The sequence below is a fragment of the Marinicauda salina genome (assembly GCF_003122085.1).
Classification (GTDB): Bacteria; Pseudomonadota; Alphaproteobacteria; order Caulobacterales; family Maricaulaceae; genus Maricicauda_A; species Maricicauda_A salina.
The window spans coordinates 219,404-276,181 of sequence record NZ_QEXV01000004.1 but is presented as its reverse complement, the minus strand read 5'-3'; the positions used below and the strand labels follow the sequence as shown (position 1 = coordinate 276,181).

46 protein-coding genes and 2 tRNA genes (1 of these 48 running past the window's edge) are annotated in these 56,778 nt (G+C 67.5%); 21 read left to right on the top strand and 27 right to left on the bottom strand.

Translation table 11 applies throughout. From position 1 onward, the window contains the following. Positions 1-1,307, bottom strand: partial view of a TolC family outer membrane protein gene (locus tag DDZ18_RS10585; protein WP_109253359.1) — the 5' portion only. Its footprint begins 19 nt before the window's first position; the window shows 1,307 of its 1,326 coding nt (coding positions 1-1,307); its start codon is at positions 1,305-1,307; its stop codon lies off the left edge, out of view. An 88-nt stretch (positions 1,308-1,395) separates the two neighbouring features. After that, positions 1,396-2,049, bottom strand: a complete 654-nt coding sequence (locus DDZ18_RS10580; RefSeq protein ID WP_109253358.1) for a protein-L-isoaspartate O-methyltransferase family protein — start codon at positions 2,047-2,049, stop codon at positions 1,396-1,398. A 152-nt stretch (positions 2,050-2,201) separates the two neighbouring features. Between DDZ18_RS10580 and DDZ18_RS10575 the strand changes: the two genes are divergently transcribed. Then, positions 2,202-2,275 (top strand) — tRNA-Cys (locus DDZ18_RS10575). A gap of 21 nt (positions 2,276-2,296) precedes the next feature. Here the strand turns inward: DDZ18_RS10575 and DDZ18_RS10570 are convergent. Next, entirely contained in the window at positions 2,297-2,665 is a 369-nt protein-coding gene (locus DDZ18_RS10570) for a DUF962 domain-containing protein (protein WP_109253357.1), read from the bottom strand. Positions 2,666-2,986: 321 nt separating this feature from the next. On the opposite strand from DDZ18_RS10570, the gene DDZ18_RS10565 reads away from it, so the two are divergent. Beyond that, positions 2,987-3,062: transfer RNA gene (locus DDZ18_RS10565), tRNA-Asn, on the top strand. A 223-nt stretch (positions 3,063-3,285) separates the two neighbouring features. On the opposite strand, the gene DDZ18_RS10560 is transcribed toward DDZ18_RS10565, so the two are convergent. From DDZ18_RS10560 to DDZ18_RS10510, 11 genes are all read right to left on the bottom strand, one after another. After that, positions 3,286-5,529, bottom strand: a complete 2,244-nt coding sequence (locus DDZ18_RS10560) for a GmrSD restriction endonuclease domain-containing protein (RefSeq protein ID WP_109253356.1) — start codon at positions 5,527-5,529, stop codon at positions 3,286-3,288. A 151-nt stretch (positions 5,530-5,680) separates the two neighbouring features. Continuing rightward, positions 5,681-7,825 carry a 3'-5' exonuclease gene (locus DDZ18_RS10555; protein WP_109253355.1) on the bottom strand — a complete coding sequence of 715 codons (2,145 nt, stop codon included), beginning with the start codon at positions 7,823-7,825 and terminating at the stop codon, positions 5,681-5,683. Next, positions 7,822-10,674 carry a DEAD/DEAH box helicase gene (locus DDZ18_RS10550; protein WP_109253354.1) on the bottom strand — a complete coding sequence of 951 codons (2,853 nt, stop codon included), beginning with the start codon at positions 10,672-10,674 and terminating at the stop codon, positions 7,822-7,824. The genes DDZ18_RS10555 and DDZ18_RS10550 overlap by 4 nt, the downstream gene beginning before the upstream one ends. Beyond that, complete coding sequence (locus DDZ18_RS13780) at positions 10,667-12,364, bottom strand: hypothetical protein (RefSeq protein ID WP_146190659.1); 1,698 nt, start codon at positions 12,362-12,364, stop codon at positions 10,667-10,669. The genes DDZ18_RS10550 and DDZ18_RS13780 overlap by 8 nt, the downstream gene beginning before the upstream one ends. 116 nt (positions 12,365-12,480) lie before the next feature. Continuing rightward, positions 12,481-13,695: a DUF4357 domain-containing protein gene (locus DDZ18_RS10540; protein ID WP_109253352.1), complete on the bottom strand. Its 1,215-nt coding sequence runs from the start codon at positions 13,693-13,695 to the stop codon at positions 12,481-12,483. Positions 13,696-13,699: 4 nt separating this feature from the next. Beyond that, positions 13,700-16,600, bottom strand: a complete 2,901-nt coding sequence (locus DDZ18_RS10535) for a site-specific DNA-methyltransferase (RefSeq protein ID WP_109253351.1) — start codon at positions 16,598-16,600, stop codon at positions 13,700-13,702. A gap of 32 nt (positions 16,601-16,632) precedes the next feature. Further along, the gene (locus tag DDZ18_RS10530) at positions 16,633-19,653 is read right to left on the bottom strand and encodes a BPTD_3080 family restriction endonuclease (protein WP_109253350.1); all 3,021 of its coding nucleotides are present in this window, start codon (positions 19,651-19,653) and stop codon (positions 16,633-16,635) included. A gap of 720 nt (positions 19,654-20,373) precedes the next feature. Beyond that, positions 20,374-20,562, bottom strand: coding sequence for a helix-turn-helix domain-containing protein (locus DDZ18_RS10525; protein WP_233245805.1), 189 nt, complete (start codon positions 20,560-20,562; stop codon positions 20,374-20,376). A 75-nt stretch (positions 20,563-20,637) separates the two neighbouring features. Next, a complete protein-coding gene (locus DDZ18_RS10520; RefSeq protein ID WP_109253348.1) occupies positions 20,638-21,240 on the bottom strand; it encodes a hypothetical protein in 603 nt (200 codons plus the stop codon). Positions 21,241-21,251: 11 nt separating this feature from the next. Beyond that, the gene (locus tag DDZ18_RS10515) at positions 21,252-22,550 is read right to left on the bottom strand and encodes a tyrosine-type recombinase/integrase (protein ID WP_109253347.1); all 1,299 of its coding nucleotides are present in this window, start codon (positions 22,548-22,550) and stop codon (positions 21,252-21,254) included. A gap of 306 nt (positions 22,551-22,856) precedes the next feature. Beyond that, a complete protein-coding gene (locus tag DDZ18_RS10510) occupies positions 22,857-23,309 on the bottom strand; it encodes a hypothetical protein (protein WP_109253346.1) in 453 nt (150 codons plus the stop codon). Positions 23,310-23,879: 570 nt separating this feature from the next. Here DDZ18_RS10510 and DDZ18_RS10505 point away from each other — a divergent pair. The 15 genes from DDZ18_RS10505 (at position 23,880) to DDZ18_RS10435 (ending at position 41,321) form a co-directional block, all read left to right on the top strand. After that, positions 23,880-26,756 carry a hypothetical protein gene (locus tag DDZ18_RS10505; protein WP_109253345.1) on the top strand — a complete coding sequence of 959 codons (2,877 nt, stop codon included), beginning with the start codon at positions 23,880-23,882 and terminating at the stop codon, positions 26,754-26,756. Positions 26,757-26,832: 76 nt separating this feature from the next. Further along, complete coding sequence (locus DDZ18_RS10500; RefSeq protein ID WP_109253344.1) at positions 26,833-29,529, top strand: TonB-dependent receptor domain-containing protein; 2,697 nt, start codon at positions 26,833-26,835, stop codon at positions 29,527-29,529. 62 nt (positions 29,530-29,591) lie between these two features. Further along, on the top strand, positions 29,592-30,533 hold the full coding sequence (locus tag DDZ18_RS10495; protein WP_109253343.1) for a type II secretion system protein N: 942 nt from the start codon (positions 29,592-29,594) through the stop codon (positions 30,531-30,533). Then, complete coding sequence (gene gspD, locus DDZ18_RS10490; RefSeq protein ID WP_109253342.1) at positions 30,530-32,554, top strand: type II secretion system secretin GspD; 2,025 nt, start codon at positions 30,530-30,532, stop codon at positions 32,552-32,554. Before DDZ18_RS10495 ends, gspD begins: the two co-directional genes overlap by 4 nt. Continuing rightward, entirely contained in the window at positions 32,547-34,040 is a 1,494-nt protein-coding gene (gene gspE, locus DDZ18_RS10485) for a type II secretion system ATPase GspE (protein ID WP_109253341.1), read from the top strand. Before gspD ends, gspE begins: the two co-directional genes overlap by 8 nt. Then, positions 34,027-35,256 (top strand): type II secretion system inner membrane protein GspF, encoded by a 1,230-nt coding sequence (gene gspF / locus DDZ18_RS10480; protein WP_109253340.1) that lies wholly within the window; start codon positions 34,027-34,029, stop codon positions 35,254-35,256. The genes gspE and gspF overlap by 14 nt, the downstream gene beginning before the upstream one ends. A 30-nt stretch (positions 35,257-35,286) precedes the next feature. Beyond that, entirely contained in the window at positions 35,287-35,739 is a 453-nt protein-coding gene (gspG, locus tag DDZ18_RS10475) for a type II secretion system major pseudopilin GspG (RefSeq protein ID WP_109253339.1), read from the top strand. A gap of 18 nt (positions 35,740-35,757) precedes the next feature. Next, positions 35,758-36,252, top strand: a complete 495-nt coding sequence (locus tag DDZ18_RS10470) for a GspH/FimT family pseudopilin (RefSeq protein ID WP_109253338.1) — start codon at positions 35,758-35,760, stop codon at positions 36,250-36,252. Continuing rightward, complete coding sequence (gene gspI / locus DDZ18_RS10465) at positions 36,249-36,617, top strand: type II secretion system minor pseudopilin GspI (protein ID WP_109253337.1); 369 nt, start codon at positions 36,249-36,251, stop codon at positions 36,615-36,617. The genes DDZ18_RS10470 and gspI overlap by 4 nt, the downstream gene beginning before the upstream one ends. Next, positions 36,614-37,279 (top strand): type II secretion system minor pseudopilin GspJ, encoded by a 666-nt coding sequence (gene gspJ, locus DDZ18_RS10460; protein WP_109253336.1) that lies wholly within the window; start codon positions 36,614-36,616, stop codon positions 37,277-37,279. Before gspI ends, gspJ begins: the two co-directional genes overlap by 4 nt. Then, positions 37,276-38,295, top strand: a complete 1,020-nt coding sequence (gene gspK, locus DDZ18_RS10455; RefSeq protein ID WP_109253335.1) for a type II secretion system minor pseudopilin GspK — start codon at positions 37,276-37,278, stop codon at positions 38,293-38,295. The genes gspJ and gspK overlap by 4 nt, the downstream gene beginning before the upstream one ends. Continuing rightward, positions 38,292-39,569 carry a type II secretion system protein GspL gene (gene gspL, locus DDZ18_RS10450; RefSeq protein WP_109253334.1) on the top strand — a complete coding sequence of 426 codons (1,278 nt, stop codon included), beginning with the start codon at positions 38,292-38,294 and terminating at the stop codon, positions 39,567-39,569. The genes gspK and gspL overlap by 4 nt, the downstream gene beginning before the upstream one ends. After that, positions 39,566-40,078 carry a type II secretion system protein GspM gene (gene gspM / locus DDZ18_RS10445; protein ID WP_109253333.1) on the top strand — a complete coding sequence of 171 codons (513 nt, stop codon included), beginning with the start codon at positions 39,566-39,568 and terminating at the stop codon, positions 40,076-40,078. Before gspL ends, gspM begins: the two co-directional genes overlap by 4 nt. After that, complete coding sequence (gene gspN / locus DDZ18_RS10440; protein WP_109253332.1) at positions 40,078-40,809, top strand: type II secretion system protein N; 732 nt, start codon at positions 40,078-40,080, stop codon at positions 40,807-40,809. The genes gspM and gspN overlap by 1 nt, the downstream gene beginning before the upstream one ends. After that, positions 40,806-41,321 (top strand): hypothetical protein, encoded by a 516-nt coding sequence (locus DDZ18_RS10435; protein ID WP_109253331.1) that lies wholly within the window; start codon positions 40,806-40,808, stop codon positions 41,319-41,321. The genes gspN and DDZ18_RS10435 overlap by 4 nt, the downstream gene beginning before the upstream one ends. Before the next feature lie 19 nt (positions 41,322-41,340). On the opposite strand, the gene DDZ18_RS10430 is transcribed toward DDZ18_RS10435, so the two are convergent. Together DDZ18_RS10430 and DDZ18_RS10425 are read right to left on the bottom strand one after the other, a co-directional pair. Then, complete coding sequence (locus tag DDZ18_RS10430) at positions 41,341-41,868, bottom strand: hypothetical protein (RefSeq protein ID WP_109253330.1); 528 nt, start codon at positions 41,866-41,868, stop codon at positions 41,341-41,343. 145 nt (positions 41,869-42,013) lie between these two features. After that, the gene (locus DDZ18_RS10425; RefSeq protein WP_109253329.1) at positions 42,014-42,505 is read right to left on the bottom strand and encodes a hypothetical protein; all 492 of its coding nucleotides are present in this window, start codon (positions 42,503-42,505) and stop codon (positions 42,014-42,016) included. Positions 42,506-42,709: 204 nt separating this feature from the next. Here DDZ18_RS10425 and DDZ18_RS10420 point away from each other — a divergent pair, with 204 nt between their 5' ends. Beyond that, on the top strand, positions 42,710-43,153 hold the full coding sequence (locus DDZ18_RS10420) for a hypothetical protein (protein ID WP_109253328.1): 444 nt from the start codon (positions 42,710-42,712) through the stop codon (positions 43,151-43,153). Between the two features lie 58 nt (positions 43,154-43,211). On the opposite strand, the gene DDZ18_RS10415 is transcribed toward DDZ18_RS10420, so the two are convergent. The 3 genes from DDZ18_RS10415 to DDZ18_RS10405 all read right to left on the bottom strand — a co-directional run bounded on the left by DDZ18_RS10415 (position 43,212) and on the right by DDZ18_RS10405 (position 47,257). Then, the gene (locus tag DDZ18_RS10415) at positions 43,212-45,041 is read right to left on the bottom strand and encodes an ABCB family ABC transporter ATP-binding protein/permease (protein WP_109253327.1); all 1,830 of its coding nucleotides are present in this window, start codon (positions 45,039-45,041) and stop codon (positions 43,212-43,214) included. 46 nt (positions 45,042-45,087) lie between these two features. Beyond that, entirely contained in the window at positions 45,088-46,161 is a 1,074-nt protein-coding gene (locus tag DDZ18_RS10410; protein ID WP_109253326.1) for a CNNM domain-containing protein, read from the bottom strand. Between the two features lie 106 nt (positions 46,162-46,267). Then, positions 46,268-47,257 carry a LysM peptidoglycan-binding domain-containing protein gene (locus tag DDZ18_RS10405; RefSeq protein WP_109253325.1) on the bottom strand — a complete coding sequence of 330 codons (990 nt, stop codon included), beginning with the start codon at positions 47,255-47,257 and terminating at the stop codon, positions 46,268-46,270. A 139-nt stretch (positions 47,258-47,396) separates the two neighbouring features. On the opposite strand from DDZ18_RS10405, the gene DDZ18_RS10400 reads away from it, so the two are divergent. Beyond that, a complete protein-coding gene (locus DDZ18_RS10400) occupies positions 47,397-47,942 on the top strand; it encodes an LOG family protein (RefSeq protein WP_233245804.1) in 546 nt (181 codons plus the stop codon). Here the strand turns inward: DDZ18_RS10400 and DDZ18_RS10395 are convergent. The 5 genes from DDZ18_RS10395 to DDZ18_RS10380 form a co-directional block, all read right to left on the bottom strand. Further along, positions 47,939-48,142 (bottom strand): helix-turn-helix transcriptional regulator, encoded by a 204-nt coding sequence (locus tag DDZ18_RS10395; protein WP_109253324.1) that lies wholly within the window; start codon positions 48,140-48,142, stop codon positions 47,939-47,941. The genes DDZ18_RS10400 and DDZ18_RS10395 overlap by 4 nt on opposite strands. Then, positions 48,139-48,525 (bottom strand): hypothetical protein, encoded by a 387-nt coding sequence (locus tag DDZ18_RS10390; protein ID WP_109253323.1) that lies wholly within the window; start codon positions 48,523-48,525, stop codon positions 48,139-48,141. The genes DDZ18_RS10395 and DDZ18_RS10390 overlap by 4 nt, the downstream gene beginning before the upstream one ends. Then, positions 48,522-48,650, bottom strand: coding sequence for a hypothetical protein (locus tag DDZ18_RS14250; RefSeq protein WP_269845074.1), 129 nt, complete (start codon positions 48,648-48,650; stop codon positions 48,522-48,524). The genes DDZ18_RS10390 and DDZ18_RS14250 overlap by 4 nt, the downstream gene beginning before the upstream one ends. 130 nt (positions 48,651-48,780) lie before the next feature. Beyond that, a complete protein-coding gene (gene gltX / locus DDZ18_RS10385) occupies positions 48,781-50,127 on the bottom strand; it encodes a glutamate--tRNA ligase (RefSeq protein WP_109253322.1) in 1,347 nt (448 codons plus the stop codon). A gap of 100 nt (positions 50,128-50,227) precedes the next feature. Then, positions 50,228-51,172 (bottom strand): Gfo/Idh/MocA family protein, encoded by a 945-nt coding sequence (locus tag DDZ18_RS10380; RefSeq protein ID WP_109253321.1) that lies wholly within the window; start codon positions 51,170-51,172, stop codon positions 50,228-50,230. 158 nt (positions 51,173-51,330) lie between these two features. Between DDZ18_RS10380 and DDZ18_RS10375 the strand changes: the two genes are divergently transcribed. Next, positions 51,331-52,338, top strand: coding sequence for an NADP-dependent oxidoreductase (locus DDZ18_RS10375; RefSeq protein ID WP_109253320.1), 1,008 nt, complete (start codon positions 51,331-51,333; stop codon positions 52,336-52,338). A gap of 12 nt (positions 52,339-52,350) precedes the next feature. Here DDZ18_RS10375 and DDZ18_RS13905 read toward each other — a convergent pair whose 3' ends face one another. Continuing rightward, positions 52,351-52,512 (bottom strand): hypothetical protein, encoded by a 162-nt coding sequence (locus DDZ18_RS13905; RefSeq protein ID WP_158272130.1) that lies wholly within the window; start codon positions 52,510-52,512, stop codon positions 52,351-52,353. Positions 52,513-52,748: 236 nt separating this feature from the next. On the opposite strand from DDZ18_RS13905, the gene DDZ18_RS10370 reads away from it, so the two are divergent. Continuing rightward, a complete protein-coding gene (locus DDZ18_RS10370) occupies positions 52,749-53,015 on the top strand; it encodes an HU family DNA-binding protein (RefSeq protein ID WP_109253319.1) in 267 nt (88 codons plus the stop codon). A 176-nt stretch (positions 53,016-53,191) separates the two neighbouring features. Here DDZ18_RS10370 and DDZ18_RS10365 read toward each other — a convergent pair whose 3' ends face one another. Then, complete coding sequence (locus DDZ18_RS10365; protein WP_109253318.1) at positions 53,192-54,559, bottom strand: class II 3-deoxy-7-phosphoheptulonate synthase; 1,368 nt, start codon at positions 54,557-54,559, stop codon at positions 53,192-53,194. 111 nt (positions 54,560-54,670) lie between these two features. Continuing rightward, entirely contained in the window at positions 54,671-56,062 is a 1,392-nt protein-coding gene (gene gor / locus DDZ18_RS10360; RefSeq protein WP_109253317.1) for a glutathione-disulfide reductase, read from the bottom strand. Between the last annotated feature and the right edge of the window lie 716 nt (positions 56,063-56,778).

Genomic DNA, 56,778 nt, shown 5'->3' with positions numbered 1-56,778 from the left:
GACGCCGCCTCATACTGCTCGACCGGCAGCTCGAGATCGCCGGCGCCGACCCGGCCCATGGCCTGGAGAAGGGCATAGCTCGCCACGTACAGGTCGCGCTCGGCGCGCACCAGGTCGATGCGCGAATTGAGCAGCTCCTGCTCGGCGTTCAGCACGTCGAGCGTCGTGCGCAGGCCGACGAAGGCCTCCTGCTCGACGCCCTCGAAGGCGATCTCGTTGGCGCGCACCGCCTCGCGACTCGATTCGATCACGGCCTGGGCGGCGAGCAGGTTGTTCCACGCATTCGTCACGCCCTCGACCACCCGTCGCCGGGCGGCGACGACCTGCAGGCGCGCCTCGTCCTCGGCGGCGAGCGCCTGGCGCACGCGCGACCCGTTGAGGCCGCCGGTGAAGATCGGGATCGAGAGCTGGGCGCCGACCGTGGCCGAGCCGCGCGCGCGGCCCGAGAAGTCGGACGGCCGCGATTCGGAGGCGCGCACGCTCAGGCCCACCTCCGGCATCAGCGCGCCGCGCGCCACGCGCACGCCCTGGCCGGCGGCGCGCTCGAGAAATTGCGCGGCGACGAGGTCGGGATTGTTGTCCAGCGCGGCGTCGACCGCCGAGTCGAGGCTCTCGGGCACGGCGGGCAATTGCTCGGGCGCGTCGGGCTGGGCGGGCGCCACCCCGACCACGCGCTCGTACTGCGCGCGCGAGGCGGCGAGCGCCGATTGCGCTGCGGCGAGCTGGGCGCGCGCGCCCGACAGGCGGGCCTCGGCCTGGGCGACGTCGGTGCGCGTGATCTCGCCGACCTCGAATCGGTCGCGCGCGGCGCGGAGCTGCTCGGCGAGCACCTCCACATTATTGCGCCGGATCGCGATCACTTGCTGGTCGCGGATGACGTTCATGTGCGCGGCGACGCCGTCGACGAGCACCTGGTGCTCGGTCGAACGCAGGCCGGCGCGGCCGGCGTTGATCCGCGCGAGCGCCTGGTTCATCGCCCCCGCAGTGCGGCCGCCGCGATAGAGCGCCTGCTGGGCGGAGACGGAATACTGGATCTCGCCGGTCTGGCCGGTGAACAGGAAGGTGTTGCCGCCGCCCCAGAGCTCGCTCTCGCTGACCTGCGCGCCGGCCGACACCGTGGGCAGCGCGGCGGATCGCGCCTGGAAATAGCCCTCCTCGGTCTGGCGCAGGCGCGCGCGCTCGGCGGCCAGCGTCGGGTTCGACCGGTAGGCCGATGCGAGCGTTTCCTCCAGGCTCTGGGCCTGGGCGGCTTGCCCCGCGGCGAACAGCATGACGGCCGCCGCGGCGACCCCTGCAAAGCGTTTCATTTGTCCCACGGGCCTCCGACCGCTCGGCTGAACGGGAAAATAGCTTGTCCGGGCATTGAAAGAAATGAAGTTGAAGCGGCCTGCGACGTTAGAACACAAACCCGGCTTCGCGCTCGAAGCCCGGCATCACCGGCGGCGCGGCGTCGAAATGGACGCGATCGCCGATCGCCGAGCCCGAACGGGTGAACACGGTCGCCTTGCCGACGGGTCCTTCGCGCACGATCACGGCCAGGCGACCGCCGTCGGCGAGCTGGTCGAACCAGGCGTCGGGGACGTCCTCGACCGCGCCGCCGACGAAGATGACGTCGAACGGGCCCTGGTCGGGCACGCCGGCCTTGAGATCGCCCCGGACCACGACGGCGTTGTCGGCGCCGACATCGGGCAGGCGCTCGCTCGCGCGCTTGACCAGCGCCTCCTCGGATTCGAGCCCGACCACGGTCTCGGCCAGGCGGGCGAGCACGGCGGTCGAGTAGCCCCGGCCGCAGGCGATATCGAGCACGAGCTCGTCGGGACCGACATCAACGGCCTGGATGAGCTTGGCGAGATCGCGCGGGCGCAGCATGACCCGGCCGGGAGCGCACTCCACCTCGGCGTCGGCGTAGGCCTGGGCGGCCTTCGAGCGCGGGACGAATCGCTCGCGCGGGATCTCGGACATGGCGTCCTGGATGCGGTGGTCGGTGACGTCGGCGACGCGGACCTGGCTGTTGACCATCGCGGCGCGGGCGTTGGCGAAATCGCTCATCGGTGTCGGGGCCTCCGGGCAGGGTCGTCGGGCTTATATCGCGCGGGCTTTCGCCGACGCAATGCGTCCGGCGCCGGGGCGGACCACGTCGCCGTCTTCGCGCGTTGCGGACGCGCCGCCGGACCGCTATAGCATTGCGCTTCCCGCCCGGGGGCGCCGTGGCGGAGTGGTTACGCAGAGGACTGCAAATCCTTGTACCCCGGTTCGATTCCGGGCGGCGCCTCCAACTCCCCCTCCCCGATCGCGCCTACTCGGCGGCCCGGGCGTGGGGATGCTTCTCGACGCCGGCCTTCTCCAGCTCCGGGCCCAGCCGGCCGGTCATCCACAGGAAGAACATCCGGTAGTCGCTGACGAGCGACCACCAGGGATGGGTGAAGGTCGCGGGCTTGTTGCGCTCGACGAAGGCGTGGCTCGCCCAGGCGAAGAAGTATCCCGACACCGGAACCAGCAGCAGCCCCCACCAGGTCTGCGTGACAATGGCCCATGCGAGGACGAGCAGCGCCAGGGCCGAGCCGACATAGTGCAGCCGGCGCGTGCCCGGCTCGGCGTGTTCGCGCAGGTAGAACGGCCAGAACTCGGCGTAGCTCGCGCAGCGCTTCGAGGCGGTCTGAGACATGGTCCATCTCCTTTCGGCCCGTCCGCGCCGACCCTAGCACGCGGGATCGCCGGACCGGAGTCCGGCCGCGGGATTAAGGCTTCAGCCAGATTTCTCGCCGAATTCCGTCCGCCGCGCGGCGCGGTTAGGACTCCGTTAACCCTCGAATCGTTATTTATTAAGACGTCTTCCCCGGAAGACACCCCACCATCCACCCAATGCCTTTTCGGGAGCCCTCGGGCTCCCGATTTTTTTCGCCTCCGCGGCGGCGGGCTGAACAACGCGTCTTGCCCCGACGGGCGGGCGTTGCTAAAGACCTCGCCTCCATCGCGGATGGGGTGATCCCCGGTAGCTCAGTTGGTAGAGCAAGCGGCTGTTAACCGCTGGGTCGCTGGTTCGAGTCCGGCCCGGGGAGCCATCACTTTCAGGCGCTTAGCCTGAGACGCGCGATCGGAATTCCTCTCAAGATGCAAGTCTGGGGTCCACGCGGGGTCCAAGGAATCGGGCTTGGGCGGCCGGAATCGATCCCGCGAACCACAGAGAACGGAATCCATGGGGGCTGTCACTCGCCGACTTGATTCGCCGTCGCGAGACTTCGCCGTGCAGGAACAGCCAGACCTTCACTTGGTGGCGGCCAGGCCCTACCGGTGGATCACCTGATCGAACCACTTGATCGCGGCGTCGCCTTCCTGGCGGGTCACCTCGTCGACCGAGCGGCTGTGCGCGATGCCGTTCCGGAGCGCGCCCAGCTGGTTAAACTTCCCGCTCAGCGTTTCCTTGTTCACAAAGATTTCGGAGAAGGCGGGCCAGGCGGACTTCGAGACGATCGTCTGCTCCAGTTCGCGTAGATCGGCGAACTCGAGCTGCTTCAACAGGGTTTCATAGCCGTCGGCGTCGAATGCGGGATTCTTCTTCGCCTCGCGCGTCAGGCGCTCATTGATCTTCTGGCGCACATGATCTGGCAGGTTCGCCGGGTCGTCCTCGAGCCGTTGGGCCACGAGCGTCCGCAGACGGATCTCGGTTCGCTCCACCTTTGCGTCGAGCTCTCGCATGACAGGCGTCAGATCCAGACGTTCCTTGACCACCAGATTCTCGATCGCCTCGAACACGGTGCGCTGGCGTTCGGAGAGGAACGCCTCGTAGTCGTCGGGCGTGAAGGGATCGCGAAGCAGGATCTCGAGCGCCCTGGCCGAGATGAAATGGCTCTCCAGGATCTGCCTGACCCGATCCTCGCCGTTTTCAGCGATCATCGCGGGCAGATATTCATTCGGCAGCTTGTCGCCGACGCCGTAGCGGTTGGTCTCCAGGCTGAGCGGCGAGCGATTGAGGATGGTGTGGATCGAGCTGCTCGCATCCTTCGCCAAGGCCCAGCTCTTCGGCACGATATGATGATCGTCGAGCGAGTTCGGTGAGGGCAGCTCGCCAGTCACCCAGTCGCGCGCGCCCGCCAGGACGAACAGGTTGAAGACCGCGTTGTAGATCGCCTGTCCGGGCTTGGTGTGCGCGCGCAGATCGAGATTGCGATAGCTCCGGTTGAACTCGGAGATGAGCGCGGGCTGCGCCTGATCGTCGTCGATCCAGGCTCTGACATCGAGAAAGTCGCGCGCACTTGTGGACTCCACCGAGCCGGAATAGCGGTTGAGGAAGATCGAGGCCCAGTACCAGTGGCGGATCTTGCGTTCCGCCCCGAGCTTCTTCTCCGGCGGTAGCGTGGCGGTATGCGCCTGGAGGGCGGCGAAGGCGGGCAGGATCGAGACATAAGGAATGAAGCGCGGCGAGACAGCGCCGAACTCCTGAGGATGGCGCAGACGCTCGATCGTGCGCTCGAGCGCCTTGACCGCCTGGTCCCAACGCTTCTCGAACTCCTCGGTCGAATCGACGAGCACCTCTCGAGCGAGGCTTCCGTCGCTCTGGCGAACCGGCTTCTTCTCGCCGGGCAAAAGGAAGTAAAGATAGCGCGGCGAGCAATAGGTCTGACGCAGGATCGACATCACCTGCAGCACGTAGACGTTCATCTTCCTCGCGTCGGGGAAGGCCAGCCGTTCCCGCGCCTCGCGCCACATGAAACGCAACTGCAGCCCCTTCGGCTTCAGGAGCGCATTCATCAGATCGAACACGTCGAGCTGGACGCCGCGACTGTTGATCTGGGTGAAGATGTCGCAAACCTTCGAGAGCGCCAGGTCGCGATCGAGCTCGATGAACGATATCTGATACTGGCTTATGATCGCCTGGACGTGCTTCTTGAAGAGCGCCGCATTCTCCACGTGGACCTTGGCGGCCGCGGTCTCATCATCGTCGCCGCCGTCGGTCTCCGCGCCGGCTTCCGCACGGTCCCGCCAGTAGCGCTCATATCCGTCGAGCCAGCTGACGAGCGGGAACATGTCGGCCTGACCCAGCAATCGGCAGGGAAAGACGTGCTGGACGTACTGCGCCTCCTCGTCGTCAAGGAGCTTCAGGACGCGCTGGCTCGCATAGTCGTAGCTGAACGCCTCGTCCTGCTCGGCCTCGTCCATCAGCCGGTCGATATGCACGAAATAAAACGCGCGGCTGGCGCGGCCGGGCAGATTGATGTCCGGCGCGATGAAGGCGTAGTGCAGAGCCGTCAGGCGCTGCTGACCGTCGAGCACGATGTATTCCGGCGTCCCCTCTTCGGGCCGCCCGTAGAGCGGCTCGCACGACAGCGCGGAGAAGTTCTCCGGCTTGCCTTTCCACAACAGCAGCGAGCCGATGTAGTAGTCGCGGAAGACCGAGCTGATCAGCTCGCGAATGTCCCACGGCTCCCACTCGAAATCGCGCTGAAAGTCGGGAACGACGTAGCGCCCGTCATGCAGCCGGCCGAGCAGAGTCTGGAGGGAGATGTGGTCGGGTTTCTGGGCGTCGAGCATTCTATTGCATAAAGTTTAGTGTTCTCACGCCAACGGTATATGGGCCCCGGATCGAGTCAACGAGAGCGGGTCTATGGGTGAGAAGCCGTGCGCGAGAGAAGCGTGTGGATGCCTTCTGTGAGTGCGATGAAAACGCTGAGGTAGAATCAAGCTACCCAAAATCGTCGAAGAACTCCGTCGCCGGATCGACGCCCGAAACCAGCAGGCTGTCGCGGGCTCGGGTGCAGGCGACATAGAGCAGATGACGCTCGGTCTCGTAGACCTCCAGAAGGTCGGACTCGTCGGAGACCGTCTCGACACGCTCCTGAAGCGGGATGACCTCATCGTCGCAGGCCATTACGGCGACGGCTTTGAACTCGAGTCCCTTGGCCCAGTGCATCGTCGCGACCGCGATCTTGCCGGCCTCGCCGACGATCGCATCATCCAGTTCCACGGGCTCGAGACCGGTCGCCCGCACTGCCTTACGCGCCCGGGCGAGTTGCGTTTCCGTTCGAACGAACACGCCGATCTCCTCCGGCGCGACGCCGCTAGCGGTTTGCTCCTTAAGCCAGTCGCTGACGCCGTCGATCTCGGCGTCCTCATCTTCGAAAATCTCCAGCCGCGGCGGCGGACCGTTGAAGATGGACACCGTGCCTCGCCGGTCCTCTTCATCTCCGTCCGCGTCCTGAACGGCGCTCGGGAGAAGCCGGTCCGCGGCGGTGCGGATCTGATGCGATGTCCGGTAATTCACGCGCAGCGTGGAAGACCGACCCCGGACGTCCACCCCTAGTGAGCGCCAGGAGAACGGCGCCTGGAAGATGCGCTGGCCGAGATCGCCAGCGAAGAACAAGCCATCCGCGCGATCCCCGGACATGGCCGCCAGGAAGCGCAGCTCTGCGACCGAGACATCCTGCGCCTCGTCGATCACCGCATGCCGGAAATCCGGCAGGGCGCCCGGCGTTTCGATCACCCGGTGAAAGACGTCCGACCACGTTACGAGGCCGGCCTCTTTCAACCGAACGCGCAAGGCCTCCATCACCGACCATGCCGCCTCGCGCTGCTTCGGCCCCAGCCGCGTCTTCCGTCCGAGGCGCGGCACATCCCGATACGCTTCCCAGGTGCGCAGCCCCCAGGCGTCCACCACGTCGCGCCATTCGGTCAGTAGAAACGCTTCGCTCAATTCCTCGACGCCCGCCTCATGGCGCGCCTTGGCGATCAACGCGCGTTGTCTCGCCGGGCTTGCGATCTGAGGCTGGCCGAACTTGGCGGCGTAGGCGTCGTAGCCGACCTGTCGGATGGGGCGGACATGGATTCGCTCGAGGATCGAGGCGTCGCCGGTCAGGCGCCGGAGCTTCACGCCGAGCGCGTGCGCCAGACCCTTGGAGAAGGTCGTCAGCAAAACTTGGGCGTCCAGATCGCCCCGCGCCAATTCGACGGCGCGATGCAGAGCGACGACCGTCTTTCCCGTTCCGGCCGAGCCGGAGATGCGTGCGGGGCCCGCGTATCGCCGGTCCACATGGACGCGCTGGGCGGGATGGAGGAAGACCGTCCATCGCTCCCACGGGTATTCCAGCGCCTGCTCAAGCTCTTCCACATTCGCCATGACGCGAAAGCGGCGCTGCGCGTCGGGATGTTGGAACGCCTCCGGTTCAACAATTCGTTCGGTCGCCGCGCCCCGCACTCGCTCATCCGATGCATCTAATGCCGGCGCGTAGGCGACCGTCCTCGCATCCGCCGTGATCTGTTCCGGAACCTCCAGCGCGCCGGTGCTGACATAATTCAGGAGCGCTTCCGCGGCTTCGGCGGGCAGGTGGTCGGCGAGGTCCAGAAATTCATCCTCGCTGGCTTCCAGAACGTCTGGAACCCAGTCTCTCGGAACGCCGACATTCAGCAGGTCGTCTCGCGACAGCCAATTGAAAGGCGGCGGTTGATCGGGCTCGCCCGGCTTGGAGGCTGTAGCCGAGTGAGTTGGCGTGACCTCCTCGACCCGCTCCCGGACCTCGACGATCTGAGCCGCGCCGGTCTTCGGGTGGGTCTCCAGCCGTCTCCGCTCCGCCCAGGCGTAGGCGTCGTCATGGTGGTCCACGTAAGCGAGCAGGAGGCTCCGGCTCGTCCGGTGCACGATGATCCGGATGTCCCGGTTAACGCGCACCGACCAGAAATTCTTGTCCTTGGCGCGATCCAGCTTGTGGAAGCTGTGCGAGGGTTGCTCGGGGTTGAGCTGGAGGTCGAAGGCCGTCTGCTTCACAGCCTTCTGCTCCTGGCCAGTGAGTTTCGCCAGGCTGGACGTGAACGTGTCGGCGATGAGAAGATTCATTCTGGGATGTCTGTGCACTCAGATACACCGACTGCGAGGCGCAGATTCGGATGCTTGTCCGTGGTTGCACCCTTCGCTAACGCGTCGTCCGCCCTTCTCCGCAGCTCCGCGCGCGCAGCAAGACGCTGCTCTCGATCAATCGGTAGATGCGAACCGGCTCGTCCAGGGCGCAGCAGGACTTCAGACAGGAACCCGGGCTCCGCGCGCACTTTGCCCGTATGATCGAGGAAGAACGTCGCCAGCTCGTCGGTTAGAGGCTCCCCCGTCGCGTCCTGCCACCTCAGCAGAAACACCCCCAATACCCCCTCCGCTCCCGGAGTTTGGATATTGGCGTAGCCGTCGCTGAACTCCGGGTCCTTCGCAGCCGATATGAGCGCCTTCAGAAAGTCGGTTTCAGCATCGAGCACGACAACGTCTTTCGCACGACGTTTGCCACGAAGGCAGGTGACCCGGACTCTCGACCGACTTCCGAACTCGCGATACCGCCCTCGGTGCTCTTCGGGGAGTCGGAGTACAAAAACCTCGCCGTCGGCAGATCCCAATTCGACCCGGATGCCGAGGAACGGGCACATCCCCTTTACAAAACGTTCCAAGTGCTGTGGTCCAAGCCGCGTGAAGTTCTGGACCGCCTCCGGATCATAACCGTCGGCATGACTGAAAATCTCGCGCTGCAGCTCCACCGCCTTCCGAGCCCGTTCAATTGCTTCGGAAACTTCACGTTGCGTACGATTTGGCGAGGCGGCAGCCCCTCCCTCTAGAACAGCTCCCATATCAACCTGCTCGAGAAGTTCGCCAAGCAGTTCAGTCTCGACGCCTTCGTTGAACTCGTCCCCGACTGGTGACAGGTCCCGAACGAGCGCCGTGATCCGGTCGACCATCATCGAGATCGCTTTGTTGTCGAAACTATCCTCGGCATGCAGGTTGAAAACGATCACTTGCTTGTTCTGTCCGTACCGATAGAGGCGACCGATACGCTGAACCAACCGTGTAGGATTCCACGGAAGGTCGTAATTCACCAGAATGTGGCATGACCTGTGAAGATTCAGGCCTTCACCGCCGGCTTCCGTCGAAATCAGAAAGTCATGGTCACGATCAAAGCACTCTATGTTATCGAGTTTCTCTTCGAGCTTCATTGAGCCATTGATCATTGCAACCTTGGCGCCCGGGTAAGCTTGTTCGATTGCTTCCTTAAGATAGCTCTGGGTAGCGCGGTATTCCGTAAATATGAGGAGCTTCTGTTTTTGCTCGACAATTTTAGCGACGACCTCCTCCATGAAATGTCGGAGCTTAGGGTCATCGCGTCGGAGTTCGCTGCAGCTATTAATCAGCGCTTCGAGCTGCTCAGCCTCGTAAGCGAAGAATTCGCCAGCAGATCCAATTTCTGGAGCCGCCGCGAGGCTGTCGTCAGTATCTTCTTCGTCAATCGCATCAATCGTCTGAGTGTCGAGAACCGTCGCTGCGACCTCATCGTGCAGCCGGCCCAGCCTCCTCTTAAGTGCAGCCTCAATAGCCGCAACGCTGGAGGACGCTAATTTTCGAAAGGTCGTCATCACGAAGCCGATGGCGCGTCCTGTAGCGCCGCCGGCCTCATCTCCAGCCTTGTAACCTTCCCTCAGGTAGCGGGTCAGCGCACGATGAAAGTCTCGCACTTCAGGCGTCGGGGTAATCGCAATGCGGTGGGTGACGTGGCCTTTGAAGATGAACTCGCCGTTCTGATCAGTAACCAGCGATTTCCGGTTTCTCAAAATGATGTCGCGTACGACCTCGGGATATGCCTCAATCGCGTGCAGTTGCGGACGCAAATCAGGTCGCACCAGTTCGAGCAATGCCGCGAAGCGCTCTGTGTCCCCTTGGTGCGGCGTCGCCGTAAGCACGATGAATCCCCGCGCTTGAGCGCGAAGTGTCTGGGCGAAAACGTACCGCTCGGTCCGCTCGCCGGTCACACCGCGCCGTGAGAGGCGGTGGCCTTCGTCGAATATCACGACATCCCATTCGCCGCTCTGAACAAAACATTCCAAGTGCTCCGGCCTCTTGGCCAGGTCCAGAGAAGCGATAACGTGATCATAGTGGTCCCAGTGCCGCTGCTCCGGGATGGTGAAATCCAAGCCGTAAATCTGAAAAATTTGATCGAATTTGTACTGCAGCTCTTGTTGCCATTGTCGAGTCAAGCTTGCCGGGCACACAATCAGAATGCGCCGAGCTCGATCGCTCCGCTTCAGCGCGGCGAGCAGAAGTCCCGTTTCAATCGTCTTCCCGAGGCCGACATCGTCGGCGATCAGCCAGTTTGTATTGCCTGAAGAGACAATTCGATGAACCAGCTGTATTTGATGGGGCAGCGGATCGACGTCGAGGCGGTCGAGAGCGCCCGTCAGCGCGTTCCAGTTTTCAAGCGCATGGCCGAGAAGACGCAAGATGAAACGCTCCGCATCTTCCGGCCCACAGGGTGCTGATGAAAGAAACAAATCAGACGGTTCATTTACGCGCGCCAGACGCTCGTGCGGGACATATGTGGACCGACCCGTCGCATCCCAAAGCACGAGCGCTTGTTCCCGCCCAGCGATCCGACGAAGAGACTGGACCGTCCCCGCCCCCAGTGACGGATGGAAAGCCGCCCCGATATGAATGACCCGATGCCCAGGTTTCAGCGCACTGCTTAGCTCGCTGACGTCGCACCAAATCGAATTCTTATCAGCGCCAACCCTTTTGAGCTTTGCCCGCCAGCGCCCTGTTTCCTGAGAGCAGGTTTCAACTTGGAGAGTCTCTTCGTTCTGTTGGCCAGTTTTGCGTCTGACACAACACCCCCTGACGAGTGGCGCTTCTCCGAGCGCCGGGGTGACCTGCTCATCCATGAGGGACTGCTCCCGGTGACAATTCGACCCCCTGGCGATCCGGGAAGCCGATAATTGGCGGACAGTGGAGTTCGCGGAGATTCATGCGCAGTAATTCCTGATCAGTACCCGGCGACTCTTCAGTCGAAAGCGGGACGTTGATCGGCTCTTCTTCAACCCGTTCGCGCAGGAAGGTTGCAAAATCGTCCGATCCTTCCTGCCACACCGGCGAAGAAGTCCATTCGTCATATAGAGTGGAAAGCAGGTCTTCGGGATCGAGATCGGGAAAAGCCCGGACAAGGCCGAGAGCGAGCGGCCACGACATCTGATTCCGCCCCTCGGGGCGCGCGCTCCAACCATCCGTCGCGAAGGGGCGCCGCACGATCCAGAACCGCCTCTCTTGCCGCCAGATCCGTTTAAGCGTGAAGCAAGATAAAAGCTCCCGAGGATGCGCCAGTTCGGGAACAAGCCGAAGCACCGCCTCTCGCGTCGAGCGGTATGGAAAACCCTGGAATTCAAGGGCCAGCCGTTCAACGAGTTCATCCCGTTCGGCCATGGAAGAGACATCAAGCTCGGCAGCGACCACGGAGGCGGATCGGCGCGCCCGAATTCTGGCGATCTCCTCCGGGCTGAGAGCATCTTCATCAGAGAAGTCCTGCAATAGGTCATCGCCAGACTCCCGCTCACTCAGCTCGATAGGAGGAAGCTCATCCTCATCGAGCGCGTCCCAGTCATCCCATCCCTCAGAAAGCGCTCCGTCGGATTCGTCATCATCGCCCAACTCATCGAATGCGAGAGACGACCAATCCGGCCGATCCTGAGCGTCTTGTGAAAGTCCGGGGAAGTCTGCTGCGGCGACCGAATCCAGCCCGTCGACCGGATCAATGGCGGTCTCATCATCGAAAGCCGCCTTATCGTCGATCGCCTCCGCCTCCAACAGGAAGCGATCGTCTTCTCCGCCATCGACTTCGAGATCCACCTCTGTTTCGAGCCGGTCTTCGACATCGCCATCCGAGGCGATCTTCGGCCCCGAGGGGGCCGCCTGGTCGGCCGCGCTCTGCTCTTCCGTCTCGTCTGACGGGGGCGTCGTGGACATTGATGAGCCATTAGCTTCATCGGGTAGCTCTGTGCCTGCCTCAGAATCGAGCTCTTCGTTCACGACAGGTTTCGCGACTTCACGGCTATGCGATGAAACCGCATCAGGTTCCGCCTCCGCGACCGGTTCGCATAATCCGTCGTAGACCGCTTCCTCGCGCGCCCGGGCCGGGTCTAGACGACCTCTGGCGAATGGAGGGAAGGTAGGCGGTTCCGGCGAAGGCTGACGGGGGTGGGCCGGCTCGTCTTTCGACGATTCAGCAGGCGGTGATAGCGGGGGCTTGGAAAATGGTGGCGGAGCGATATCCGCCTCTCCCGCAGCCTCCGCAGCCTCCGCAGCCGCCTTGGTATTTTCCTGCTCGAAAGCCTCAGGCGCTGCTTTAGACACCGGCCGCCACGCAAGAGCGGACGCCGCGCCGCTCCTGCTACCTTCTACCTCGACGCCCTCGAGACCGCCGGCAGCGAGCAGCGTATCGTCGCTCTCCTCGGAGTCCGACGATGACCTGTCGGCATAAGTTTCGATTATGGGGCGCCGGCGTTGCTTGACGGTCGATCCTTTCCGCCTGAGCAACTGCTCTTGGAGAAGCTTCCTGAGCGCTTCGCGCTTCGACGACATGCCCGCCCCGAAAACCGATAAAACAAACACACCTATACGATGTGCAAGGGTCCCTCACGGTGCGAGAATTATCAATGCCTGATAGCGCCGCCTGGATGGAAATATGCGCCGCTGGATCACGGCTGCTTCAGCGCCGCTTCGAACCGGCGATTGTGCGCAGCCAGCAACACCCTTGCGGGCGCCACAGACGGTTCCGCTGGCGGCCGCACTGAACCACCATCCAGCCGCCGATAGTTCGGATCGGTCACCGCGGGAGCGACCCTGATCGTCAGACTGTCTGCTCCGGGCTCCAACGTCAGCTGCAGACGGTCGAAAAGGCGATGTATGTCGGCCCTCAGCAGAAGGCCGTTGCGCGGATCATTGGTATGCGGTCCGCCATAAGGGTGAATGTGGGCCGCATCCAGCGTGCCCAGTTCCGTGCAGCCGGTCACGGCGCAGGCCCCGCCCCAAATCCGCTTCATCGCCTCGCGGAATTCCTGGGCCCCTTGCCGCATCACGCGAAGCGATTGCCATTTTCGCCGCTCGTCTACAGGTGCGTCAGGATCGATCTTGAGCGGCGGAAGGGGTGCAGCAGCCGATCGAACCTCTTCAAAGACAGCGAGGTCGGTCCGCTCGAGCCATTCGCCGAGCGTGTCGCCCAGCCAGGCCAGCCTCCAGGCGCCGGTCCCGCTGCAATTGCCGTCTTTCACAACGCCGCCCGCAGCGCTCGGGCTCGAGAAGATGTGATCTTTCGTAAAAACAAGCAGCGCCGGATCGCCCGCCGGAGCCAGCACTCCCTCCTCCAAAAGCTGGTCCCGCAGCGGGCGGTCACGCTTTTTGTTCGGCGACCCGTCGAGCATGGCGGTCGACCGTGCGAGCACTGTGAAGCGGCCGTCGATTTCAGGCTGAGCGCGGGCATGCGCGTCTTGCGGGCTAAACTCGAAGATGGGACGGCCGAGCCGGCTTCGGCGCGGAATCGCCGCCGTGATCAGCCCCTCGCCGTCGAGGACCAGATCAGCCCCGCCCAGCGCCACCAGCGAGCCGAGAGTCCCCCGGTCGAGCTGGCGCACCATGCCCTCGCCATCGATGAAGGCGAACGGCGCTTCGTCGCCGAACGCGTCGGCGAGGCGCTCCAAGTGGGTGAGGAAAAAACCAAGCCGTCCCGTATCGCCGTCGCGCTTCGCAAGCTGATCAGGCCGCCAAAGTTCGACCCGAGCGCTTGAGACTGGCTGGCCCTTCCGGAACGGGTTGGAGCGGGGGGCGCCGTCCGAACGCGCCTTCATCTCCGGGATTCGAATATCGGTGCGCGGCAACTTTCGGACCGCGTCACGGGCAAGCACCGCTCCGCTCATCCCCCTAAACCTCGAACACCTTCATCACCTCGTCGCCGAGATGGTTGATGACCTTCACCGCGATGCGGCCGCTTTCGGGCGGATCGAAGGGGCGCGAGACGTTGGACTTCAGCGTCGCCCAGGCGTCCTCGTCGATCTCGGCCTTCAGCGTGGTCTTGAGCGCCTTGTAGGGATCGGTTCCCGCGCCCAGGAAATAGGCGTGGCGCACGAAGAAGCTCTCCTCGTCATAGTCGTCGTCGAGGAACCAGCACGCGATGCCGTCGGGGCCCGAGCTCTCGACCTTGCCGGTGGACGGCTTGAACACGTCGACGCCGTTGATCTCGACCTGCAGCTTGCCGTCGTCGCGGCGGACGAGGTCGATGTCCGGCTCGCCGAACACGACGAAGAGATTGCCGCCCTTCGTCGTCTTCAGCTCGTCGGCCATGTGCAGGTCCGGGTTCATCCGGGCCTTCAGCACCGGGATGCGGCCCAGCTTCTCGAACTCCTCGGCGTGGGCGTCGAAATTGAAGGCGCAGGCGATGACGACGTCGAAGCCGGCCTCGGCCGCCTCGCGGGCCGCCGCGACCAGATCCGGCCGCGCGATGGTGCCGTATTCCGGTCCGATCAGGATGCCGGCGCGCTTGCGCGTTCCGCCTTCCTCGTATCGCCCCTCCGCGCAGACATGATCGCCCGGCCAGGGCGTGAGGTCGGTGAAGCTGATCCGGTCTTCCTTGTGCGCCTGCTGGACGCCGGAGACGCGGAGATTCTCCAGGATCGCGGAGACGAAATTGTCCTCCTCGCGGACCGACGGCGCGCGCTCCCCGTCGGCGGCCTCCACCAGGTCGATCAGCTCGTCGTCGGCGCCCACCGCCAGCGCGCGGTGAGGCGACAGGCTCTCCACCGTGAACGGGCCGGCGACCCGGACGCGCGACTTGTCCTCGTAGGGGCGATCGTAGAGATATTCCTGATCGGCGTTGGCCGCGATGGACTTGTCGATCTCCTGCTGGCGCGCGATGCGCGCCTCCCAGAAGCGCTCCAGCGCCTGCTGCGCGCCGGGCGGCCAGCCCGCACCCTCCGGCGCCTCGCGGGGGACCTCCCACTCGAGAAAGCCGTTCTTCGGCGTATGCTCGCCGGAGGGCAGCTCGACCGTCTCGCCGTCGGGCGCGGCGAAGTCGATCGTCTCGCCCTTGCGGCCGCCGGTCTCGACCTTGAACGGAGTTGCGTGACCCTTGAGCGCGGCGTTCAGCGCCTTCAGCGCTTCCTCGACGGCCGGCTGGTATTCCTCCCAGATCGTGTCGATCTCGGCGTTGTTGGCGATGGCCTTGAGCGTGATGTGCGGCACGCGCTCATAGACGAAGCCTTGGCGGATATCGCCATAGGTCGGCGTCTCCTTTGGCGGCGTGCGGGCGAGTTCGGCCTCCTTCTCGAGGCCTTCGGGACTGTCCTTGATGATGTACCAGGGATAGCGCGCGCCCATCAGTCGGGCGCGCGCCAGCGCCAGGGCGACGCGGCTGGTGTCGATCGTGATCCAGCGCCGCCCCCATTGCTCGGCGACATAGGCCGTCGTCCCCGACCCGCAGGTCGGATCGAGCACCAGATCGCCGGGGTCGGTGGTCATGAGCAGGCAGCGTTGGATGACCGATTCAGACGTTTGCACCACATATACTTTATCGGATGCCGCGAAAGTATCGCCCCAAATATCAGTGATGGCTTCACTAAGCGCATCTTCGTGGAAATAGCGCCACCTCAGACTAGTTTTCAGTGGTTGGAGTCGCCCCGCTTTTTCTAATCGATTCATTCCGTCGAGATGAGTTTTCCAGCTCTTCCCCTTGGGGGATCCGTAATTCTTTCCCTCAATTGCATAGTTATACGTGCACGATTGCGTGTACCCAGATGAGGCAAGATTCTGAGATGTATAATACCGAATCCATTCTGTATTTTTATGTTCTATTTCTTTTCGGGAATAGGAAATTCCAGCCGCATCGAGCGCGGATGAAAATTCCGGGTGTTCTGACAATCTTTTTTCTTTTGTCGGTTTTCTAAATTTATGCTGACCTCGGCTTTTTGCATACCAGATAATAAAATCTGTCGTACGAGCAAGATCAGATACAGACAGTGGGCTTTTTACTCGCACAGTAATTTGCGCGACAAAATTCTCCTCCCCAAACACCTCATCCATCAGAGCCCGCACGCGGTGTACATTCTCATCGCCGATCTGGACGAAGATGGAGCCGGACTCGGTGAGGAGGTCGCGCGCCACGGTCATCCGGTCGCGCAAGTAGGAGAGATAGGTGTGGATGCCGTCGCGCCAGGTGTCGCGGAAGGCCTTCACCTGCTCGGGCTCGCGGGTGATGTGGTCGGCGTTGCCGTCTTTCACATCACGGCTGGTCGTCGACCACTGGAAGTTCGAGTTGAACTTGATGCCGTAGGGCGGGTCCAGATAGATCGCCTGGACCTTCCCGCGCAGGCCCTCGCGCTCGGCCAGACTCGCCATCACCTGCAGGCTGTCGCCCAGGATCAGGCGGTTGGTCCAGTTCTGGGCGTGGGCGTAGAACTCCGTCTTGGCCTCGGGGTCGTCGAGCCCGTTGAATTCGGCGAACAGGTCCGGCGTGTCCTCCGCGTCGTCGGCGCGGTCCTTCCTGGTCTCCCGCGCCAGCGCGTCGATCAGCGCCTTGGGATGGACCTTCTCCTGGATGAAGAGCGGCGGGGCGGTGACGACGAGATCGGTCAGGTCCTGCTCGTCCTTGCCGCGCCAGACGAGCTGCGGATCGAGATCGCGATTGCGCCGCTCGTAGGCGAGCCGGATCGGGGTCTTGTCGGCGTCCTCCATGACGCTCTCGAACTCCGCGGTGGGGATGTTCGTGCGCGTGGCGGCGTCGTGGGTGAGCGTCTCGATGCGCTTGGGGGCTTTGGGCTTGCGGGCCATCGGTCAGGTCTCGATCAAATGGACAAACTGGATCATGCGGGCTGGGCGTTCAGGCGGTCTTCGATGAGCCGCTTGAAGGCGGCCTCCATCTCGTAGGCCTCGGTGAATTCCACGAAGTCCCAGCGCCCGAACGTCTTGGCGTTGTTCACGCCCTTCACCCAGGATTCGCGCATGGTGCGCGCCTTCTCGGCCTTGTCGCCCTTGGGGTAGCCGGAGATCTCGACGATCAGCTTGAGCGGGTCGTCCGGGCCGTTTCCGTCGTCGACGTGCAGCAGGAAGTCGGGGCGATACCAGCGCTTCTGGCCGCCCATGAGGTAGGGCGCCTCGAAGCCGAGCGCGTGGTTCTTCACATAGCTGAGCACGCGCGGATGGGCCTCGGCGATGCGGCAGAACTCCGCCTCCCAGTCGCTGTCGAGGATGATCCAGTTGAGATGGCACTTGTTCGCCTCGGGCTTCCAGCGATGGGTCTTCGACGTGGTGAAGTTCACGTCCATCGTGGAGCCGGTCGGCTTGTAGGGGTCGAGCACCGCCTTGCGGACCGGCTCTCCGCCGTCCGCCGGCGCGACCGCATCCGCGATGCGCTCGGCCGCCATGTCGGCGAGATAGGCGTAGAGCAGCTGGCCAGGGACCGTGCCGCCCTTGCAGACCAGATAGCCGTCGTCGAGCCAGCGCCGGACGATGCGCTTGAGCGGGCCGAACAGATGCATCTTCGGCTCGCCGCCGGCGTCACGGAACTTGTTGTAGATGAGGCGGGCGGTGAGATTGTAGATGAGCTCGCTTTTGCGCACCTGCGCGGCGTCATCGATGCTGAGCTCGTTGCGTTCGCCGATGATGCCGCCGGTCTCGGTCGTCGTCGGGCCCGTCATGTCCGGCGTCAGGACCATCGAGGAATCCGCGTTGAAGCGCGCCTCCAGCCGCTCGGGCGGCAGCTCGTTGCGATAGCCCTCGACGCGCGGGAAGGTGATCGCGAGGTGGTCGCGTTCCGGGCTGACCGCGTGGACATGGACGGTCTCGCGCGGCTTGGTCGGCTTCGGGCGCACCGGCTCGGCGGCGAAGTCGAACGGGATGCCGAGCACGTCGGCGTATTCCGGATCGAACCGGCCCTCCTCGTTGAGCGCGTAGGACTGCCGGCGCAGGGCGCGACCGATCACCTGCTCGCACAGCAGCTGCGTGCCGAAGGCGCGCACGCCGAGGACGTGGGTGACCGTGTTGCAGTCCCAGCCCTCGGTGAGCATCGAGACCGAGACGACGCAGCGGATGGACTCGCCGAGCGCACCCTTCTTGCCGACGGTGTTCATCACCTCGCGCAGGATGTCCGCGTCGGTGAGGTTTTCGGCCTCCTGAAGCTTGCCGCGCTGACGCAGCTCATACTTGAAGCGCTCGATTTCGCCCTCGGCGACCTTCTTGAAATCGTCGGAGAGGCCTTCGCCCGACTCAAGCTGGCTGGAGTCGATCAGCAGCGTGCGCGGCCGCTCCAGCGGCTCGCCGTTGTTGTCGAAGTTGCGGAACTTCTCCAGCCGGCCGTTGTGGAACTGACCCTCCGGCGAGCGGAAGCCGGAGATGTAGTCATGGACCATCTTCGAGGTCGCGGTGTTGGCGCACACCACGATGAAGACGGGCGGCACCTCGATATCCGCGTTCTTCCAGCGTTCGAACTCGTCTTCGTAATGGCCGTAGAGCGCCTTCAGCGCCGTCTCCAGCATCGGCGGAATGCCGAGCGGATCGTGGAACTTGCCGCTGGCCCGCTTCCCCTTGGGCAGCTCCGTGCCGATATGCCTCCAAAGATCGCGGAACTTGGGCATATCGGCCCGGTCGATCGTGTTGTCCGAGATCGGGATGCGGGGAAGCTTCACGATCCCGCACTCGATCGCGTCCATCAGCGAGAAGTCGCTGACCGTCCAGGGAAACAGCGTGCCTTCGGGATAGCCTGATCCGCTGAGGAAGAACGGCGTGGCGGAAAGATCGTAGACGGCCCGGACGCCGAGCTTGCGCTTGACCGCCTCGATGCCGTTGATCCACAGGCGCGCGGCCTTGCTGTTCTCCTCGGCCTCGGCCTTCTCCGCGCCCTTGAGCGCCTTCTCCTCCTCCGTCTCCGGGCGCTCGCGATAGCAGTGGTGCGCCTCGTCATTGATGACGATGATGTTGCGCATGCCCATGAGCGGCTTGGCCACGCGGGCGACCATCGCGCCCTCGGTCTCGGTCGTGGCGGGCTCCTCGCCGTGACCCTTCATGAAGGAGCGGCCGACCTTCGAGAGCTCCATCGTCTCGCGCAGCCGGAACGCGTGATAATTCGTAATGACGATGCGGGCCTGCTGCAGCTCTTCGAGCATGTCGGCCGGCACAAGCTCGCGCGAGGCGTAGTAGCTGTTCGGATCGTTCGGCTGCAGCACCTGGAGGCGGTCCCGGATCGTGATGCCCGGAGCGACGATCAGGAAGCCCTTGGTGAATTTCTGCGCGTTCGGCCGACGCGCCTTGTTGAGCGCCTGCCACGCGATCAGCATCGCCATCACGGTGGTCTTGCCCGCGCCGGTCGCCAGCTTGAGCGCGATGCGGAACAGCTCCGGGTTGGCCTCGGCGTTGGCCGCGTTCAGATGCTCCAGGATGTGCTCGGTGCGCTTGCCCATATTGGGCGCGACCTCGGCGAGCCAGATCGCGGTCTCAACCGCCTCGACCTGGCAGAAGAACGGGCGGAGGCCCTGGAACTCGTGGGATCGCCAGTGGCGCAGGAGGCGTTCTGTGGTCGGCGTGACGCCCCAGTCGGCCGGATTCGGGATGCTGCGCCACCGGTCCACCATGGCGCGGATGTCGTTGATGATCGGGTACGGATCGAGCGTCCCGCCCAGATCCACGTCGCCGCTGCGAAGCCCGAGCTGAGCCTGCGCCGGGTCGTCCCGCTGCGCCTTCGCCTGGGGCACCGGCGTGATGAACTCCGCCCGCCGCCGGCGGTCGACGACCTCGCCGGTGGGCTGACCTTGCAGATCCAACGCCCAATGCCGACCCGGATACTCGTACGGCGAGTTCAGGATCGGCTCTTCAAAAAACGGGTTGTTCAAATTCCCACCCCATGCGCCGAATATGTTGCGACCTTAGGGTCGGTTCGCAGAGATCGACAATAGGCGTGGGCGCCCTCGATCGGCTCGAGCACGCCGGGGATGCGAAATAGCTGTGGAGCAATCTGCGAACGCGCCGGCGCTGGAGAGCGAGGCGAGCCGCACCCTCGCTCTTCACCTCATCTCCGGAACCGTCGCTCGAACCTCTCAATATCTAGGCTTTCGGCGGCATCGAGCGCTTTCCTTGATGAAATCAGGAACCGCTACGGCGGGATGAAGGCCGCGGGCCGATCTCATCCGATATCTGGACGCGGAAGCGGCCCGGCTCCTGAGCGATTGGCGGAAGCACAACCCGGCGCCGTCGACCTTGTGGGTTTTCCCGCTTCCGAGCGATCCGCGCAAACCACGCGCGTGCCTCGAAGCGGCCGAGCTGATGATCGCCTGATTGAAGGGAGCCAACCCAGTTCAATGCGATCTGCTTTCCCTCCCTCGGCCCGCCAATGAGGATCGCGGCAGCCGAGGTCGGGTTGAATAGGCGAACTTCCCTGATGCCCCTTCGTGCGTCTCTGAGATAGCCTCGCCGTGGACCGTTCAGTCCCGGGCATCGTGAATCCAGCAGCTCGGGCTCGGAGTGCTTAAACTCCCGATCCGCCTACTAGGCGCAATCTCCCATGAATCCGTGCTGCAATGTGAACAAAAGCGAACATTTTTCGCCCCGGACGCTCACTTCGAGCGATCGACCGCTCTCTCGAGCAGCGCGTCGACATCCGCCTTCCGCACCAAACGCCGAGAACCGATCTTCAGGGTTTGAAGCTCTCCGCGCTGCATAAGGCGATAGATCGTCGATCGGCTCAAGCCGGCATAGGCGGCGGCCTGGTTGATCGACATCGCGTTCGTGACGTCGGTGAACATCGGCATTGCTCCTTCTTCGCTCGCCGGCGTGTCTCACGCCGGTCTATGGAGCTTCATGGGAGCCGATGGCGTTTCTCATCTGGAGTGGTCTGAGAAATCTTTCTTCGGGGCGATCGACCTCACCCGCTTTTCGCTGAGATTGAACTTCGCGGCCGCATCCCGCACCGCGTTCTTGTAGAGTTCCCCTGCCCCGATCTGCCTATCAATGAAGTCTTCAACCTCAACATTTCTCAACCTCGCCGCAGCCTTACGGGCCTCGGCGCCGTACCTTCGCAGGGGCTCGGAATGCTTCTCGCGGTATATCCGCGCGCCATTCTCGCCGAATTCCCCGTGCGCAGCGGCGTACTCGCGGCCGAGGCTGAAGAACCGGTAGGCGAGGAGGTAGGCGCGGCCCGCGCGGCACTCTTCCCAGGCGACGCCGGGAGGCGGCTCCGGAAGCCGGTCGAGCAGCTCAAGGATCCCGGAGACCTCTTCACGCATGCTGGCCTTGGCGGGCTCGCCCCAATCGGAGGCTTCTATCTCCTCCAGAATGAGGGCGAGGATGCGCCTCGGATGATGGAGATCCCCGGCTCCGGCGCGCTCCCATAGCTCGCGCTCTTCACCGTCTGCGTCCTCGGGCGGAGAAATCTCATCTCCGAACCGCCATTCCCCTGCACGCCTGGCGTCGCGGCTGGCCATCTCATGAGACCTCACGCCGTCTCATCGGAAGGCGCGGTCTTCCCGCTCGCAGGGAACGGCGTAACGACGTCGGCTCCATCTCCCGATAGCCACTTCTCGATCATCCGCCCCCAGAGGTCCATCGCGTCACGGCGTTCTTCCTCATAGTCGTGGCGCATATAGACCCTACGGGTGACGGTCTTTTCGGTTTCGCTGATGTGATTGAGAAGCCGCGCGACGACTTCTTCACGGACGCCATTTCTTTGCAGATGCGTCGCCATCGTCCGGCGGAAGTCATGCGGCGTGAAGGGTCGGTCTTCGAAGCCCAGATGTCGACGCTTACGATTGATCGCTTTGGCGGCCGAATGCGCCTTGAGCGCCTGCTCACGAGGCTTCTCAATACCGAGACGGGCTCTCGGACGGGACGCAAACAGAAATTCCTTGCCCGCGTGGTGAAGCGCGGCCTCTTCGAACAGCTGTTTGGCGAGATCTGACAACGGCACGCGAGTGGCGCGTCCATTCTTCGATCGAGCAGCCGGAATCTCCCAGTAGCCTCGAGCGAGGTTCAACTCTGTTCGCTCGGCTCCGCAGACCTCGCCGATCCGCTGTCCCGTCACCAGGGCCAGCCGGAGCGCGCATATCATGGCTGTTGAAAGACCGGTGTCGTCCAGGCCCTTCCAAAGACGAACGATTTCATCCGGCTCAAGGGCTCTATCGCCGGGTTCCGGTCGGTGCCTGCGCTTCATCTCCCTCGTCGGATTGTTCTGGATATAGGCGCGTGAGACGCCCCAACGGAGCATGCCGCGGAGCAGCTCGTAGACCTTGTTCGTCTGGATCTTCGCCCCGCGGCGCTCCACGCGATCGAGCACCGCATTGATGTCGGCTTGAGTGAGCGTGTCAGCGACGAAGTCCCCGATCACTGGAAGAATGTCTTTCCCGATGATCCGTTGATCGGCCCGCCAGGATCGCTTGTTCGGCATCGCATGCTGCTCGAGGTATCGATCCGCGAGATCGCGCACGGTTCGAACCGTGTGGTCAGCGAGTTCATGCGCCTTGGGGTCAATGCCCTGATCGACCTTGGTCCTCAGCTCTCGCGCTCTCTTCTCGGCGTCCTTCAACCCGAGTTCCGGATAACGGCCCAGCGACACCTTGGTGCGCTTGCCGGTGCCCGGCCGGCGATAGCTGAAGCTCCAGCTCTTATGGCCGGTCTCGCCGACGCGGAGAATGAGCCCAGGAACCACATCGCTCCGAAACTCGGTTCGCCGCTCCACTCTCAGGGCGTCGATCTGCTTGGAGTTGCGCGGGAGGCAGGTTCGCGATGGGTCGGTCATTGGCTCTCCAGACCTCTCTGGGGTCCACGTGGGGTCCAAGAATCCGACACATCATGCACCGCGCTGACCCAGCCTGAAAAGCTAAAAACATATTTTTCTGATAGTTAGCGTATCATCGCGTTTCAGATTATCCCTCTTTGTTCCGCGACCCATCACCTGTTAACCGCTGGGTCGCTGGTTCGAGTCCGGCCCGGGGAGCCATCACTTTCAGGCGCTTAGCCTGAGACGCGCGATCGGAGCTTTCCCCAGCCGATCGACGAAGGCCCGCGCGGGCCGCACGGGACCGCCGCGGCGGCGCTTAGCCCGCTACCGCCTGGACGACTTGCGCCGCTCGAGGCTGCGCTCCCGGTCGCGCTGCTTCCAGCGCTCGCGCGCCTCGCGCCGGCGCCGCTCCTCGTCTTCCCAGTCGGCGTCGCTCGTGCTCTCGATGAAGCGGCGGATGCGTTCGACCTCCGCGCGGACGGCCTCGACGCTGTCGTCCACGACGACGCCCGTCGCATCGCCCTCGAGCAGCGCGCCCTGCACGTAGATCTTGATCGTGCGGCGGCCGTCCGCCGCCCGCGCCGACCACCACCAGCGCCGGCTGCCGCCCGCCGGGTTGTAGTCGAGGTCCGCCGCCGTCCGGAGGCGGTCGAGCTGGGCGAGCTGCCGGTCCGCGGCGTCGAGGATCTTCCGGCGGAAGCTCTTGCGCGCGCCGCCGTCCGCGCCCGCGCGCGTGGGCAGGTTGTAGCGCTGCGCATACTTGCGGATGAAACTCACGCCCACCTCCTCCCTTGCGCGCCGCCGGGCGCGGCCCGGCCGGACGGCCCGCGGAGCGCGCGCGGGTCGCGGGCCTCGAGACGAGGAGTTAGGCGGTCTTCCTTGCGCGGCTGTGACAGCCCGGTGAACGTTTTGCTACAGCGCCCAGGCCGGACGCGCCGCACCGGATCGCGCGCCGGGCGGCGACCACGTACGCGCGGACCGCGACTCCCCCCCGATTCGCCGCCCGACCGAGGCTGGCGCGACCGTCGCGGCGGCCGACGCCCGGCGCGGAGACGCCCCCGGATGCGCGGCCGGCGATTTTGGAATCGCCCACGTTGCAATTGCGCCACGCTGGCGGCGGCGGCCCCGCAGGCGGCGATTTACAAAGCGTTAAGCGTCTCGCCGCGGCCCTCGCCGAACGATCGCCCGGACGCGCGCGGCGCCTGTCACCGCTCTGTCACCGAAGTGCGATCAGCCTGTTGCAAACTTCGTGTTCGTTCCCCGCGAACCTCGGGCGGTCCGCATGCGGCGGCCGGCCCTGAGGGGACACGCCCATTCGCACGCCACCACGGCTTTCGGGGGATCGAGATGCCAACCAAGTCCATCACCAAGCACCTGCTCCTCGGCGCGTCCTGCGCCGTCATCGCGGCGTGTTCCGACGCGTCGATCAGCTCGCCCGGCGAGGAGAACCAGGTTCCCCCGCCCTCCCAGGGCGGCGGCGGCGGCGGCACGCAGTCGCTCAACCTCATTCCCGCGGGCGGCTGCCCGACCGGCACGGCCTCGCAGACCACGACGGTCAGCTATAGCGGCGGCGACGCCGACGTCACGGCCTGCCGCGTCACCGGCACGCTGACCCAGAACGTCACCATCCCGGCCGGCGAGACCTTCTTCATCTCCGGCCCGGTCTTCGTCGGCCAGGACGACGGCGCCTCGACGGCCTCGACCTCCGGAACGACCACGGCGGGCGCGCCCGGCGGTCCGACGCTGACCATCGAGGAAGGCGCGACACTCGTCGGTGAATCCGGCGGCGACTACATCGTGATCACGCGCGGCTCCTCGATCGACGCGGAAGGCACGTCGACCGACCCGATCGTCATGACCTCGGCCCTCGATCTCGTCGAGCAGCGTCTCGGCGCCCCGCGCACGGGCTCTGACACCGCCCGCGGCGAGTGGGGCGGCCTGGTGATCAACGGCCGCGCGCCGATCAACGCCTGCATTGACGGCACGGCGACCGGCGGCACGGAGGACTGCCAGAAGTCGGGCGAAGGCTCCTCGGGCCTGTTCGGCGGCGGTACGGCCGACGACAATTCCGGCACGCTGCGCTACGTCCAGGTCAAGTACGCGGGCTTCCGCGTGAACAACGAGGACGAGCTCAACGGCATCGCCTTCCAGGGCGTCGGCTCGGACACGACCGCCGAGTTCATCCAGGTTCACAACAACCAGGATGACGGCATCGAGATGTTCGGCGGCACGGTCGACCTGCGCAACATCGTGCTCACCGGCATCGCCGACGACTCCATGGACTACACCGACGGCTGGGTCGGCTCGGCCCAGTTCGTGCTCGTCCGCCAGCTGCCCGACGACGGCGACCAGGGTTTCGAGTTCGACAATAACGGCGACGACAACACCGCGCTGCCGCGTTCGAACCCGCGCATCTCCAACTTCACGCTGGTCGGCCAGCGCGACTCCTCGTCGTCGGACTTCGGCATGCTGCTGCGCGAAGGCACGGCCGGCGACCTCGTCAACGGCGTCGTCGTCGACTTCAACGACGCCTGCCTCGACGTCGACCAGCCCGAGACGCACGGCCTCGCCGGCTCGGACCTCACGATCCGCTCGACCTTCTTCGACTGCAACGCCAACTTCGAAGACGACGACGACGGCTTCGACGAGGCCGCCTTCTTCAACGCCGGCGCCAACAACACGACCGGCGCGAACTCGCTGGCCGGCCAGTTCTTCCCCGGCCCGAACGAGCAGGCCGTCACCGCGATCGACCCGACCACGGTCGACGCCGGCTTCTCCGCGGCCGACTATATCGGCGCCTTCTCGCCGAGCGAGACGGTGAGCTCCAACTGGGCGGCGGGCTGGACCTTCGGCCTGTTCCCGGATCCGGGCTGCCCGGCGGGCACGACCGAGGCGGCCGACACGATCGGCGGCCAGCGCGTCTGCCAGATCGAGGGCAACATCACCTCCGACCTGACGCTCACCGGCGGCAATCTCTACGAGATCATCGGCCCGGTCTTCGTCGGGGTCGATCGCGGCGCCGATCCGGCGAACCCGGAGCCCTCGGGCATCGAGGCCAGCCTGACCATCGAGCCGGGCGCCACGTTGTTCGGCTCCGCCGGCAGCGACTATCTCGTCGTCGCCCGCGGTTCGCAGATCTTCTCCAACGGCACGGCCAACCAGCCGGTGATCATGACCTCGCGCGCCGACGTGGAAGGCACGCAGGCCGATCCGAACACGTCGCGCGGCGAGTGGGGCGGCCTTGTCATCAACGGTCGCGCGCCGATCAACGCCTGCATCGACGGCACCGCGACCGGCGGCTCCGTGGATTGCGAGAAGTCCGGCGAGGGCTCGTCGGGCCTGTTCGGCGGCGCCACGGCCGACGACGACTCGGGCGCTATCAACTACACCCGCGTCCAGTACGCCGGCTTCCGCGTGAACAACGAGGACGAGCTCAACGGCATCGCCTTCCAGGGCGTGGGCACGGGCACCGAGGTCGACTTCATCCAGGTCCACAACAACCAGGATGACGGCGTCGAGTTCTTCGGCGGCACGGTCAACGCCAAGCACATCGTGCTGACCGGCAACGCCGACGACAGCCTCGACTACACCGACGGCTGGACCGGCAACGTGCAGTACGTGATCGTCCAGCACGCCGCCGACGACGCCGACCAGGGCTTCGAGTTCGACAGCAACGGCGACGACAACTCCGCGGAGCCGTTCTCGAACCCGACGATCTCGAACTTCACGCTGATCGGTCAGCGGGCCTCGTCGGCCTCCGACCTGGGCATGCTGCTGCGCGAGGGCACGAAGGGCGATCTGATCAACGGCATCGTCGTCGACTTCAACGACGCCGGCGCCGATGTCGACAACGACCTGACTTTCACCCACGCCAACAATGACGAGCTGCAGGTCCGCTCGGTGTTCTTCGACAACCCGGAGAACTTCAACACCGACGACGACGTCGCCGACGGCGACAGCAGCCAGTTCGACGAAGCCGCCTTCTTCAGCGGGGAGGCCAACAACACCACGGGCACGACCTCGCTGGCCGGCTTCTCGTTCATCACCGACATGTCGAACAACAACGCCAAGGGCGTCGTGCCGGATGCGGCCGGCCCCGAGGCGGGCGTGACGGTGATCGATCCGTCCACGATCGATCCGTTCTTCGACAGCGTCGACTACATCGGCGCCGTCGAGGACGCGAACGACGACTGGTTCCAGGGCTGGACGCTCCAGCAGCAGTAAGGGCGCGCCGGGCCCGGCCGGTCTCCGGCCGGGTCCCCGCTCTCGCGTCAGCGAAGCAAAGCGATTGGGGATACCAATGAACCATCACCGCATCGCGCTCTCGGCGGCCCTGCTGGCATCGACCGTCCTGGTCCCCGCCAGCGCCGCCTGGGCGCAGGAGGCCGATCCGTCGGCGTCCGCACCGACCCAGACCGACGACGTCATCGTCGTGCGCTACCAGTACGTTCCCGACGACAAGCGGGCGACGTCGGAAGTCTCGAGCTTCCTCTCCATCGACGACATCGTCACCACCGGCGACTCCGACATCGCCTCGGCGCTGGGACGCGTCACGGGCCTGTCGGTCTCCGAGGGGCGCTATGTCGTCGTGCGCGGCCTCAACGAGCGCTACTCGAACACGCTGATCAACGGCTCGCCCCTGGCGAGCCCGGAGCCGCTCCGCCGGGCCGTCCCCCTGGACCTGTTTCCGACCAGCCTGATCAGCAACACGCTCGTCCAGAAGACCTACTCGCCGCGCTTCCCCGGCGAGTTCGGCGGCGGTCTCGTCGAGATCGAAACTTCGGCGCTGCCTGAAGAGCGCTTTCTCGAAGTCGGCGTCAGTTTCGCGGCCGACACCATCACGAGCTTCGACGAAGGCCTCACGTATGACGGCGGCGACGACGACTGGACCGGCTTCGAGGACGGCACCCGCGACTGGCCCGCACAGTTCGCGGACATCCTTCTGACCGAGAATATCGGCCCCTCCGAGCAGGACCCGGTCGAACTCGCCGAGATCGGCCGCAATCTGGAGAACTCGCGGCTCTGGGTTCAGTTCGAGGAACAGATCCCGGGCGACGCGGGCTTCTCGTTGAGCGCCGGCGACCGGTTCGACTTCGACAACTTCTCGGTCGGCGTCCTCGCCGCGGTCGGCTACGACAATTCGTGGCAGACGGAAATCGGCCGTCGCGGCAAGGCGCGCGTCTCGTCCGGCGGCCTCACGCCGAGGTCCCAGTTCGCCCGCACCTCGACGGCGAACACCGTCGAGACCAACGGCATGTTCAATCTCGGCGTCGAGTTCGGCGAGCACGAGGTCCAGGCGCTCGCCCTGGTCCTGCGCTCGACCGAAAAGGAGACGTCGAGCCTGCTCGGCCGGGACGACGACCTGGACTCGCTGGTGCGCAACGACGCCAACGCCTGGTTCGAGCGTCAGGTCTACACCTACCAGCTGTCGGGCGATCACACGTTCGACCTGGGCGAGGGCCTGAACGTCGAGTGGCGGGCGGCGACGTCCGACGCCTCGCGCTACGCCCCGAACCAGCGTCGCGCCTTCTACGAGTTCGACGGCGACGAATCCGCCATCGGCGACAATTTCGAGCTGCTTGGCGACTCCCGCTACGCGGGCGACTTCCTGCTCCGCAATTCCGGCGACGGCAACACCATCACCTTCAGCCGCGTCGACGACGTCACCGACGACATCGGCTTCGACGTCACGCTGCCCGTCACGCTCGGCGGCATGGATTGGGAATGGAGCGCCGGCTACAACCGGATGGACAAGGAGCGCGTCGCGTTCGCGCGGGAATTCCGCTTCTTCGGCTCCATCCCGGCCGATCTGCGCGGCAGCCGGATCGATTACATCTTCGCCGACCAGAACATTCTCGACAGCCGCTTCCGGCTGACCGAGGTGGGCGGCTCGCTGAGCCCGGAAGCCTATCGGGGCGATCTCGAGGTCGAGGCCGGCTACATCTCGACCGACGTCGCGCTGACGCCGTTCCTTCGGGCCGCCGCCGGCGTGCGCTTCGAGGACGGCGAGCAGACTGTGGACACCTACAACCTGCCGATCCTCGACGCGTCCGATTTCGGCGACAACGAGGGCTTCATCTCGGAGGACTATGCGCTTCCGGCCGTGACGCTCACCTGGACGTTCGCCGAGAACATGCAGCTTCGCCTCGGCTACTCGGAGACGATCGCCCGGCCGCAATTCCGCGAACTCGGTCCGACGACCTTCTTCAACACCGAGACCGACGAGCGCTTCCGCGGCAACCCGTTCCTGACCAACACCGAAATCACCAATTTCGACGCCCGCTTCGAATGGTATTTCGGTCGGGACCAGTTCTTCACCGCCGGTCTCTTCTACAAGGAGCTGGAATCGCCGGTCGTGGAGTACATCCTGCGTGAAGGCGAAACGCTGGCGACCTCGTTCCTGAACGCGCCGTCGGCCGAGCTGACGGGCTTCGAGGTCGAGTTCGAGAAGCGTTTCGACTTCTCCGACCGCTTCGAGGCGGCGTTCTGGGACGACGCCGAGGTGTTCGTGAAGGCCAACTACACCTTCACCGACTCCTCGATGGCGGCGGGCGACGGCGACACGGTGATCCTGTCCGAGCCGGCGGGCGGCGAAGCCGTCGCCGCAACGGCGCCGGCCTCGGGCTTCATCGCGGACGGCCAGACGCTCCAGGGTCAGTCCGAGCACCTCGCCAACCTGCAAATCGGCTGGGAGGAACCCGCCGCCGGTCGCCGGACCGCGTTCCTGGTGAACTTCACCGGCGAGCGGACGCGGGCGCTGCAGAACCTCGCCGTCGGTCTGCCCGAGGTGGTCGAGGAGCCGCCGGTCATGCTCGATTTCGTGCATAGCCGCGAGCTCGAGTTCCGCGGCCGCGAGATCGCAAACGTTCGCTTTGCGGTCCGCAACTTGCTAGGCGAGGATTACGTCGCCACGCAGTCGGCCGGGAACAGCTCGATCGAGGTCGATTCCTACGAGATCGGGACGACGTTCTCGATCAACCTGTCGCGGACCTTCTGACCGGTCCCCGACAGTCGAAGCCAGGACTGCGCGGGCGGGCCCTCCTCCGGGGGGCCCGCTCCGTGCGTCCGGAACGCCTGGAGGCGAAACTGAAGGCGCTGAGGAGAGACGAGCAGGCGACGGCGCGCATCGCCGCTGACACGGGGCGGACACAAAACCGCCGCGGAGCGCCGCGCCGTTTCACGGCGCTGGCCCGTGGCGCGGTCGAGCTCGCCCTGGTCGCGGTCATCGCCATGCTGCTGGCCCGCGCCGTCTGGTTCGGGATCTATGGCGGGGAGATCGACCGCCTATCGGCCGACATGGTCGCGCCCTCCGCGCGCCTGGCGACCGACGAGGCGCCGACCGACCTGACGATCCTGGCCGAGGGCCGCCTGTTCGCGTCGGCCGCGTTCGAAGCGGAGGTCGACCCGGTGGAGTCCGCGCCCGAGACCCAGCTCGATCTCACGCTTCGGGGCGTGCGCCGCGGCCCGACCCCGCAATCCGGCGCGGCGGTCGTCCAGACCCCGCAGGAGGGCCAGCGCACCGTGGCGATCGGCGGCGAGATCGCGCCGAACGTCACGCTCGAGGCCGTCTACGCCGACCGCGTCATCATCAATCGGCGCGGCAATCGCGAGAGCCTGTTCCTGCGCGAGCAATCGGCCCGCAGCACATCCTTCCTGCAGCCCGGCGCCGAGCCGCCAGCCGCAGAGGCGGAATCCCGTGCGCCGGGACCGCGCGCGGCGGGCGGGCTGAGCGAGGAGGACTGGGTCCGCGGCTTGCGCCTGGCCCCGGTCGAGGAAACCGCCGACGCGCGCGGCTACCGCATCCTCGCCGAGAGCGATCCGGCCCTGCTGGACGCGACCGGGCTCCGAACCGGCGACATCATCACGTCCGTCAATGGCCGCGCCCTTGCGGGCTCGGTCAACACCCTGGAGGTTCTGGAGGAGCTCGCCGAGGCCTCCGAGGCGCGCTTCACCGTCCTGCGCGACGGCGAGAGCCAGACAATCGAGGTACGCTTGAGATGACGATCCAACTTCTCGCCCGGACGGGCGGCGCGCTGCTGCTCCTCGTCGCATCGACGGTCTTCGGCCCGACGGCTTCGCCGGCCCGCGCCGCGCTCGTCCAGGCCGAAACCGAGACCGGCCACACGCTGAATTTCCGCAACGCCGACATCCAGGCCTTCATCGACGACGTGTCCATCGTGACCGGCTATACCTTCATCGTGGATCCGGAGGTCCGCGGCACGGTCACGATCACCTCGCAGAGCGCATTGAGCGAGGCCGAGGTGTTCCAGGTTTTCCTGTCGACGCTGCGCACGCACGGCTTCGCCGCCGTCCGCACGGCGCCGGGCGTGTTCCAGATCGTGCCCGAGCAGGAAGGCGCGCGCACCGGCGCCCCGAGCCGGGGCGAGCGCGGGGACGACGTCTTCCTCACCTCGGTCGTCCGGCTGGGGAATATCGGCGCGCGCGAGGCGATCCGCTCGGTCGGGCCGCTCGTCAGCCCCTCGGGCGCGGTGAACGCCTCGGATACGGGCAATCTCGTCGTGATCGTCGATTACAGCTCGAACGTCGACGCGATCGAAGACGTGCTGCGCGCGATGGACCGCGACACGTCGGTCGTCGAGATGGTCGCGCTGGAGAACGTCTCCGCCGAGGAGATGAGCCGCATCCTCGAGCGCATGCGCGCAAGCACGATCGCCGGCGAGGACTCCAGCCGCTACGGCGTGACCATCGCCGCGGTGCCGGCGTCGAACTCGATCCTGCTGCGCGGCGACGCCGACGAAGTCGCGGAAATGATCTCGCTGGCGCGCCGGGTCGATGCGGTCAGCCGCTCGAGCCAGACCTTCCGCGTGATCTATCTCAACCACGCCGACGGCGCCCAGCTGCTGCCGATCCTCGAACAGTTCGCCCAGCTCATCGATCCCGGCCAGGGCGGAGACTCGTCCGACCCGCGCACGTCGATCGCCTTCCACCGCGCGACCAACGCGATCATCGTCAACGGCGACCCGGACACGCTGCGCGAGCTCGATCTCGTCATCGGCCGGCTCGACATCCGCCGGCCGCAGGTGATGATCGAGGCGATCATCGTGGAGATCTCCGACACCGCCGCCCGCGAGCTCGGCGTCCAGTACCTCGTCGCCGGCGACGGCGACGACGCGGTGCCGTTCTCCTACTCCCGCTTCGGCGGCAATAATGTCGACCTGCTCGCGCTCACCGGCGCCCTCGCCGAGGTCGACGAGGACGATGAGGGCGCGACCGGCTCGATCTCGCTGCGCCAGGTCGCGATCGCCTCGCTGCTCGGCAGCCGCGGCGGCGTGCTCGGCGTCGGCGGCCAGTCGGACGACGGCACGCTGTTCGGCCTCATCCTCAACGCGCTCGAGACGGACACCGACTCCAACGTGCTCTCGAAGCCGTCGGTGACGGTGCTCGACAACGAGGAGGCCTCGATCCTCGTCGGCCAGCAGATCCCGATCACGACCGGCGAGGCGCTCGGATCGAACAACACCAACCCGTTCCGCACGATCGAGCGCCAGGAGGTCGGGGTCCAGCTCGACGTGACGCCCCAGATCAACGAGGGCGACACGATCCGCCTGACGATCCGCCAGGAGGTCTCCTCGATCGCCGGACCGGTCAGCGCCAGCTTCCAGGAGCTGATCACCAACCAGCGCGAGATCCAGACCACGGTGCTCGCCGACGACGGCGAGATCATCGTGCTCGGCGGCCTGATCGAGAACGATCAGCAGTTCAGCGACGATTCCGTGCCCGTGCTCGGCGACATCCCCGGCGTGGGCCGGCTGTTCCGCAACGAGAGCCAGAGCGAGCAGCGGCGCAACCTGATGGTGTTCATCCGCCCGCAGATCATCCGCTCGGCCGAGGACATGCGCGAGGTGACCCGCCAGAACTACACGTCGATGACGGCGGCGCAGCGGGCGGCGACCCGCGGGCGCAGCTCGAGCCTCGAGGACATCGTCGATATGATGATGGACGGCGAGGCGCCGTTCGACCGGGCGCTTCCCGATCGCGCCGACGAGGCTGCGGATGAGTGAGCGCACGCCCATCGCCTACGGGTTCGCCAAGGAGCGCGGCGTCGTCGTGCGCCCCGGCGACGCGCCGGTCTTCCTGATGCGCGAAGGCGCCGACCCGCTGGCGCTGGTCGAGGCGCGCCGCGCCGCCGGCGCGGCCCATCCCGTCGAGGCGTGCGACGCGAAGGCCTATGACCGCGCGCTGTCGGAGCTTTACTCCTTCGACGGCATCGACGCCGCGCTCGAGGACGAGGACGACCCGGCCGCCTCCGAAAGCCTGTCGCGGCTGATCGATGAAATTCCCAGGACCGAGGACCTGCTCGACAGCGCATCGGACGCGCCGATCATCCGCCTCATCAACGGGCTGATCGCCGAGGCCGTCCGCCTGTCGGCGTCCGACATCCATGTCGAGCCCTTCGAGGAGCGCGTCTCGGTCCGCTTCCGCGTCGACGGCGTGCTGCAGGAGACCGTCTCGCTGTCGCCGCGCGTCGCCTCGCCGCTTGTCAGCCGCATCAAGGTCATGGCCCGCCTCGACATCGCGGAAAAGCGCATTCCCCAGGACGGCCGGCTGTCGCTCTCGCTCGGCGGCAAGGCGATCGACGTGCGCGTCTCCACCCTGCCCTCGCGCTACGGCGAGCGGGTCGTGCTGCGCCTGCTCGACAAGGAGAGCGCCCAGTTCAGCCTCGACGAGCTCGGCATGGCGCCCGACGCGCTCGCCGATTTCAGGCGCGCGCTCGCTCAGCCCAACGGCATCGTGCTCGTCACCGGCCCGACCGGGGCGGGCAAGACGACCACGCTCTACGCCGGGCTCAACCTGCTCAACGACCAGACCCGCAACATCCTCACCGTCGAGGATCCCGTAGAATACGCCGTGCCCGGCGTCGGCCAGACCCAGGTCAATTCCAAGGTCGGCATGACCTTCGCCGCCGGTCTACGCGCCATCCTGCGCCAGGACCCGGACGTGGTGATGGTCGGCGAGATCCGCGACGTCGAGACCGCCGAGATCGCCGTGCAGGCCTCGCTCACGGGCCACCTCGTTCTGTCGACGGTGCACACGAACTCGGCCGTCGCCGCGATCGCGCGCCTGCGCGACATGGGGCTGGAGAGCTATTTGCTGGCCTCGACGCTGTCGGCCATCGTCGCCCAGCGCCTCGTTCGCCGGCTGTGCGATCACTGCAAGGAGGCGGTCGCGCCCGACGAGGCCGAGCGCGGCCTGCTCGGAGTCGGCCCCGACGAGCCGGTCACGCTTTATCGCCCGGTCGGCTGCGAGCATTGCAAGCAGCTCGGCTACGCCGGTCGCCGAGGCGTCTACGAGGTCGTCATGATCGACGAGGCGATGCGCACGCTGATCCACGACGACGCGCGCGAGACAGATCTCGCCCGCCACGCCTTCCAGGACCGCGACACGCTGTACGAGGCCGGGATGAAGCTGGCGCTCGCCGGCGAGACGAGCCTCGCCGAGGTGCTGCGCGTCTGCCGCGAGGACGGAGAGCGCAATGCCGGCGTTTGAGTACGAGGCGCTCGATTCCGCCGGCAAGCGCGCCAAGGGGCTGCTCTCGGCCGACAGCGAGCTCGCCGCCCGGCGCGAACTGCGCCGCCGGCGCATGGCGCCGCTCAAGCTGCATCGCGCCGACCGGCGCCCGGCGCTCACCGGCCTCGCCCTGCCCCGGCTTTTCCGGCCCGCCGGCCTCAACGCCGCCGACCTGATGAGCGTCACGCGCCAGCTCGCCACGCTGGTTGGCGCCGGCATGCCGGTCGAGGAGGCCGTCGGCCTGATCGCCGACCAGGCCGAACGCGTCCCGGCCCGGCGCGTGCTGATGGCGGTGCGCGGGCGCGTCACCGAGGGCGAGCGCCTGTCCGAGGCGATGGCCGCCCATCCCGACAGCTTCCCGGCGGTCTACCGCGCCATGGTCGCCGCCGGCGAAAGCGCGGGCGGTCTGTCGGAGGTGCTCGAGCGGCTGGCCGAGTATCTGGAGAAGTCCCGCGCGCTGTCGCGGCGCATCTCCGTGGCGATGATCTATCCCTCCGTTCTGGGGGTCGTCGCGCTGCTCGTCGTCGGCGTGCTGATGGTCTTCATCGTGCCGCGCATCGCCGAGCAGTTCTCCACCCTCGACGTGACGCTGCCGCTGATCACCCGGGCCATGATCGGGCTGTCGGAATTCCTTCAGGCCGGGTGGATCTGGATCGCGCTCGCAGTGCTTGTCGGCGTGTTCGGACTGTCGGCGCTCGGCCGGCGGCCCGGCGTGAAGCGCCGGATCGACTCGACGCTGCTCTCCCTGCCCTGGCTCGGCGGCTTCATCCGCAAGGTCGAGAGCGCGCGCTTCGCGCGGACCATGTCGATCCTGGTGGCCGCCGGCGCGGTGCTGCCCGACGCCCTGCGCGCGGCGCGGCGCGCCAGCGCCAACGCGCCCTTCCAGGACCGGATCGCCCGCGTCATCGACCAGGTCGAGCAGGGCGCGGGCCTGTCGGACTCGCTGCGCGCGACGGGCTGGTTTCCGCCGCTGGTGGTGTACATGGTCGCCTCCGGCGAGCGCTCGGGCCGCGTCGACGCGATGTTCGCGCGCGCCGCCGATCACCTCGAGGCCGAGGTCGACAGCGCGGTGGGCGTCGGTCTCAACCTGCTCGAGCCGGGCGTCATCGTCTTCATGGGCGGGATCGTCGCGCTGATCGTGCTGTCGATCCTGCTGCCGATCCTGCGTCTCAACACGCTGGCCATGGGCGGATAGCCCGGCCGTTCACCTGGAGGAGCTCAAGCCATGAGCGTTTGCAGATCACTCGCCCGCAGGCGCGCCGCCGAGGCGGGCTTCACGCTGACGGAGATGATGGTCGTCATCGCCATCATCGGACTGCTCTCGACGGTGGTGGTGATCAATGTCCTGCCGCTGCTCGGCACGGCGCGCGAGGACAAGGTGCGCGCAGATCTCGCCACGCTGGAGAGCTCGCTGACGACCTTCTACGCGACCTACGGGCGCTTCCCGACGACCGACGAGGGGCTCGAGGCGCTGGTGGCGCCGCCCGAAGAGGACCGGATCTCGGCGCGCTACGCCGAGGAAGGATTCATCGAACGCCTGCCCGAGGACCCGTGGGGGCGCGAGTACCAGTATCTCTTCCCCGGCGAGCAGGGCCGCTACGACCTCTACTCCCTCGGCGCCGACGGCCGGCCCGGCGGCGAAGGCGACAACGCCGATATCGGCAACTGGGATCTCTGAGGACGCGACCGGCGAACCATGCGCACTCGGGCGACGATACGGCGAGAGGCGGGCTTCTCCCTGGTGGAGATGCTGGTCGCGCTCGCCGTCGCGGGCCTGATGGCGAGCGCCGTCGTGATGAGCATCACGATGCGCCCGGCGCCGATCGAGCGCGAGGCCGAGCGGCTGCTGGCGCGCTTCCACGAGGCGCGCGAGACAGCGCTCGTGACCGGACGCGTGATCGGCTTCGCCCCGGAGCCCGACGGCGCGGGATATCTCTTCCTGCGCCACGCCGACGGCGACTGGCGCGACTATCCGGCCCATCCCGCGTTCGCGCCGCATGACCTGCCCGCCGGGCTGCGCCTGCACGGCGAAACCGGCCGCGAGACCGGCGACGCGCCGCTGGTCTGGTTCGACCCGACCGGGGTCGATCAGCCCTTCGAGCTTCTGCTCCAGGACGGCCGGCGGGATCTCTTCCTCGTCCGCGACGGCGACGGCGCGCTGAGCATCGAGACGCCGGAGGCGATGCGATGAGCGTGTCGCGCCAGTCCGGCTTCTCGCTCGTGGAGATGCTCGCCGCCCTGGCGGTGGTGTCGCTGGCCGGCCTCGCCCTGATGCAGGCGATGACCACCGCCGGGCGCAGCGCGATTCACGCGCGCGAACGCGCCCTGGCGGCCGTCGCCGCGGAGAGCGTGATGAACACGCTCATCCTCGAGGCGCGCTCGGTCCGCAGGCTGAGGGAGACGAGCGGAACCTACAGCCTCGCGGGAACGGACTACGACTGGACGATCACGCTGGAAGAGACGCCCGACCCGGGCCTGGAGCGCGTCACGCTGACCCTGTCCGACGCGCGCGGGCCCGTCCACGAACTCGTGACTTTCCGGAAGGCGACCCCATGACCGGGCCGGTTCGCAGAGACAGCGGCTTCACGCTGACCGAGGTGCTGGTCGCGGTGGCGATCTTCGCGCTGATCAGCACCGCCGCGCTCGGCCTGCTCACCACGGCGGTGCGCAGCCGCGACGTCCACGCCGAGCAGCTCGAACGCATCGAGGCCGTCCAGCGCGCGCGCGTCCTGCTGCGCGACGATATCGGCCAGCTCGTCATGCGCCCCTTCCGCACCGAGGAGGGCGTGGTCGACGGCCGGGTCTTCTCCGGCGACGTCTCCGGCGCCGACCCGCTGGAGCCGGCGCAGCCCGGCGAACCCCGCGAGATCCTCGTGCTGACGCGGTCGGGCTGGGCCAATCCGGGCGGCGCGCAGCCGCGCTCGACCCTGCAGCGTGTGGCCTGGATCTATGACGGAACCACTCTCAAGCGGCGCGCCTGGACCTATCCCGACGCCGCCCGCGACGCCGAGCCGACGACGATGACCGTGCTCGAGACGGCGCGCGACCTCCGGCTCGAATTCCTCGTCGGGAATGTCTGGCGCCCCGACATCCTGGTCTCGTCGGGCGGCGAGAACTCCCCCGCCCCCCCGCGCGGCGTCCGCGTGCGCTATGTCGCGCCGGGCCTCGGCGAGATCGAGCACGTGCTGCTCAGCCCCGCCGCGGACATCGCCGCATGAACCGGCTGACGCGCATATTCGCCCGGCGCCGGGAGGAAGGCACGGCGCTGATCACCGCGGTGCTGGTGACGGCGCTGATGGCGGTGATCGCCGTCGAGCTGGTCGACCAGACGCGCTTCGCACTGTTCCGAACCGCGAATGTTGACCGGCGCGACGCCGCCTACTGGTACGCCATGGGCGCGCGGGAATTCTCCGAGAGCGTGCTTCTGCGCTCCGGCCCGGCCGAGCGCGAGGTGATGCGCCCGGTCGAGCCCTGGCTGGCCGGCCCGCAGACCTTCCCGATCGAGGACGGCGCGCTCACCGGTCATATCCGTGACGGCAATAACTGCCTCAATCTCAACGCCATGGCCGGAGACGGCGCCGAGGGCGCGGCGGGGATGGAGCCGGGCCTGACGAGCGAGGACGTGCGGGTCATGTTCTCGGTTCTGCTCGAACGCCTGGGCGCCGACCCCGGACGCATCGAGACGCTGAAGGCCCAGATCGTCGACTGGATCGACGAGGACGCCTGGCGCGAGCCCGGCGGCGCGGAGGACGACGCCTACCGCGCCTTCGACCCGCCCCTGCGCGCGGCCAACCAGCCGATGGTCGAGATCGAGGAGCTGCTCGTCCTGCCGGCGATGACGCCGGAGCTGTTCGAGCGGATCCGACCCTTCGTGTGCGTGCGGCCCGATCCCCGGCAGCCGCCGCTCAATCTCAACACGCTGCAGCTCGAACAGGCGGTGCTGCTGACGGCCCTGTTCCAGGGGCGGCTCACGGTGGGAGACGCCGAGGCCGTGCTGCTGCAGCGCCCCGCGGAGGGCTATGACGACGTCGAGGCCTTCTTCAAGCATCCCGCCATCGTCGCGCTGGAGCCCGAGCTCGCCATGCGCGAGGCGGTGACGCTGCGCTCGCGCTGGTTCGAGATCGACGTGACGGTCCGCCTGGACGAGACCGAGTTCAGCCTGTTCCAGACCAGCGAGCTGACGCCGGACGGGCGCATGCTGCGGCTGAGCCAGCGCTTCGGAGCGGTGCGATGAGCGTGCTCGTCATCTCGCTGCCCCCCGGCGGAGGCGACGCCGAGACGCCGGCCGGCTGGGCGCTCGTCTCCGACGACGGCGCGATCCGGGCCGAGGGCGCGATCCGCCCGGGCGAGGCGCCCGACTGGCCGAACGGCGAGTCGCCCGACTACGCGGTGGCGCTCCTGCCCGCCCAGGACATGTTCGCGCGCTATCGCGCCGTGCCCGGGCGCAGCGAGCGCGACGCCGCCCAGGCCGCGCCCTTCCTCGTCGAGGAAGAACTCGCCGCGCCGCTGGAGACCCAGCACGTCGTCCCGGGCGCGCGCGACGCCGACGGCCGGGCCTGGCTGTTCGCCGCGGCGAAGCCCGTCCAGCAGGGCTGGCGGGATTATCTCGCCGGGCTGGGCGTCAAGCCGGTCTACGCCGCGCCCGACGCGATGTTCCTGTCCGGACACGGCGGAGACCTCACGGTCGCCGCCTATGACGACGTCGTCCTGTTCCAGACCCGGGGCGGCGATCTCGTCCGCCAGGCGCGGCTAGGCGACGAGGCGGAAGCCGCCCCCGACGACGATCCCGTCTGCGGCGGCGTCGAGCGCGATCTCGCCGATGCGGTGCTGCCCGCCCTCGGCGCGCGCCTCAATCCGCAGCGCGTCCTGCTGACCGAGGATATCGCGCCCGAGCGGGTCGCGCCCGACGCCGAGCCCGTCGCCGTCAAGCGCCAGCCGGCGCCCGACCTGCGCGTCGAGGCCGCCCGCGCGCCGGAAGCCGCCCTCGTCCGGCTGCCCGCCTTCTTCGGAACCGCCCTGGTCTCCGGCGTCGACTGGGCCTCCATGATCCGGCCGTGGACGCGCGCCGGCGCGTTGCTCGGCGTGGCCGTGATCGGCGCGAGCGCGTTGTTCTTCGCCGAGGGCGTCTACTATTCCCAGCGCGCCGACCGCTATTACGAAGCTTCCCGGGAGATGTACCGCGCCGAGTTCGACGAGCGCGCCACCGATCCGGCCGCCCAGCTGCGCGTGAAGCTGCGCGCGCTCGGCGGCGGGCCGGGCGAAAGCGCCTTTCTCGAACTCGCCGCGCGCCTCGCCGAGGCCGCGGGCGAAGCCGATCAGGTCCGCATCGACTCCATCCGCTACAGCGCCGAGCGCGACGGACTTTCGGTCACGGCCACCTATCCCGATTTCGCCGACTTCGAGGCCTTCCGGACGATGGCCGACGAGGCGGGGCTCGTCATCGAGGACGGCGGCGCGCGCCAGGGCCCGGGCGGCGTCACCGGCGATTTCCTCGTGAGGCGGCCATGACGCTGGAATCCCTCCTCGCCCTGCTGCGCCAGACCTGGGCGCAGAGAACCGCGCGCGAGCAGATCCTGATCGCCGCGGCCGCGGCGCTGTTCGCGCTCACGGCGGTGTGGAGCTTCATGCTCGCGCCGGCGCTGGCGCACCGCGACGCCATGCGCGCGAGCTACGAGGCCCAGCTCGAGGATCATCTCCAGCTGGTCGCCGGGATCGAACGCTATCGCGCGCTCAGAGGCGCGGGCGACGCCGAGCCGCAGTCGGCGGCGTCGCTGCGCACGCTGGTCGGCTCGAAGGCGCGCGAGACCGGCGTCCCGATCACGCGCATCCAGCCGCTCGAGAACGGCCAGGTCAGCGTCTGGACCGATCCGGTGGCCGAAGGCGACCTGATGGGCCTGCTGCTCGATCTCGCCCGCAGCGACAATGTCCGCGTCACCCGGCTGAGCCTCGACCGCGAAGGCGACGGCCGGGTGCGCAGCCAGGTCGTGCTCGCGCGCGCCGGAAGCGCCGGCTCGTGATGCGCCCGCTCGCACTCGCGCTGGCCGGGCTCGGCGTGTTTGTCGCCGCGCTCGTCGCGTTCCTGCCCGCCCGCGCGCTCTACGCCGCGGCCCTGCGGCCGGCCGGCGTCGAGGCCGACCACGTCACGGGACCGGTCTGGAACGCGCGCGCCTACCGGGTGCGATTCGCCGGCCAGCCCTTCGCCGAGGCCGATCTCGCGCTCGCCTTCCTGCCCTTGCTCACGGGCGCGGCGCGCCTCGAGGCCGAGCTGCGCGACGAGAGCGCGCTGGGGCGCGGAACCCTGGTGGCGCGGCCCGGCGCGCTGACGCTGACCGACGCCAGCCTGGCGGCGGAGATCCGACGCCTGCCCGGCCTCGCCGAACTGCCCGCGCCGCAGACCGAGCGCGTCTACGCCGAGATCGAGAGATTGACCTTCCGGGACGGACGGTGCGAGGGCGCGTCGGGAACGATCTCGACGCAGCTGCTCGCACGCCTCGGCGGACGCTATGATGTGGCGCTGCCCGAGATCACGGGCGCGTTCGGCTGCGCGGGCGAGGCCGTCGCGGTCACGTTCGAAGGCGCAAGCGCGGCGCTCGATCTGACCGGCTCGGTCCGCCTGGACGCCGACGGCTACCGCTGGACGGCGGAGGCCGGCACTGAGGAGCCGGGCGTGATCGCGGTGCTGATCGCGCTGGGCTTTGAGGAGACCGGCGCGGCCTGGCGCGCCGAAGGCGAAGGGAGCTATCGATGAAGCCAGCCGCCACGCTCGCTGCGATACTTCTGCTCACAGGCTGCGCGCAGATCCCCGGAGCCGCGCCCAATGTCGCGCCAGCGGAACCGGCCGCCGGGGCGGAGACCCGGCTCGAGCAGCTCCCGCCCCAGCAGCTGGCCGAAGGCGAGTGCGGCCTGTTCGTCTGGACCCGCGCCCAGCCGCACCGCTTCATCCTGTTCGAGAACGAGTCGCGCGGGATGGCGCGGATCCTCCACGACGCCCGTATCCTGAACATCGCGACTCATGGCGGACCGGCGGCGTTCTCTACGGGAACGCCGGTCGAGCGGACCTATCGCGACGCAGAGAACGGGCTGATCTTCACGCTCGAGGGCGAAGCCGGCGAGCCGACGGCCGCCGGCGTGCGCCTGCAACGGGGGCTTCTGCGCACCCGGCTGGCCGACGGCGCCGAGATCGTCGCCCCGGTGCTCGGCGTGCGCTCCTGCCGGACCGACGCGCCCTCGCCGCCCGGCTCGACGCGGCGCGACCGGTAACGCGCAAACCCGGCGTCGCCTACTCTTCCGCGTCGGCGTCAGGCGCGGCTTCGGCCGCCGCGGCGCACAGGCGCTGCGAGATCGCATCATCGGTCTGGACCGCGCAGAATCGGCCGTCGCGCATCCGGTAGGCGCCGGTCCCGGAGCGATCGTCGCCCGGGCGCAGCCCGAAACGGATATGATCGGCGACGGCGAGATCGAACTCGATGCGCGCCTCCTCGGAAAGCTCGGTCGAGCGGAGACGGCGGACGAACCGGCCGTCGGCCATGTCGCACCCGACGACCACGACCCCGTCGGGACCGCGGCTGGAGAAGCTCGCCCCGTCCGGCAGCGCGGCGAGCAGCGCGTCGTCGGTCTCCGCCCGGCAGGCCTGCTGCGCGGCCGCATCCAGCGCGCTGAGGCCGGTCTCCTCGTCCTGGGTCGCCTCTGGTTCGACGCCCTCAGACTGAAGCTCCGCCGACGAGGGCGCAGCGTCGCCGGCGTCCCCGCAACCGGCGAGCGCGAACGCCGCGATGAGCGCCGACATCGTGATTCCCGTCCTGGTCATGAAGCCCTCCTCGACCGACCGATCGCCGTGAAGCGCTTCCTTTTATGAGTCCGGGAAATGGGCGGAAAGCGTGGATGAGGCCGTGTCGCTGAAACTTCGCAATTCCACGATCCGGCCGCGCGGATCGGCCCGCCCGGCCGGAAAATCAGAAGTCGTCGCGCGCGGCGCCGCTGCGGACCCTGACGGTCCCCGATCCGCCGAATATCCGTCCCAGCCAGCCGACGATGCCCCCGGTCGGCTCGGGCTCAGGCGCGTCGTCCGGATCGAGCGCGCGAAGCTTGCGGAAGAAGGCGTCCGCCTCGGCGAGATCCCGCACGGTGGCGACATGGCGGCCGGCGGCCGAGAGCGTATCCACGAACGCCTCGATCGCGCGCGCGCCGCTCCGGTTGCGCGGCTTGACCATCGCGATCGCGACATGTTCCGGCAATTCGTTGGCGAACACCTCGCCGAGCGACGAGGCGTCGGCGAACGGGATCTGCAGATCCGCTTCCGCCATGTCCATGACGAGCTCGGTGGCCTGGGACTCCGCAAACAGCGCGACATAGATCTCGGCGGAGTCCATCGCGTCCTGCCAGTCGACGCCGCCAACCCGGCGCGACACGATCCGACCGTCGACGACCTCGACGCTCCTTCCCATGCGGATTTCCCCCGATCAGCGCTCCCCCCGGAGCCGGTCAGGAGACGGAGTGTCGCGGCGACAGGTTAATATGAGGATTATGCGCATATGGCATGCGCCGGCGCTCGGACCGAACCGGTCGCGCCCTCTCCCCCGGACAGGGGATGCCGCCTCCGGCCGGAGCCTGCTCCAGTCCCCGAAGACGCATCCAGGGAGGCTGACGCCATGATCAACACACTCGCACGCGCCGCGCTCGCGCCGCTCGCCGCATCCGCCCTCGTCGCATGCGCGACGACCTCGAACTCGACGCAGGCTGCGCTCGAGCCCGCGCTCCAGGTTTCCTATCCGGGCGACGCGGACATGAGCTGCGCCGAGCTCGAGACCGAGATCGCGCGCATGGAGCAGATGATGGCGGACGCCCAGCAGGGGGCGGCCAGCGCCGAGGCGTCCGAACAAGTCGCCGGCGCAGCCGGCGCGGCCGCGGTCAGCGCGGCCGGCTATAGCGGCGCGCTCGGACGGGCGCCGGGGCTCGGAATCCTGGCCAACGCCGCCAGCGGCGTGGCGGCCGATCGCGCCCGCGCCGAGGCGGAACGCCGCGCAGAGAACGCCCGGACGGCCGAGCTGCGGCGAACCTCGCTGAACGGTCTCCACGCCGGCAAGGGCTGCTGACCGACCCGACGCCCCCTCGCTCGGACAGCGCTGATGGACAGCCCGGGACCGCGGCGGCTCACGCCGAGGCGGTCTCGGCCTGCCGGCGCCACATCGCCGCATAGCGCCCGTCGGCGGCGAGCAGCTCGGCGTGGGCGCCGGCTTCGCTGAGGCGCCCGTTCTCCATGACGAAGATCCGGTCGGCGCGCGCGATCGTCGACAACCGGTGCGCCACGGCGATCGTGGTGCGCCCGCGCGCGGCCTCGGCGATCGCGGCCTGGACCTCGCCCTCGGTCTCGGAATCCAGCGCCGAGGTCGCCTCGTCCAGGATCAGGATCGGCGGGTTCTTCAGGATCGCGCGCGCCACGCCGACGCGCTGCTTCTCGCCGCCCGACAGCTTGAGGCCGCGCTCGCCCACCCGCGTATCCAGCCCGGTCGGCAAATCGCGAACGAAGTCGCCCAGGCGGGCGCGCTCGACGGCGTCCATCAATGCGGCCTCGTCGGCGTCGGGCCGGCCGTAGAGAATGTTCTCCCTGAGCGTGTCGTTGAACAGCACGACCTCCTGGGGCACGAGACCCAGACTGGCTCTGAGGGATTGCTGCGTGACGCCGGCGATGTCCTGCCCGTCGATCAGGACGCGTCCGCTGTCGGGGTCGTAGAAGCGGAAGAGCAGCCTCAGCAGGGTCGACTTGCCCGCGCCCGACGGACCGGCGAGGCCGACGAACGCGCCGGCGGGAATCTCGAGATCGACGTCCTCGACCGACCGCGCGCGGCCCGGGTGGGCGAAGCTGACATGCTCGAACCGCACCGCGCCGCCGGTCACGTCCAGCGGCCGCGCCCCGGGCGCGTCGGCGACCTCCGGCTCGATTCCGAGCAGCTGGAACAGCCGCTCGAGATCGACCGTGGCCTGGCGGATTTCGCGATAGGCGAAGCCGAGAATGTTGAGCGGCTGATAGACGTTCATCAGCATCAGCGTGAGCGCGGCGATGTCGCCGGGCTCGAGCTGGCCCTGCAGCACGCGATAGCCGGCCAGCAGCGCCACGGCCAGCAGGCCGCCGTTCATGATCGCGGCCTGGGTGGCGTTGAGCGCGGCGAGGCTCTGCTGGGAGGCCGAGGCCGCATCGGCGTAGCGGGTCTTGGCCGAATCGAAGCGGGCGACCTCGCGGTCCTCGGCGGCGAAGGCCTTGACCGTCTCGAAATTGGCCAGCGTGTCGACGGCGCGCGCGTTCACCTCGGTGTCGGCCTCGTTCATGCGCCGGCGCAGCTTCACCCGCCACTGCGTCATCGACCAGGTGGCGAAGGCGTAGGCGAGCACCGCGACCACGACGATCACCGAGAAGATCCAGCCATACATCACCGCGGCGACGACGGCGGCCAGCGCCAGCTCGATCAGCGCGGGCAGGATGTTGAAGACGAGGAAGCGCAGCAGGAAATCGACCGCGTTGGCGCCGCGATCGATGATCCGGTTCACCGCCCCGGTGCGCTTGTTCTGGTGATAGCCGAGCGAAAGCCCCTGGACGTGGGCGAAGCCCTGCACGGCGGTCAGGCGCTGGGCGTCGTTCGAGACCGGCGCGAACAGCGCGTCGCGCGCCTGCGGGGCGGCGCTCGAGGCGAAGCGGCTCAGCCCGTAGATGAGGAAGAACGCGGCGAACGGCCAGAGGATCGCCGTCTGCGGGGCGTCGGACTGCACCGCGCGCGTCACCGCGTTCACGCCCTCGCCGAACAGGACCGGCGAGGCGACGGCGAACAGCTTGGCGACGACAGTCAGCGCGAAGGCGACCACCATCCGCACGCGCCAGCGGGCCATCTCCGGCGAGGCGAGCAGGATGAGCAGCCGGCCGATCGCATCGCCCAGCCGGCCTTCCGGCGCCGCGCCTTCGGTCGCGTCGGTCTGGGAGTCGCCATGCATGGCGCGCTACTTAGGGCGGCGGCGTCCGCGACGCCAGTCCGCGAGATTATTCCGCCTCGCCGCGCCCCTCGCCGGAGGCGCCGCTCGGGGCGGCCATCCGGGCGGCGCGCTTGCGCCACTGATCGCGGGCCAGCGCCTGCAGATCCTCGATGCTGTCGACCTCGTCGGTGATCTCGAGACCCAGCAGAGTCTCGACCAGATCCTCGATCGTGACGACGCCTGCGGTGCCCCCGAACTCGTCGGCCACGACCGCGATGTGCCTGTTGCCCCGCAGCAGGGTCTCGAACAGCGACTGGAGCGTCGTCTGCTCGTCGACATGGGCGATGTCGCGCCGCAATTGCTTGAGCGGCACGTCGAGCCGGTCCTCGAGCGCGGCGGCCAGAATGTCCGTCTTCAGGACGAAGCCCGTCACCGTGTCGATATCATCCTGATAGACGAGCAGGCGGGAGAACGGCACCTGCGCGATCTGGGCGGCGGCCTGGCGCACGCTGACGGCCTCGTCGTACGCCTCGACCACTGTTCGCGGCGTCATGATGTCGTGGGCGCTGAGGGAATCGAAGCGCAGAAGGTTGGCCACGACGGTCGACTGGTTCTTCTCGATCACGCCCTGCTGGTGGCCGATCCGCGCCATGGCCGCGATCTCCTCGCGGCTGACGCCGTCGCGCCGACCGGACGAGATGAGCCGGGTCAGCCCGCGCGCCAGCCAGACCAGCGGCCACATCGACCAGATCAGCGGGGGCAGGACCCGGGCGGTGAAAGGCGTCAGCAGCTTCCAGTAGGTCGCACCGAGAGTCTTCGGAATGATCTCGGAGGCCACCAGGATCATCAGCGTCAGGACGGCGGAGAACACGCCGACGCCCGCATCCCCGAACAGGCGCGCGGCCTGGGCGCCCGCCGCAGTCGCGCCGACGGTGTGGGCCACGGTGTTCAGGCTCAGAATCGCCGCGAGCGGCCGATCCACATCGCTCTTCAGCTTCCGGATCAGCCGGGCCGTCGCCGAGTCATGCTCTTCGAGCGCCGCGACATGGGACGGCGTCACCGACAACAGTACGGCTTCGAGAATCGAACACAGAAAGGAGAACCCGATCGCGAGCGCGACGTAGAAGACGAGAAGGGTCATTCAGGCTCCGCACACAGGCCGATCCCTCCGCCAAATGGCGCGGATCGACCACCGCACGGATACAACAGCTCCCGCCCCGCGCCAAAGAGCGTCCACCGAAAGCGGACTACTCCCCGTCTTCGCCGCCTTCGGTTTCGGGCGTCTCGAACACCTGGCCGGGATAGATCAGGTCGGGATCGCGGATCTGGTCCTGGTTGGCCTCGTAGATGACCGTGTACTGGATGCCCCGTCCGTAGAGCCGGCGCGCGATGCGCCAGAGCGAATTGCCCGGCTGGACCACCACGCTTCCCGGGGCGCGGTCGGCGAGCGCTTCGGCGCTGGCGCGCTCGAACGGCACGGCGATCACGGCGGTCACCCGGCCTTCCTCGTCGAGCTGGTCGACCTGGAGGTCGTAGACGCCCGGCGCGAAGCTGTCGCCGGCCTGGACGGACCAGCGCCCGTCCTCATCGGCGCGGGTCTCGCCGACCACCTCGCCGTCGGCGAGCACGCGCACCTGCGAACCCGGCGTGGCGCGGCCGGAAAAGATGACGGTGCCGGATTCGTCGTAATCGACCGCCTCCAAAGCGAGCGGCCCCATCTCGACGCCCTGGAACGGCCCCTGGAGCACCCGGCTCGCCTCGCCCGGCCGCCCCAGCACGACAAGCGGAGTCTCGTCGCGCGACTCCGGCACGGCGACGACGACGACCTGGTCGGAGCGGATCTCCTGGCCGGCCTCGGTGCGCATGACCAGGCTCAGCTCGACGGAGCCCGCCGGCAGCGGCTCGTCGACGATGATCACCCATTCGCCGGCCTCGTCGACCTCGACCTCGGCGATGTCGCGCTCGCCGGCGACCAGCACGACGCGCGAGCCCGGCGCGCCGCGACCGGCCACCACGGCCGTGCCGCGCGGATCCACGCGCACCACGTCGAAGCTCGGCGGCGACATGCCCGCGACGACCTCGTCGGAGGCGTCGGGTGCGATCGTGTCCTCCACGACGGGCTCGCCCGGCGTGATGTCGGGTTCGGCCGTCTCGCGAGTCACGACATAGACGACCGCAGCGACCAGCGCCGCGATCAGAAGCGCTGTGGCGATAAGGAAAGACCGCGTCGCGGTCATGGCGTGTCTCCCTGGTGCTCGGCCGGATTCCAGCCCCCGGGGATCGGGCTGCAAAACTCGCACCGGCCGCGCCTCCCGCCTAAAGTGAGCCGCGCCGCGCGCCGACTCAACCCGTTAGCCGACAGGATGGACACCAGCCATGGCGAAATTGCGGAGCATCTGCATCTTCTGCGGGTCCGAACCCGGCGACGATCCCCGCTACGAGGCGATGGCTGACGCCGCCGGCCGACACATCGCCGAGTCCGGGGTGCGGCTCGTTTACGGCGGCGGCGAGATCGGCCTGATGGGCGTCGCCGCGCGCGCCGCGCAGGCCGCCGGCGGCGAGGTGCTGGGCGTAATCCCGGAGTTCATGATCCCCGCCGAGGGCGCCCAGGAGGAGATCGAGCTCAGGAAGGTCGCCACGATGGGCGCGCGCAAGGCCATCCTGATCGAGGAGGCCGACGCCTTCCTAATCCTGCCCGGCGGCACGGGCACGCTCGAGTCGATCTTCGATCTCATCTCGCGACGGCGCGAAGGCCATCGCGCCAAGCCCGTCGTGTTCGCCGACGCCGAGTTCTGGGCGCCGCTCAAGGCCCTGCTCGACAAGGTGGCCGAAGAGGGGTTCGTGATTGGCGACGCGTTCGAGGGGCTCAGCTTCGAGGCGGATCTGGAAGACGCTCTCGACCGGCTGCTGGGAGCCGACTAGGAAACGGAATCCGGCGGCTCGAACACCTCCTCGATGCTCAGGCCGAAGGCCTGGGCGATGCCGAAGGCGAGCGCCAGCGAGGGGACGTGTTTGCCGGACTCGACTGCGTTGATCGCCTGGCGCGACACCCCGACCCGCTCGCCCAGCTCGGCCTGGCTCCACCGCCTCTCCGCCCGGAGCACGCGAATGCGATTCTTCATTGGTAGCGCATCCGCACGAAGACCTGCGCCACGCCCATGACGCCGAGCAGCGCCGGAAGCACCCAGATCATCGAGATGTCCGGAAGCGCGAGCGCGCCTTCGAGGAAACCGTACGTGAAACTGGCGAAGCCGACGATCAGCGCGGAAACGAGCATCGCCTCCGAGATGATGCGCGCCTGCACCTCGTCCATGGCGCGCACGAACTGCAGCGCCGCCCACAGGCCGTAGAGCGCGGGAAGCACCGGCAGCAGGGCGAGCCCGACGCGCACCGGCGCGTCGAGCGCGAACCCGGCGTCGAGCGCATTGACGCCGACCACCGCGCCGGCGTAAGCGCCGGCCGCCCCGGCGATCCGGAAGGAATAGCGTTTCGCCGCCGGGCTCACGGCGTCGCCTCAACTTGCGCCGGTGCGGCGTCGGCGTCGAACACGCCCGCCGAGGCCAATGCCGCCGCAATCGCGATCACCAGCGCCGTGATGACTCCGAAGGATGCGCCGCGCAGCTTCTTCATGGTTCGCTCCATCAGGTTTGCATGACTATGTGTCATGTAAACCTGACACCCGCGCGACGTCAAGAGAACCTGACTAAATGACAGGATTCCGTGACTGGCGGACCGCCAACGCCGTGCGGATCCGGCCGACCTAGGCGCGCTCGCCCTTCAGGCGCGCCTCGACCTTGTTCCGGTCCATCAGCGACAGCAGCACGTCCATCTCGGGACCGTGGCGCTGGCCGGTGAGCGCCATGCGCAGCGGCTGGAAGAGCTCGCGGCCCTTGCGTCCGGTCTCGGCCTTGATGGCGCCGGTCCATTCCCGCCAGCTGTCCGCCGTGAGCGTCCCGCCGGGCAGGAGTTCGGCCGCCTTGGCGAGATAGTCCGCATCCTCGACGTCCGGCTCGACCGGTCCCTCGACGAGACGCCACCATTCGCGCGCGTTGGACAGGCGTTCCAGATTGGGGCGCACCGCCTCCCAGAACGCCGCGTCGCCGTCGACGCCCATCGCCTTCAGCCGATCGGCGACCGCCTCGAAGGGCGTCGCCTGCAGCAGGCGCGCGTTGAGGCGGGTCAGTTCGGCGGGATCGAAGCGCGCCGGATTGCGCGACAGCTTGGCGAGATCGAACTCCGCGATCAGGGTCTCGAGCGAGTCGCGCGCCTCGACGGAATCCGACGTGCCGATCTTGGCCAGCAGCGACAGGATCGCCATCGGCTCGATCCCCTCCTCCTCGCGCAGGCCCTCGATCGACAGCGCGCCGAGCCGCTTGGACAGCTTGCCGCCGTCGGGTCCGACCAGCAGCGGGTGATGGCCCATGCGCGGCGCGGCGTTCCTGCCGCCGAGCGCCTCGAAAATCTCGATCTGGGCGGCCGAGTTGGTGACGTGGTCCTCGCCGCGGATGATGTCGGTGATCCCCGCGTCGATATCGTCGACCACGCTCGGCAGGGTGTAGAGATAGCTGCCGTCCTCGCGCACCAGGATCGGGTCGGACACCGAGCTCGTCTCGATGCGGCTCGGCCCGCGGACGAGATCGTCCCACGCAATGCGCCCGCCCGACAGCTTGAAGCGCCAGTGCGGCTTGCGCCCCTCGGCCTCGAGCTTCGCCCGGTCGGCGTCGGTGAGATTGAGCGCGCCGCGGTCATAGACCGGCGGCTTGCCCTGGGCGCGCTGGAGCTTGCGCTTGCGCTCGAGCTCGTCGCCGGTCTCGTAGCAGGGATAGAGCAGCCCCGCCTCGATCAGGCGCTGCTTGGCCGCCTCGTACTGGTCGAACCGGCTCGACTGGTTGAACGTCTCGTCCCAGTTCAGGCCGAGCCACTCGAGATCGGCCTTGATGCCGTCCTCGTAGGCCTTCGTCGAGCGCTCGAGATCGGTGTCGTCGATGCGCAGAACGAACTGTCCGCCCTGCGACTTGGCGAACAGGAAGTTCATCAGCGCGGTGCGCACATTGCCGACATGGATGCGGCCGGTCGGGCTCGGCGCGAAGCGGACTTTGACGGTCATGCGGTCGGGTTCCGGTCAGGCGGGACGATCGCCGTCTCATACGACGGGCCGCGCGGCTTTGCCACGCCCGCGCGCGGGAATCAAACCGGGATGCGCGGGATCAGATGCGGCTCGCCCCGCCCGCGGCCGCGTCGATGGCCAGCGCGGTCTCAAGCGCCATGAGCCCGTCGGCGCCCGTCGCGGCGACCGTTTCGGCCTTCGGGTCGAGCACGGCGTCGAGGAAGGCGGCGACATTGGCGCCCAGCGAATCCTTCGCCGCGGGGCGGTCGGCGAAGTCCGGGTCGAGCTTCAGCCCGTCGGTGATCTCGAAGGTGCGCGCGAGGAAATCGACCTCGACGCGCGCGCCGGTCTCGTAGTCGAGGTCCATGATCCGGTCGCGCGCCTCCGCCACCCGGCTCGCCTCGAGCTCGGCGACCATCCCGCCGGGAAAGGTCAGCCGCGTGCGGACATGATCGGGAAGTCCCGCGCGCGCCTCGAACATCTCCGCCTCGACGCGCTCGGGCGCGCCGCCGGCCAGCGCCAGGACGAGATCGATGTCGTGGATCATCAGGTCGAGCGTGACCGAGACGTCGAGATTGCGCGCGCTCGGCGTGCCCATGCGCCGCGCAGACAGGCCGGTCAGCTTCGGCAGGTCGCCGAACAGGCCCATCGCGTCGAAGACGAAGCGTTCCTGGTGGCCGACGGAAAGCACCAGGCCCGTCTCGCGCGCGAGATCGACAAGCTCCCGGGCCTCCTCGACGGTGGCCGCGACCGGCTTCTCCACCAGTACGGGCCGGCCGGCCAGGAGCGCGCGGCGCACCGCGTCGTGATGGAACACCGCCGGGCTGGCGACGGTGACGACGTCGACGGCCTCGACGAGGTCGTGCAGCGACTCGAAGGCTCGCCCGCCATGCTTCGCGCACAGCGCCTCGGCGTGGTCGTGCACGGGATCGAAAACGCCGACGAAGTCGGCGCGCGGATCGGCGGCGTATTTCGAGGCGTGATAGCCCCCGAAGACGCCCGCGCCGACGACGCCGGCGCGCAGCTTGGTCGCTTGCTCGTTCATGGGCGCGGACCAAGCACGGCCCGGCGAGGAAGGCAAATCGGCCGCGCCGCGGGCGGGCTGACAATTCATTGCGGATTCTTGCCGACGCGCCTGTTGCGCCGCAGCACGCGCGCTCTACCATCCGTCCCGGAAGCGTCGAGCGCACCGGGAGAAACCTCATGAAATCGCGCGAAGTCCGCCTGACCCAGCACTTCACCGGCCCGGTGAAGCCCGAATATTTCGAGATCGCCGAGGTCGAGCTGCCCGAGCCCGGCGCCGGCGAGGTCCAGGTCGCCAATGAATGGCTGTCGGTCGATCCCTACATGCGCCCGCGCATGGCCGGGCTGAAGACCTATATCGACCCGTTCGAGGTCGGAAAGCCCATGGAGGGCGGCGCCGTCGGCAAGGTCGTGAAGTCCAACTCCGACAAGCTCGCCGAGGGCGACTACGTCTTCTCGATGCTGGGCTGGCGCGAGGGCTTCAACGCGCCCGCCGAGGCGCTGATGAAGGTCGACGCCGAGATCCTCCCCCCCGAGGCGTATCTCGGCATCGCCGGCCTGACGGGGCTGACCGCCTATGTGGGCCTCAAGCGCATCATCGAGCTGAAGCAAGGCGAGACGCTGTGGATGAGCGCCGGCGCCGGGGCGGTCGGCTCGGCGGGCATCCAGTTCGCCAAGGCCATGGGCGCCAACGTGATCGCCACCGCCGGCGGAGCCGAAAAGGTCGCCTTCTGCAAGGAGATCGGCGCCGACGCCGCCGTCGACTACAAGGCCGCCGACAATCTCGGCCGGGCGGTGAAGGACGCGGCGAAAGAGATCGGCGTCGACGGGATCGACGCCTATTTCGAGAATGTGGGCGGGGATCACCTCGCCGCCGCGCTCGACGTGCTCAAGCGCTTCGGCCGCATCGCCGCGTGCGGGATGATCGCGCGCTACAACGACGACCGGCCCGTCCCCGGCCCGTCCAATCTCACCAATATCGTGACCAAGTCGCTGACCATGCGCGGCTTCATCGTCACCGAGCACATGGACATGCAGAGCCAGTTCATCTCCGATCTCTCGGAGTGGATGATGGCGGGCAAGGTGAAGACGCGCGAGACGGTCTATGACGGCGTCGAGAAGGCGCCAGAGGCGTTCATGGGCCTGTTCACCGGGGCCAATCTCGGAAAGATGCTGGTGAAGGTGTAGGCGCCCGGCGCCTCAGGCGCGCGCGGCCCGGTGCATCCGGCCCAGCACGAAACCGCCGACGACCGCGCCGACCAGCGCGGCCAGGCCGGCCTGTCCGAACAGGTGCAGGAAGCCCGCATAGCTGAGCACCGCCGTCGACACGGCCAGGCCGGCGGCGGCGATTCTGTCCAGCAATGGTGCGGTCGGGCGGGTCATGGTTTCCCAAACGCAAACAGCGGGCCGGTTTGCGACGCTTTGTTTACCATGACGCGCAACTCCGGGCCGACTTTCTGAGGAAAACCCTCGGATTCCCCTGTATTCGCTTGCAATCCCGCGTCAGAATCGCGCTTGATGCCGGGGTCCAAAGAACCTGCGGTCCCCGTCGCATCCCCGCGACACCCGCTGAAAGTCAGAAAGGGGGGAACCCTCTCATGAATAAGTCCGAACTCGCCAAAGCCGTTTCCGACGCCGCCGGCATCACCCGCGCCCAGGCGGGCGACGCGGTCGATGCGGTGATCGATTCCGTCGTGAAATCGGCCAAGAAGGGCGACAGCGTCCAGCTCGCCGGCTTCGGCACGTTCCACGCCAAGCACCGCGATGCGCGCGAAGTGCGCAACCCGCGCACCGGCGAGAAGATGATGTCCAAGGCGAAGACCTCGCTGGCCTTCCGGCCGGCGTCGGCGCTCAAGGACATCTAGGCGGTTCCACACGCTTTGACGAAAGCGCCGCCCGGGAAACCGGGCGGCGTTTTTGTTTGGGGGGGCGTGTCCCTCGATGGCTCGGTCCTTGGGCTTGACCCAAGGACCCAGTCGGCCCGGCCGAACCCTCACCCCTGGGCCCTTGGATCAAGTCCAAGGGCCGAGAGGATCGGACCTCACTCCGCCGCGCGTCGCACGCCCGCCGCCGGCTTCAGCGCATCGGCGATCTGGAAGGCCATCTCAAGGGCCTGGTCGGCGTTGAGCCGCGGATCGCAATGGGTGTGGTAGCGGCTGGACAGATCGGCTTCCGAGAGATGCCCCGCCCCGCCGACGCATTCGGTGACGGCGCCGCCGGTCATCTCGAAATGGACCCCGCCGGGCTCCGCGCCCTCGGCGCGGACGATCTCGAAAAAGCCGCGCAGCTCGGCGAGGATCCGGTCGAAATCCCGCGTCTTGTAGCCCGAGCCCGTCTTCATCGTGTTGCCGTGCATCGGGTCGCACGACCAGACGACCCTGCGCCCCTCGGCCTCGACCCTGCGCACAAGCTCCGGCAGATGTTCGCCGACCTTGTCGGCGCCCATGCGCGCATAGAGCACGATGCGGCCGGCCTCGTTGGCGGGATTGAGCGCATCGATCAGGCGCAGCAGGTCGTCGACCTCGATGCTCGGCCCGCACTTGAGCCCGATCGGGTTCTCCACGCCGCGGGCGAACTCGACATGGGCGCCGTCCGGCTGGCGCGTGCGGTCGCCGATCCACAGCAGGTGCGCCGAGGTCGCGTACCAGCGCCCCGTCGTCGAATCCATCCGCGTGAGCGCCTCCTCGAACGGAAGGTGCAGCGCCTCGTGGCTGGTGAAGAAGTCGACGCCCTCGAGCGACGGCGCGGCGTCGGGCGTCACCCCGCAGGCGCGCATGAAGGCGAGCGCCTCGGTGATGCGGTCGGCGTATTCCTGGTAGCGCTCGCCCGCCGGGCTGCCGGCGAGGAAGTCGAGCGTCCACTGATGGACGTTGTGCAGGTCGGCGTAGCCGCCCGAGGCCAGCGCGCGCAGCAGGTTGAGCGTCGAGGCCGACTGCTCGTAGGCGCGCACAAGGCGCTGCGGATCGGGAACGCGCGCCTCGGGCGTGAAGGCCATTTCATTGACGGAGTCGCCGCGATAGCTCGGCAGCTCGACGCCGTCCTGGGTCTCGGTGGGCGACGAGCGCGGCTTGGCGAACTGGCCGGCGATGCGGCCGACCTTCACCACGGGTTTCGCCGCGGCGAAGGTCATCACGACGGCCATCTGCAGCAGCACCCGGAAGGTGTCGCGCACATTGGCCGCGGAGAATTCCTTGAAGCTTTCCGCGCAATCGCCGCCCTGCAGCAGGAAGGCCTGACCGGAGGCCACGTTGGCGAGCTGGCGGCGCAGGCGGCGCGCCTCGCCGGCGAAGACCAGCGGCGGCCGGCGCGACAGCTCGGCCTCGACGTCGGCCAGCGCGGCGGCGTCCGGATAGTCCGGAAGCTGCAGCGCGGTCTTGGTCCGCCAGCTGTCAGGGCTCCACGCGGTCATCGATCCCTCGCCTCGTCGGGTCGGCGCCCGACCCTTCCCCTCAAAGGTATGCGCCGACGGGCCGGATTATAAGCCCCGGCTTGCAAGACGCGTGCATGCTACGCAGCCGGCTCACTCCGCGGCGCGCATCTCCGGGGGGACCCATTTCTCGCGCATGGTGACGAGCTCTTCGGCCGCCGTGGGATGAACCGCGCAGGTGGCGTCGAACTGATCCTTCGTGAGGCCGGCCTTCACCGCGATCCCTACGGCCTGGATGATCTCGGGCGCGTCCTCGCCGACGATGTGCACGCCGAGCACGCGCTGGTCGGAGGCGCGGACGACGAGCTTCATCAGCATCCAGTCGGGATCGTCGCCGAGCAGGCCCTTCATCGGACGGAAGCGCGACTTGTAGATGTCGATCTCGCCGTGGGACTTGCGCGCCTCGGCCTCGGTGAGCCCGACGGTCCCGACCGGCGGCTGGGTGAAGACCGCGCTGGCGATATCGGAATGGTCGTAAGCCTCGGGCTTTCCGCCGAACACGGTCTCGGCGAAGCAGGCGCCCTCGCGGATCGCCACCGGCGTGAGATTGACCCGGTTGGTGACGTCGCCGACGGCGTAGATGTGATCGACATTCGTCTTCGAATAGGCGTCGACCTTGACCGCCCCGGCCGCGTCGGTCTCGACGCCGGCGGTCTCCAGGCCCAGGCCTTTCGTCGCCGGGTCGCGGCCGGTCGCCAGCACCACGACGTCGGCGTCGAGCACCGTGCCGTTGTCGAGACGGACCTTCTTCCAGCCTTCTTTCTCGCCGGCCTCGATCTCGGTGAAAACCGCGTGGGTGATCACGCGCACGCCGGCGTCCTTGAGCCCTTCGTGGACGACCGCGCGGACGTCGTCGTCGAAGCCCCGGAGCACGGTGTCGCGGCGATAGACCAGGCAGGTCTTCACGCCCAGCCCGGCGAAGATCTGGGCGAACTCGCAGGCGATATAGCCGCCGCCGGCGATGACGATGTGCTCGGGCAGCTTGTCGAGATGGAACAGCTCGTTGGAGCTCACCGCCAGCTCGGTCCCCTTGACGCCCGGCGGCGTGTTCGGAGTCCCGCCCGTGGCGATCAGGATGTGCCTGGCCGTCACCGTGCGGTCCTCGCCCCCGAGCCGGATGGTGTGGGCGTCCTCCAGCACGGCGCGGTCCTCGATCAGCTCGACGCCGGCGTTGGCGAGGTTCTTCGCGTAGATGCCCGACAGCCGGTCGACCTCGGCGTTCATCGCGTCGCGGAAGGCCGGCCAGTCGAATTCCGGCTCGGAGAAGGACCAGCCATAGTCCTTCGCGGTCTTGAAGGACTTCGCGAAGTTCGAGGCGTAGACCATGTATTTCTTGGGCACGCAGCCGCGGATGACGCAGGTGCCGCCGGGCCGGTGCGCCTCGGCGACGGCGGTCTTCGCGCCCTTGAGCGCCGACAGGCGCGAGGCGCGCACCCCGCCCGAGCCCGCGCCGATCGTGAACAGGTCGTAGTCGTATTCCGCCATCGAGGCTCTCCGCGGTGTCGCTGGCGCGGGTCAGCGCGCCGGATTTGCGCGGAAGGTGGCGCGGGCGGCGGCGCAGGGCAAGGCGGCGGGCGGTCGCGCGCAGGTCACGAGGGGGTGAGCGGGAGCCGCGCGCCTCCCTCCCCCTCCGTGGGGAGGGTGGACGGACCGCAGGTCCGGCCGGGTGGGGGGCGAACGTAGAGCGCCCTTCGATCCTCACCCCACCCCGCTCGCTGCGCTCGCGACCCTCCCCATCAAGGGGAGGGAGGTGGAGTGGGTCACAACAACGAGGAGCAAGTGCTGCGTCGTCCGGCTGTAAGCGAGTTCACAGCCAAAAAACAACTGCTGGACCGCGGTCACGAGTCGTTTCGGGGGCAACGCACCGTCCAATTCAGCCACGAGTCCCGATTCGGGCAGGGAACTCACAATCCTGTCGAAGCGGCAGAAAAGAAGCGCTTGAACCTCTATGCCACTGATTCATCGCAATAAAATATTGTGGAAATCTATCGCCACCCCCGTCGTCACCTGTTCGAGACTCGGACGTAGCACCGGCTTACCCACGGTGCGTTGAGAGAGTTCCGGCGCACGGGCAAACCCGCGTCGAGATTGTTGCGTATGGAGCGGCGCAAATGACGGATCCGTTGGATTTGCCGAGATATCTCGGACCGGTTCTCAAGCTCGCCAAGTGGCTCAGCAAGCACATCAATCCCCGCACCCAG

What these genes read in the sequence shown, in the direction of transcription:
- DDZ18_RS10415 (WP_109253327.1), bottom strand. Translation starts at nt 45,041, where the DNA reads ATGCATGGCGACTCCCAGACCGACGCGACCGAAGGCGCGGCGCCGGAA.
- DDZ18_RS10370 (WP_109253319.1), top strand. Translation starts at nt 52,749, where the DNA reads ATGAATAAGTCCGAACTCGCCAAAGCCGTTTCCGACGCCGCCGGCATC.
- gspI (WP_109253337.1), top strand. Translation starts at nt 36,249, where the DNA reads ATGAGCGTGTCGCGCCAGTCCGGCTTCTCGCTCGTGGAGATGCTCGCC.
- gspE (WP_109253341.1), top strand. Translation starts at nt 32,547, where the DNA reads ATGAGTGAGCGCACGCCCATCGCCTACGGGTTCGCCAAGGAGCGCGGC.
- gspN (WP_109253332.1), top strand. Translation starts at nt 40,078, where the DNA reads ATGCGCCCGCTCGCACTCGCGCTGGCCGGGCTCGGCGTGTTTGTCGCC.
- DDZ18_RS13780 (WP_146190659.1), bottom strand. Translation starts at nt 12,364, where the DNA reads ATGTCGTCGAAGCGCGAAGCGCTCAGGAAGCTTCTCCAAGAGCAGTTG.
- DDZ18_RS10515 (WP_109253347.1), bottom strand. Translation starts at nt 22,550, where the DNA reads ATGACCGACCCATCGCGAACCTGCCTCCCGCGCAACTCCAAGCAGATC.
- DDZ18_RS10420 (WP_109253328.1), top strand. Translation starts at nt 42,710, where the DNA reads ATGATCAACACACTCGCACGCGCCGCGCTCGCGCCGCTCGCCGCATCC.
- gor (WP_109253317.1), bottom strand. Translation starts at nt 56,062, where the DNA reads ATGGCGGAATACGACTACGACCTGTTCACGATCGGCGCGGGCTCGGGC.
- DDZ18_RS14250 (WP_269845074.1), bottom strand. Translation starts at nt 48,650, where the DNA reads ATGAAGAAGCTGCGCGGCGCATCCTTCGGAGTCATCACGGCGCTGGTG.
- DDZ18_RS10500 (WP_109253344.1), top strand. Translation starts at nt 26,833, where the DNA reads ATGAACCATCACCGCATCGCGCTCTCGGCGGCCCTGCTGGCATCGACC.
- DDZ18_RS10405 (WP_109253325.1), bottom strand. Translation starts at nt 47,257, where the DNA reads ATGACCGCGACGCGGTCTTTCCTTATCGCCACAGCGCTTCTGATCGCG.
- DDZ18_RS10435 (WP_109253331.1), top strand. Translation starts at nt 40,806, where the DNA reads ATGAAGCCAGCCGCCACGCTCGCTGCGATACTTCTGCTCACAGGCTGC.
- DDZ18_RS10425 (WP_109253329.1), bottom strand. Translation starts at nt 42,505, where the DNA reads ATGGGAAGGAGCGTCGAGGTCGTCGACGGTCGGATCGTGTCGCGCCGG.
- gspD (WP_109253342.1), top strand. Translation starts at nt 30,530, where the DNA reads ATGACGATCCAACTTCTCGCCCGGACGGGCGGCGCGCTGCTGCTCCTC.
- DDZ18_RS10505 (WP_109253345.1), top strand. Translation starts at nt 23,880, where the DNA reads ATGCCAACCAAGTCCATCACCAAGCACCTGCTCCTCGGCGCGTCCTGC.
- DDZ18_RS10520 (WP_109253348.1), bottom strand. Translation starts at nt 21,240, where the DNA reads ATGGCCAGCCGCGACGCCAGGCGTGCAGGGGAATGGCGGTTCGGAGAT.
- DDZ18_RS10375 (WP_109253320.1), top strand. Translation starts at nt 51,331, where the DNA reads ATGAAATCGCGCGAAGTCCGCCTGACCCAGCACTTCACCGGCCCGGTG.
- DDZ18_RS10365 (WP_109253318.1), bottom strand. Translation starts at nt 54,559, where the DNA reads ATGACCGCGTGGAGCCCTGACAGCTGGCGGACCAAGACCGCGCTGCAG.
- gspF (WP_109253340.1), top strand. Translation starts at nt 34,027, where the DNA reads ATGCCGGCGTTTGAGTACGAGGCGCTCGATTCCGCCGGCAAGCGCGCC.
- gspM (WP_109253333.1), top strand. Translation starts at nt 39,566, where the DNA reads ATGACGCTGGAATCCCTCCTCGCCCTGCTGCGCCAGACCTGGGCGCAG.
- DDZ18_RS10555 (WP_109253355.1), bottom strand. Translation starts at nt 7,825, where the DNA reads ATGAATCTTCTCATCGCCGACACGTTCACGTCCAGCCTGGCGAAACTC.
- DDZ18_RS10560 (WP_109253356.1), bottom strand. Translation starts at nt 5,529, where the DNA reads ATGCTCGACGCCCAGAAACCCGACCACATCTCCCTCCAGACTCTGCTC.
- DDZ18_RS10525 (WP_233245805.1), bottom strand. Translation starts at nt 20,562, where the DNA reads ATGTTCACCGACGTCACGAACGCGATGTCGATCAACCAGGCCGCCGCC.
- DDZ18_RS10395 (WP_109253324.1), bottom strand. Translation starts at nt 48,142, where the DNA reads ATGAAGAATCGCATTCGCGTGCTCCGGGCGGAGAGGCGGTGGAGCCAG.
- gltX (WP_109253322.1), bottom strand. Translation starts at nt 50,127, where the DNA reads ATGACCGTCAAAGTCCGCTTCGCGCCGAGCCCGACCGGCCGCATCCAT.
- gspJ (WP_109253336.1), top strand. Translation starts at nt 36,614, where the DNA reads ATGACCGGGCCGGTTCGCAGAGACAGCGGCTTCACGCTGACCGAGGTG.
- DDZ18_RS10570 (WP_109253357.1), bottom strand. Translation starts at nt 2,665, where the DNA reads ATGTCTCAGACCGCCTCGAAGCGCTGCGCGAGCTACGCCGAGTTCTGG.
- gspL (WP_109253334.1), top strand. Translation starts at nt 38,292, where the DNA reads ATGAGCGTGCTCGTCATCTCGCTGCCCCCCGGCGGAGGCGACGCCGAG.
- DDZ18_RS10430 (WP_109253330.1), bottom strand. Translation starts at nt 41,868, where the DNA reads ATGACCAGGACGGGAATCACGATGTCGGCGCTCATCGCGGCGTTCGCG.
- DDZ18_RS10410 (WP_109253326.1), bottom strand. Translation starts at nt 46,161, where the DNA reads ATGACCCTTCTCGTCTTCTACGTCGCGCTCGCGATCGGGTTCTCCTTT.
- gspK (WP_109253335.1), top strand. Translation starts at nt 37,276, where the DNA reads ATGAACCGGCTGACGCGCATATTCGCCCGGCGCCGGGAGGAAGGCACG.
- DDZ18_RS10580 (WP_109253358.1), bottom strand. Translation starts at nt 2,049, where the DNA reads ATGAGCGATTTCGCCAACGCCCGCGCCGCGATGGTCAACAGCCAGGTC.
- gspG (WP_109253339.1), top strand. Translation starts at nt 35,287, where the DNA reads ATGAGCGTTTGCAGATCACTCGCCCGCAGGCGCGCCGCCGAGGCGGGC.
- DDZ18_RS10535 (WP_109253351.1), bottom strand. Translation starts at nt 16,600, where the DNA reads ATGGCCCGCAAGCCCAAAGCCCCCAAGCGCATCGAGACGCTCACCCAC.
- DDZ18_RS10400 (WP_233245804.1), top strand. Translation starts at nt 47,397, where the DNA reads ATGGCGAAATTGCGGAGCATCTGCATCTTCTGCGGGTCCGAACCCGGC.
- DDZ18_RS10550 (WP_109253354.1), bottom strand. Translation starts at nt 10,674, where the DNA reads ATGGATGAGCAGGTCACCCCGGCGCTCGGAGAAGCGCCACTCGTCAGG.
- DDZ18_RS10470 (WP_109253338.1), top strand. Translation starts at nt 35,758, where the DNA reads ATGCGCACTCGGGCGACGATACGGCGAGAGGCGGGCTTCTCCCTGGTG.
- DDZ18_RS10540 (WP_109253352.1), bottom strand. Translation starts at nt 13,695, where the DNA reads ATGAGCGGAGCGGTGCTTGCCCGTGACGCGGTCCGAAAGTTGCCGCGC.
- DDZ18_RS10380 (WP_109253321.1), bottom strand. Translation starts at nt 51,172, where the DNA reads ATGAACGAGCAAGCGACCAAGCTGCGCGCCGGCGTCGTCGGCGCGGGC.